We start from the raw sequence: 45,985 nt of genomic DNA, 5'->3' as shown, positions 1-45,985 counted from the left end.
CCCGACTGACATCGCCTACTACGTCTGCTACGGGCCTGCCGGCACTCGCCTGAAAGACCTGGTCAGGGTGGCCGGCGCCCGCTGGGCCGTCGAGGAGTGCTTCCAGACCGCGAAAGGCGACTGCGGCCTGGACCACTACCAGGTCCGGCTCTACCACGCCTGGTACCGGCACATCACCCTCGCCATGGCTGCCCTCGCCGCCCTGACCACCGTCCGCGCCCACGAACTCTCAAAAGGGGAAGCAGCAGTGGCCTGATACCGCTGTCCGTGGCAGAGATACGCCGCCTCATCGGCCACCTCCTCCACCCCGTCCACCTCACGATCCACCATCATCTGAGCTGGTCACGCTGGCGAAGACTCAGCCAGAAACGCGCCCGCGACAGTCACTACAAACGCCGCGGACACACCCCTTAACTGTGATTGCAGTACTAGCTGGGCTGTCCGACATGGGCCGCACCTGGACTCTCCTCATGCCGTACGTGGAGAAGATGCTCAACAGCAACCAGCGGCATGACCACTGGAGCGACGAAGACAAGATCCGCAGGCGTCTGCGCACTCACGCCGCCCAGATGGCCATCGCCCTGCGCCTGCCACGTCTGAATCGTGCGGCCATCTTCTACGTGCTCCACCCGCGGCCGATCGGCCGGAAACGCGACCCGGGCAACTGGTCGCCAACGGCGAAGGCGTACATCGACGGGCTCGTAACTCCCAACCCGGACCGTCCAGGAGAACACCTCCTGCTGCCGGACGACGACCACGAGCACCTGGTTGGCCCTTTCCCCGCCATGGGAGCACCAGTCACCACCGGGTACGCCCGCATGACCCTCGTCATCGCCGAGCTAACCAATCCCTGACCTGCATCACGCTTCACCAACCCTGTCCCCCTCCCCCTGAAGGATCCCGAAATGGCAACGCCCACCACGCCTCCCCCACTCACCCTTCAGCAGGCAACCGCCCTGTCGCTGCTGCGAGATGGCAAGCCTGAAAGCGAAATCGGCTTCCTCACCGGCGTCACAAGCCGCAACCTGTACCGGCTCGCGGTCAGGCACAACGTGACCGCCCCGTGCAACACGGTGGAAGGCCACAAATGCCACGAAACTCGTGGTGAGGACTGCACGGACTGCACCGCGGCCTTCGGCAGGGCCCAGTCGCGCGAAAACGCAGAGCGTCGGCGCGATCCCGCGTCCCTCCCCGCAGAGGTTCGAGCCCTGATGCCCCGACAGCGGACAGCTCGATAGGCACACGCTCGCGCACCCCGCTCGCCACACCATCCCCCTACCTCACCGGCCTGCAGACAAGGCAATCCCTCCACGATGCCTGCAGGCCGGTGCCAAATCTCCTCTCGGAGCCTCCATGCTCAACGATCAAGTGATCATCGAGTCCTACGGCGCCCGCTGGCAGGACCCGCCGCCAGCACACCACAGCGCCTGCTTCCTCGCGGTCAACCTGACCGACGCCCTCTTGAATCCGCCGGACAACCCGGGCGTCTGGAACCTCCGCGCGCACCACAACGGCCTGCACCCCGCGATCAGGCACAACATCCTGGCTTCACCCGGCGCGGAGCGGATCATCAACGAAGCCGTGAGCCGGGCACAGACCCTGGCAGCGGGTGATGCAAGCGAGGACCTGAGCCCCGTGCGCATACTGGTCGCCAGTTGGGCCGGGGTACACCGCGGGCCCGCTGTCGCGCATGAGATCGGCCGTCGCCTGAGGGGCCACGGCATTACGGTCTCTGTCACTCACCGTCACATCGACAACCAGCCGGTCCCCAACGCGGTAGCGACCCCCGATGCCCCAGGCCATTCAGGACCAGGTGGCGGAGACGACGGCCGACGAGACAACCTGGCGGCCGACACAGACATTGTCACCGGGCCAGAGGACATGGGCGCCAGCACCGACCTCACCTCCCGCCTGCTCACACTGACCGGCGTGCTGTCAGAACCCGCTGAAGTCACCGGCATGCAGGCCTGCTTCCGGCTCGTGCTCGACCCCGCACACGGCGCCGGTCACGACCACGAAGTCCATGAAGCTGTCGTGCCGTGCACATTCGCCGACCCTGTCGGCAACAAAGAAGTCGGAGAGCTACCGGCCGGAACACCCCTTCAGGTCACCGGCTGGTTCGCCCTCCCCGCCGATGCCACCTCCGGCATGCACATGGTGGTCACCACCGTACGAGCCACACCGCCAGACCACGAGTCCACAGACAGCTCCGCGCCCCCGGCCGGCTCGCAGCCTCCAACTCGTGCACACCGGTGCTACGTCCTAGTACACGACCGACCAGTGCACGACCAGAACCCCTTCTGAGGGACTCCTCGCAGCCCGGGATCGCGTGGCCACCGCGGCGCCTACTCCCGCACCGTCCCGAGCCAGCCCATCCCGGAGTGCCGCACGGGCCGTGCCATCGAGCGGACTCCACCGCTGACCAAGCCCGCTGGCTGCCAGCCGCTGAAGCCTTCCAGGCCTGCGGCCGCAGCCTGGCCGAAGCATCAGCTGGGCCCCTTCCAACCAACCCACCCCCGAATCGGCCCGGGGCGGCCGTCGACCACGAGTCCGGCCGCCCCGGCTGCCTCACCTTCACGTACGGCCCATCGGATCGAAATTCCACACATCAGCTAGGCGAGACCAAAGCCGCGCAGCCCTTCACCACCCGCCCGAAAGGCAGCACACACATGCCCCTCTCCCTCCACGTATCCGACGCTGGCAAGCCGCACTGGATGGCCGTTTCACCGACCGCGGCGTATGCCGCGACACAGATCGGCGATCGCATCGAGCATCCCGACGGCACCGGCGACGACCTGCCCAGCGCTCCCCGCTCGAGGCATGGCTTCACGTCCACGCCTCGAAATCGGAAACGCTCGCCCTCTCGGCCGGATGGACGCCCCACACACCGCTCGACCAACTCTCCGGGTGGCGGCTCTTGCAGGTCACACCGATAGGCTTCCAGTGCCACGGCGACCCGCAGGAGTGGCCGCACTGGGTCAAGACACGCAGCCTGCAGGTCACCGGCGAGACCGCGATCTGGGAGGCCCTCGGCCCGAACGCCGATGACGTCCTCGCCCTCAACGAACGCCTCAACGACCTGACACCCCAGGACGCCGAGCGGCTCGCGCCCGATGGCACGCCCGCGAGCGCCTGGCCTGGCACACGGCCTCCCGCCGCAGGACCCACGCGCTCCGCGAGGGACGCCGAGCTGCCGGCGAGGTGGCCCGTCAAGCCACAGGATCCGTGATCGCGGCCCTGGCCGAGGGCCTGTGCCTGCAGAGCCGAGAGGCCGCAATCAGCCTCTCCGAAGCCCTTGCCGAGACCCTCGTCGTCCGCGACCTCCTGGACGGCAGGGACTACGACACCCTCACCCACCCGTGGACGCGGGCACTGGGCACCCTGCCCACCCCCGCGTGCCTGGCCTCAGCAAGCGCCTGATCCCAAACCGCCGACGTCTGGCGTTAACGGTTTGAACTGGCCCCACTTTTCCGAACCGAGTTGGCCCCACCAGAACATCGAGCGAGAGCTGCTTCCGGTCTGAGTTGGCCCCGGGTTCCGGCTTGAGTTGGCCCCGGTCTACTGACTGACGGTGAAGATGACCGCTCGGCCGTTCTGCGCCGCAGTGAGGTAGAAGCTCCTCAGTCCGGGCAGGAACGCCTGGGTGTAGGCGATGTCGTCGGCGTCGCCGGTGCCCTGGTAGGCGGCGAACGTGAGCGTGGCGAAGCGATCGCTCAGCCACTGCCCGTCCAGTGGCTCCAGGGCCTTCGCGACCTCGCGGACCTGATCCGCAGTGACGTAGCAGACGATGTAGTTGTCTCCTTCGTGCAACGGCACTCCGCCGAGGATGACGTGCGACAACGGGTAGTCGCCGTTGTCGAAGGCGAGGTCGCCGTCAGTGAAGCACCGGTGCAGGGCGTCCCAGGACTTGTCGAGTTCGAACAGGTGGTCCATGTCCCACTGGTCCTCGACCTCTGCGACGAGTTCGATGACCTCGTCATCGTCCTGGCAGGCCAGGAAGCGTTCGGCGTCCTGGGCCTCCAGAGCGAAGAGCACCGCGCGAGCCGCCATCGTGTCCTCCCACCGCCGCGAAGATTCGTTCCGCGTGATCCAACCACACGGCTGGCGGTCGGGTGCGATGGGCTGCTTCTATCGCTTGGCCTGCTGTTTGGCTTTGGTCTGGGCGAGTCGGTAGGACTCGGTGCCTGTCTCGATGATGGTGCCGTTGAAGGTGAGGCGGTCGACGATGGCCGCGCAGAGGCGGGGGTCGGTGAAAGTCTTGGTCCAGCCTCCGAACGATTCGTTCGAGGCGATCGCAACACTGTTCTTTTCCTCGCGCTCGGTCAGAACCTGGAACAGCATCTCGGCGCCGCGGCGGTCCAGTTCGAGGTAGCCAAGCTCGTCGATGCAAAGGAGATCGACGCGGCCGTAGCGGGCGATGGTCTTGGTCAGCTGCTTGTCGTCGGCTGCTTCGACGAGCTCGTTGACCAGGCGGGCGGCGAGCGCGTAGCGGACCCGGAATCCGGCCATCGCGGCGGCGGAGCCGAGCCCGATCAGCAGGTGGGTCTTGCCGGTGCCGGAGTCGCCGATGAGGCAGAGCGGCTCGCCCTTCTTGACCCATTCGCAGGTGGCGAGGTTGTTGACCAGGGCCGGGGTGACGTTGGGGTTCGCGGTGTAGTCGAAGTCGGACAGCCACTTCGAGCGCGGGAAGCCGGCCGCCCGGATGCGGCGTTCGGACCGGCGCCGGTCGCGGTCCTCGCACTCGGCCATCAGCAGTTCGGCAAGGAAGCCGCGGTAGGACAGGTGCTCGCGTTCGGCTCGGTTGACGGTGTCGGCGAACTGGGCCCGCATGGTCGGCAGCCGCAGGACCCGGCAGGCGGTATCGATCGCGGCATCGGAGGCGGGCTCGGTCAGGGTGTGGTGCGGGCCGGTCATGGCTGTCCTACCTTTCAAAGCGTGGTTGCTCCGGTCATTCGTAAGATCGGAGGGCCTAGGGGCTCTGGGCATGGCTGTCATGGGTGAGACCACTTGATGGCTTAAGGAACTTGGCCACCCGGAGCCCTGCGACGACTCGACCGCCAATTGGGAGATGCGACTTTCGATCGCTGCGTAGGACAACGTCGGCGAGGTCGTCTGCGGGATCGATGTACGACGAGCTGGCGGAAGAAAACGTGCCCGAGATCTGGGCCGGAGTGGACATCGGTAAGACGCACCACCACTGCGTAGTGATCAACTCGGACGGCAAGCGTCTGCTGTCCCGCCGAGTCGCGAACGACGAAAGCGAACTGCTCGCCCTGATCGGCGATGTCCTGGAGATATCCAGCGACGCGCTGTGGGCAGTGGACCTCAACCACGGCGGTGCCGCGCTGCTGATCGGGCTGCTGGTCAGCCACGGCCAGCCGGTCGCCTACCTCACCGGCCTGGCGGTCCACCGGGCCTCGGCCACCTACAAGGGCGGAGAGGGAAAGACCGACGCGAAGGACGCCTTCGTCATCGCCGACCAGGCCCGCGTCCGCCGCGACCTCGGCCTGCTGCGACCGGGCGATGAGATCGCCGTCGACCTGCGCACCCTGACCACCCGCCGTCTGGACGCGGTCTTCGACCGCACCCGGCAGATCAACCGCCTCCGCGCCCAACTGCTGGAAATCTTCCCCGCGCTGGAACGCGCCCTGGAACTGACAAACCGAGGGCCGGTGATGTTGCTGACGGGCTACCAGACCCCAGCCGCGATCCGGCGGGCAGGCGCGAGCCGGATCGAGACGTGGCTGAGGAACCGCAAGGTCAGGGGTGCCGCCACACTTGCGAAAACGGCCGTGGAAGCCGCCCAGGCCCAGCAGATCGCGCTGCCCGGCGAGAAGCTGGCCGCCGCCATGGTGGTCCGCCTCGCGAAGGGGGTGATGGCCCTTGATGAGGAGATCGCCGAGCTCGACGCCCTGATCGAGGCCAAGTTTCGCGAGCATCCGCACGCCGAGGTGATCCGCAGCCTGCCCGGCATGGGTGCCAAGCTGGGCGCCGAGTTCCTCGCCGCCACCGGTGGCGACATGGACGCCTTCGGCAGCCCCGACCGCCTGGCGGGCTTCGCCGGCCTGGCCCCCAGACCACGTGACTCCGGCCGCGTCAGCGGCAACCTGCGACGCCCCCGGCGCTACCACCGCGGCCTGCTCAGAACCATGTACCTGTCGGCCATGGTGAGCCTTCAGTGCTGCCCCGTGTCGAAGGCGTTCTATAACCGGAAGCGGGGCGAGGGCAAGGGCCACAAGCAGGCCCTGCTGGCTCTCGCACGCCGACGACTCAACGTCCTGTGGGCGATGATCCGTGACGGAGAGTGCTTTCATGCTGCACCTCCCGTCATGGGAGCGGCTTGACAACACGATTGGGAAGTTCCTATCGTAACGTTTCCCGAGGTCAGGGGCTCGGCCGGGACATCGATGTCCAGGAGCATGTGCGCTCGCCGCGGGATCCGGCCGCGGGCTCCGCGGTGGCTGCGTCCAAGGGCTGAACGGTCCGGCTTACATCCGGACTGGTCACCGCCCGGCGCACGGTGGGGGGCTCACGTGGTGTCAGCGGCCGGGGAACCGCTGCGTGATCTCCTGGAGCACCCAGCCGTTGCCGTCCGGGTCGCTGAAAGTGGCGAAGGAGCCATAGGAGGCCCGGTCGGGGTGCAGGCCGGCACGTCGCCCCTGGCCCTGGACCTGGTGGGTGACCTCGCCGGCCTCGTGACTGTGGAAGAGGAGTCCCCCGGCGTCGTGGAAGACCTCGCTCACCTCGATGCCGCGTCCGACGAGCTCGGCGCGGGCCTCCTCGATGTCGGAGACGATGAGGTACAGGCCCTGGGACGAGCCGGGGGCGGCGGAGGTGAGCCCCTTGCCGAAAATGATCGAGCACTCGGAGCCGGGCGGGGTGAAGTGCACCGCACGCCAGTCCTCACTGGCGGCCTTGTCGAGATCCAGACGGAATCCCGCCTTCTCGTAGAACGCCTTGGCCCGATCGACGTCGGACACGGGCAGCACGATAAGTTCGAGTTTCGTATACATATAGGGGTCCTTCTTTCTTGATTTCGGTGAATCTCGCAGCCGCGAGTCACCGGTTCCATGGGTGTCCGAGGACGCCAGAGCAAGACCCGCCGCCCACTGGTCCGAGGAGAGAATCTGGATGCCGACTATCTAGATTCAAGAGAAAATGCGACCGCGACCCACGCCCTTCGCTTCCTGATGGTCAATCCCTTCAGGAGCACGATGACGGGCGCCTGCACCGCAGGGCGACGTAGGAGACGCCGACCGTGAAGGGCTTGTTCGCCGACCCACTCCGCGACCGAGCTCGGCCCAGTCGTCGAGGCCGTTGAGCCGCACCTCCACAGCAGCTCGAACGCCCTTCCCACCCGGATCCTGAGAGCGGCGGGCAGTCGGCGACCACCACCAGAAGTGCCCGCGCGGCACTCTCAGGACGGGAAAAGGGCTGCGACGGGACTCGCCGCGGAGCGTTCATCATGGTTATGACCGTAAGCGGTTAGCCCGCAACATGCAACCGCCCCCCGCGCCGAGCTCGAAGGATGGACAGCGGCGGCGCATCGGACAGTGCAGGGAGCGGAACTCAACTACCCCGCGTGCGTGGGCCATTGATCCCGACAGCGAGCAATCCGACGTCAAACCGGATGGATGTCCGGCAGGCCGGACAGCAACGGGCGGTGCCACTGCTCGTTCATTTCCTTACGCCGGCGCGTGAGCACGGTGACTTCGTCGACGAACAACGTGGTCCCATACGGCGTCTGGAAGTCGTCGACTCAGGCGCGGCATCGGCACGGGCCACTCGGCGGAGGATCGGCCGGGGCGGCCCCGGTCTCAGCCCTCGCCACGGGTGGGCGGCGGCCGACCGTCGGCCGCTTCCCCGACTCGTCCGCGCGATCGCCGACGTCGCGATCTTTCGTGAGAACGCCTCTCCGTCACCGGGGACATCCCGTCCGTCGACGGCGGTCAGCGCACGGGCACGGAACCGGCACCTCAGGCAACGGAGGCTGATGAGCGGCATCCTCCACGACCTCGGCATGAGCACGCCACTGTTGGCCGCGCTCATGGCCGGGCGCGCAAGCCGAGTCCGCTGGATGCGGCCGCAGGCGCGACGGGCTGGGATGCATCCCCTCCCCTACGTCTCCGCCGAGACCCGCGCGGCCACGAGCGCAGCCCTGCATGCGGACGGTCTGTCCGTTCGGCGTGAACTCAGACGCTCCCACTCCCCCGCCGTACTCGCGGCAGACACAAGGGCATAGCTCAACGCCCAGAGCTACGTCCGACGCCAAGGCCCGTGCGCCCGGCGAACGGGCCATGGCCACGCTCAGAACCTCGGGGCTCCTGCCGAAGCAGCGATGCAGCCCCACCCGGGTCCCCTTGCCGTCGGTCATCGCCGCCCCACGACGTGCCGGGACGACGGTCATCCAGACTGTCACCACATCGGACGATGCATCCGCCACCGCACCCGTCGGTCCCCCGTCCCGACCTGGGCGCCCGCACCAAGCACGCCGTGTTGATCCCGATCACTGCGATCGGCGGGATGACCACCACCGCCGACATCGCGACCGAGCGCACCCCAGGGCGCGCGACCCTGATCGAGACCCTCTTGCTACGCACTGACAAAGCGACACCTCGACGGCCCAGAAGACGGTTCTCCTCAATCCGCAGCGGCACTGCACTACGATCAGCCACCTTCAGGCGCCCCCCCGCGGGCTGGACGCGACTACTTCACCATCCGGTTCGGCAGAGTGGCACCGCTGGATCACCCGGCGAGCGTCTCCAGGCTCCGCCCCGCGCCCAAGGAGATACCTCACCGGGAAGAAGATTGCTACCGTAATGGTTTCAGAGGTAACGCCGAGATGGTTTAGCCTTCCTTCGAGTAAGGAGGCCCACGATGCTCCCGCGCACGACCGAGCGCAGCCCATTGACTCAGCCGACGGCGGCTGATGTCGTCTTGCAATTCGTCAACACGCACCCCGCAGGCCCCCACCGGCTGACAGAGCGCTTCGAAAGTGCCCAGACCATGCACGCATGGCTCCTGGAAAACGCCATGACCTCGCAGACCACCCGCGTGACGGAGGCCGACGCAGCCACCGCACGGGAACTGCGCGGGGCCTTGATCACCGTGCTGCTGGCTCACTCCGGCGACAAGGACGTCACACCCGAGGTACTGACTCAGGCGGAGGAGCACCTCCGCGATGCCGCGTCCCGGTATCCGCTGGTGACGGTCATCTCCGCCTCGGGAGCATCCCTGGTGACCGCGCAGACCGGCGTCCACGGTCTGTTCGGCACCGTATTGGCAAACGCGACCGAACTCGCCCAAGCGGGCGTGTGGGACAGGTTGCGGGCGTGCCGGCACCAGCCGTGTCACTTCTGCTTTTTCGATCGGACGCGGAACAGCTCCGCCGTCTACTGCGGCCCCAAATGCGGCTCGCGGGCGTCCATGCGGGCCTACCGGCAGAGGAAGAAGGACCTGGCTGCCACAACGCCGACCTGACCCCGCTCATCGCCAGTGACGACGTGCACCACGGAATTCGAATCCTGGTACTCCAACCGTAAATCGCGATCTTGCTTGTGGCGCCTACAGACATGGGGCCGAGCGATATCGGAGGCCACAATTGTCACGGTAGACGGCCACCGTGTACCACCTGTGTCGGGCGGGTGGTACACGAAATGTCTGGCTGCCAGCCCGTTGTATGGCCGATGTCTTATGTCGGTGGATCCTCGATTTTGAGCTTGTCCCCCGTGTTGGTGATGAAGATGACCAGCAGCTTCGCTGGCTTTGTCCGGCTGGTGTTCTCCGTGAGCACGTGGTGGGCACCCGGCGGTTCGACCCAGTTCTGGCCTTGGTGGTATGTACGCACCGGCTCGCCGGCGAGCTGGCTACGCACAGTGCCCTCGAGCACGTAGGCGTAGACGAAAGCCGCGCCGTGCCGATGCGGCAGCGCATGTGAATTGGGGGGGAAGTCCACGACCGCCGAGGTGAACGTCTTGCCCTTGACATTCGGAAGTGGCTGTTCAAATACGGGCGACAGCGTCTCGGTCGGGCGTGGGGAAGCCACGGCAGCGGCCGGCGCCGCTGCCGCCGTTGCGGTCGCACGGTCTACTGCGGGGGAGCATGCGGTGACTGTGGCCGTTATGCCGGCAGCCACAAGGCCGCCGGCAATCCGCATTCCGATCATGATTACTCTCCTTTCTCTGCCTTCGGTCACCTGGATGATCGTCTTGCCGGGGGTGAGCCGGTCAGGGCGGAGGTCGGGAGCGCGGCGGCCACGATATGGCCGACGCCCGCCGGAACCGGAGCGAGGTTGCGCGCCTCGACGGGGGTGTACTCGGCCAGTGAGCCGTTGCCGATCCAGTCGGTCAGTCCGAACACCCGCTGGCGGCGGTGATGCCGGTGGTTCCGTACCCCAGCTCGACGACGACACCCGACAGCCCATGCCCGGACACGACCCGCGTCCGGTCGCGGCCGACGCGATCGGACCACGTACCCGGCCAATCCAGCCCTCCAGGGGTGAACCCCGCGGCGTGAACCCGCACGATGACATCGTTCTCGGCCGCGTCAGCGAGCGTTTTGTAGCCCCACCAGTTCAAAGGGGTGCTCGCAGTGGGCTTGCTGGTGGCGACTGCTAGTGAGGTGCTCCGTGGCACGCGGGCAACGGAATTGGGCAAGTCGCCGGGCACCTACCGCCCCAAGACCTGAACAGCCCGCCGCAATTCGTGATCAGCCCTCGACGCTTCAGCCTGGCCCTGTCGACCCGACAGACCACCACGCAGTGATGAGACCCCGAAACGACGAAGCCCCTGGACAGGACGCCAGGGGCCTGGGACACGGGCAGGCTGCGTTTCACTCGTACTCGCGAAGCAGATCCTCGATACGTCGGCCGCCGGACAGCAAGTCCCTTACGCCGATGAGTCGCCCACCCCGCAGGGGGGCGGCACATCACGATGCTGTGGTTACAGCGACCGCTCTATCTTCTGCTCCTCGACCTGCTCTTCCGCTTTGGTCTTCTCGTCGCGGACTGTGTACCTCGCCTGGGGCGACTCACCCTGGATACGCCGGATCTCGCCGGTGTGCCTCTGGTTGTCCTGCCCCTGGTACTCCACACGATCGCCCTTGTTGAACTGCGACACTGTCTTCACCTTTCGAAGCTGAATTGCACGGGTTCGCCTGTCTGAAGTGCGAAACCCGCCGCGCATCCGCTCTGAGCGCGGGGCGCAGTGTCATGACACCGCGACTCATCCGCCGCAGCGACCGCTATGGACCGAACGGGTAACACCGTCCACGTTTGCTGGCTAGCGCTGCTCCAAATGGCCAACCGTAGGTGACAATCAGCCGCTCACCTGCGGCGTTCTCGCTACGACTGGCCATCGAGAGCTGACGGTCACAGCAATGCAGCCGCACAAAGGCCTAGTTCCAGGCCACAAACAGGGTGCTGGCGAGATCGCCGCCGCTCGCGACGCCGGCGGAGACGGACCCCGCGGACTGGAAGCACTTGTCTGACTCGGCGGGTCCCCGCGCGGCGATTACGCCGAGGTCGCCGAGCGGACAGCACGCAACAACACAGCCCCTGGCCGTCTTACCTGGTCAGGGGCCGTTCACCTGCGCGGTGGGGGTGGGATTCGAACCCACGGTGGCTCGCGTCACGACGGTTTTCAAGATTGTTTCAGGTATTGGCTCGTCCATGACGCTTCCGCCATGTTCCGACGAAGAGCGGCACCGACAACAGGAGCAGGGCGCCTTCGACGGCCAGGCTGACCAGCCCGAGCGGTTCGGTCCAATTGCCGATGTCGTCGCTGTAGTCGGGCAGTCCCGGCCCCCTGGACAGGATGTAGCCCAGCAAGGGGCCGGCGGCGACCCCGACTGCCAGTAGCCATCCCAGTCGGACGAGGCCGCCGAGGAGCAGCACGGCAGTGACCACGGCCGCGATCTCCAAGACGTGGTAGGCGACGCCGATGTAGTAGGGGTCCCTTGTTGCTGTGATACCGCCTTGGTCGACGACATGGATGGCAGCCACCACGAGGGACAGCAGGGCTCCCGCCCACCTGGCCACCCAGGTAGCCCCCGGCACCGCCGCGGTGTGGTGTGACATGCGGAGGCACCTCTTTCTTCTTCGTCAGCGCCGCTGCGGTGTCGCGATTCCATCCACGTGCTGGCTCCTGAACAGACGGCGCGTCTCTGTATCAGGTCCCAGCCTCAGCGGGCGGCTTGACGTCGCCCCCGACGGTGCGGAGGAGTGACGTTGGGTGAACGTTGGCTGATGCGGCACTAGCGTCCGTCTTCAAACGGTTCTTGCCCAGAGTAGGCACGACGCGAGCGCGACCGCCGCTTCGCAGGAGGTGGCGGTCTTGTCGTATCTGGTGGCGATGCCGCGGAAGCCCTTGAGGCGGTTGAAACAGCGACCGACGATGTTGCGGCGGCGGTAGCTCCCCCGGTCGAACCCTGGCGGCCGCCCGCCACGCCGACCACGGTAGCGCCGGTGCCACTGCTGGTCGGTCTTCTCCGGGATGGTGTGCGCGATGCCGCGTTTACGCAGGTAGGCGCGCAAGCCACGGGAGCTGTGCGAGCAGTGGCCCGAACGCCGCTTCGCCGTCGAAGGCTCTCGCGGCCTGGGCCGAACCCTCACCCAGCAGCTGGCCGCCGCAGGCGAGATCGTGGTCGATGTGCCCTCCACCCTGTCGGCCCGGGCCCGGCTCCTGGCCACCGGCGGCGGCCGCAGGACTGACGCCAACGATGCCCGCCACGCCGCCCAGGTCGCCCTGTTCCGCCACGACTTGAGGGGCGTCGACCCCGAGGACCGGACCACGATCCTGCGGCTGTTGACCGAGCGGCACGACCGACCTGGTCCAAGAACGCACCCGCGTTCTGTACCGGCTCCACGCCGTGCTGCGCGACTTGCTGCCCGGAGGTGCACCCACCGGACTGTCCGCCGACAAGGCCACCGCCGCTGTTAAGGCCATCCGGCCCGTGACGGCCACCGACGCCTGCCGCCGCGACATAGCCCGCGACCTGTTGTCCGACCTGCGACGGCTGGACCGGCAGGTCAAGGACAACGAAGCCGAGATGCGGGACGCGTTCGCCGCAACCCGCACCACGCTGTCGGCCTCGCCGGGTCTGGGCACCGTGCCGGCCGCCAAGGTCATCGGCCGCGTCGGAGACGTCAGCCGCTTCCGACCGAGCACCACTTCGCCGACTACACCTGCAGCGCACCCCTGGACGCCTCGAGCGGTGATTGTCGGCGGGATGATCGGTTCGAATGCCGGCCCGCTCAGATGCAGTCCGCCGACGAGGGCATGGAGCCGGTCGACCTGGGTGAGGCGCAGGGCGTGTCGAACGATGTTGACTGCGCCGGCGTGGCCGCAGCCGCTCAGCACCACCAGTCCGTGCCCCCGGAGGTTCACGACGACGGCCTGATCGTCGATGATTTTCGCGTCGTGTGCCCACCGCTCGCCCGTCCACGCCTCATGACTGGGCGGCATGCCCCGTTCGAACTCAGTTGTCCTGTCGACTTCACCAGTGATCAGTACGCTCTCATCGAGGAGCAGGGAGGGTACGCGCCGTTCCACCACGTCGAATCCCTCCTGGCGCAGAGCCTTCTTGCTGACGGTGGGAAACGGCTGGACCTCCGAACCCGGGAGCACCACGCGACGGCGAGTCCACACCTCGGGATGTACGAGCATCGGCATTGTTGAGGCGCGCCGGCGTCGCGCGAGCCCGGCCAGACCTCCGGCGTGGTCGAAGTGGCCGTGACTGAGCACGACCGCTTGGAGATCGTCGAAGCGCACTCCGAGCCGGTCGGCGTTGACGACCATTCCTGTCGGCGAGAGCCCGGCGTCGAACAACAGCGAGCTGGTGTGTCCGAGCCGCTTGATCGTGACCAGCGCGGAGAAGCCGTGCTCGGCGACGAGGCCGACGAAGCTCTCGCCCTCCTCGAAGTGCGGCGCCGGCTTGACACCGACGCTGAATGGGGCACGGCGCGTGCGCTCATCGCCGCCCAGCAGAGCGTCGTAGACGTTGTCGACCAGAATCGTGATCTCGACCTCGTCGACCGGTTCAAGATGAATGGGGTCCACCGCGGGCCCGAAGGCGGGACGAGGCGTAGCACTGGCCGCTTCGGCGGCGGTACCTGTAGCAAGACACATGTGATCAGCTTTCTGCCGATTGTTCGGCTTGTTCGTCGCCGATGAGCCGCCCACGACTATTGACGCGGACCTCACTGCTTTGGCCCGATCAGCCGGGTTGCCGTGACGGCCGCGAGGGGGCAATGGCATCGCCACAACCACCACAGTGGTTTTGAGCGGGCGCACGCTGCCGGGACACCGACCGGACGGGCTGCGCACCAAGGCGGCCGACCGGGCTCTGTCGCTGCTTTCGAGGCCGCCCGGCCCACGGCGATGCTGCGCTGCTCATCGATGCGGGCGGAATCAGGGACAGCTGCTCGCGCCCCTCGGCAGCCAGGACCTACTGCCCGAAGGCCGTCTTGTAGCGTTCGACGAAGGCTTCGACGAGGCCCTGTGCTGCCGTGTTCTTCCTGCGCAATCGCATCGGATCCGCCCTCACGGGCGGAACCCGGCCGCCTCTGTCGGGCGATGCCTTGGTGAGCCTCGCCGAAATGGGCGAAGCCGGTGCCTATTCCTCCCCGGCCCTCGCGGTCGGGGCGACGACCTCGATCAGTCCGGTCTCGACGTCGTAGACAAGCCCTGTCACGAGGCCTGCGGGCATCCTGGTCTTGAGCACCTCCTTGAGGACCCCGACGTCGAGCCGGACGGCGGCGACCGGGTCCATGACGGCTTTCCCGTCCACCGCCTCGACGGGGATGTCGAAGTCGTTCGCGAGCATTTCGGGGAACGCCGCGATGTCCCTGATGCCGCAATCGGTGTGCTGCATGACCACGATGTGCGTGCCTGCGGGGCGGTCGCCGGAGTGGGCCTCCCTGACCTTCGCGAGCATGAGCAGGGTGCGGAACACGGCCGGGTTGACGCGTCCGCCCACGTTGCGGATCACCGTGACCTCGCCGAGGTCGAGCTCGAGCACGTGGCTCGGATCGACACGGGAGTCGACGCACCCGATGACCATCAGGTTGCCGCTGCCCAGGATGTGCAGTCCCTCATGCGCGCCACGGGCGGCGAACGCGGCGTTCCGGCTGACAAGATCCTCTGTATCGATCATTTTGGTTTCCTCAACGGTGCTGTGGGGATCGAATATATAGGAGCATATACTCATATTTGCGGGATGTAAGCACCACGAAGGGGGAACTGCATCTCTTCCGGCAGCCTGACCATGGTGTTCGCGGTGTACGCGCTGTTCCTGCTGCTCGCGCTGATCACCGCGGGGGGTTCGTCCGACTTCCTGGGCCGCAAGCCTGTGATCATCGACTCGGTGCCGCTGGAGGCCGCATCGATGTTGCTGTTCGCCGAGGCCCGCGGGGTCTGCCGGCTGCTCGCCGCGCGCGCCGTCCAGGGCCTGGCCACCGGCGCGGCGACCGGCCCGCCGGCCGCCGCGCTGGTGGAACTGCAGCCGCGGCGCGTTCCTGGACTCGGCGCGCTGGTGAACAGCGCCGCGTCCAGCGGGGGCCGGCCATCGGCGCGTTCGGCTCCGGCCTGCTGGTGCAGTACGCGCCGGCGCCGCGCGTGCCGGTGTTCGCGCTGCTGCTGACTGGCTTCCTGGCCGCGGCGGTGGCGCTGATACCCGAAACCGCCGAGGGCCGCTCGGGGGCGCTCGCCTCACTCCAGCCTCGGGCCCGGGTGCCGCACCAGGCCCGGACGGGCTTCGTGGCCGCCCTGCCCGGCCTGGTCGCGGTCTTGGCTCTCGGCGGCCTCTACCCCGCCATCGCCCCCTCACTCGCGGTCGGCGTGCTGCACATCACCAACCATCTCAACGCTCTGCGTTGAGGTGGGCACCGTGATCGGCCTCACCGTGAACGTCCCGGCTGAGACGGCGATTGTCATCGCTGCCGTTGGATGGCAGGTCACCGTGCACGTCCATAGGTAACACGGCTCCACGTGCGACGCGTCTGGCCCCCGCCGCCCGTGGGACGTCTGGGAGAAGATCTCATGCGGAGGCTTGCGAGGCGGGCATCAGCCATCCACCCCCAACGGCGTGGGATCCCGGAGCCGGGGGCCAAACGGGGGGCCAAATGTGGCAGTCGACCATGACCGTCTCGGACTGAAGTGGACGGTGCTGTGGACGGCAAGCACAGAGTTCAGTAGAGCGCGGTGCCGCGGGTCTGGGCACGGAATTGGACCGGGGTTCGTCCTTCCCGTCGTCGGAAGAACTTGGTGAAGTCGGTTGCTTCCATGAAGCCCAGCTGCGCACCGATGGTGATCGATGGTGCGTCGGTGTGGACGAGGAGGCGTTTGGCCTCCAGGAGAATGCGCGCGTCCAGGTACTGCTTCGCGGTTTGGCCGGTCGCTTCGGCGCAGGCGCGGGTGAGCGTGCGCACGCTGTAGCCGAGGTCCGTCGCGTAGTCCGCCACGCGGTGCCTGCGGGCGAAGTCCCGCTCCACGGCCGCGTGGAAGCGGTGGAAGGCGTCGCCACCCGCGGCCGGGGACGGAGAGGGAGGGTGGACGCCGGACAGTTGTAGCAGGAGTACGGCCAGCAGGTGCCGCAGCACCTCGACATGCACTTCCAGTGGCAATGAGCCCAAGTCGTCGTACTGCGAAGTGAGGTGACGCAGTGCGAGGTTCACCGCTCGGGCGTGTGGCCCTTCGGGGCGTAGCGGGGAAGCGTCCAGTGGCGTTTCCCTCGGGAGGAAGCCGGGCTGCCAGAGGATGTGGGTGCCCTGTGCCCGGGCGAGCCCCTCGGCGGAGTGCTGGAGCACCTGGCCCGCGCGCACCCAGAGCCATTGGCCTGCGTCCAGGGTGTGGCGCGTGAAGTCCACCGTGTGTTCCAGCGTGCCGGTGCGGACGTGGACGAGGCGGTGGAAGGACGGCCTGATGGGGGCGCCCAGTTCGATACCGCGGCGCCGGACGCGGTCTCGCAGCTCCGTGAAGGGCAGCACGTCCATGCCGATCGGCGCTCCCAGTGAGGGCCGGTACGGAAGATCGATGATCGAGACTTGACCGATTTTCCCCATGGCCAGTCGCAAGCGTACCGCTGGACGTGCGCAGACGCCGCCTACGGTCGATCGCAGGCGACCGGAAAGGGAGACGGGGATGCGTCTGATCGTGGGAATGACCGGAGCGACCGGAGCGATCTTCGGTATCCGACTGCTGGAGGTGCTGGCGGAGCTGCCCGACGTGGAGACGCATCTGGTGCTCTCCCGCTGGGCCCGGACCACCATCGAGCTGGAGACCGGCCGCACTGCCCGCGAGGTGGCCGAGCTGGCCGACGCGGTGCACCAGCCCGAGGACCAGGGCGCCACCATTTCCTCCGGCTCGTTCCGCACGGACGGCATGGTGGTCGTGCCGTGCTCGATGAAGACGCTCGCCGGCATCCGGGCCGGGTACGCCGACGGCCTGGTCGGCCGGGCCGCCGACGTGGTGCTGAAGGAGCGTCGCCGGCTCGTGCTCGTCCCCCGCGAAACGCCGCTGAGCGAGATCCACCTGGAGAACATGCTCGACCTGGCCCGCAAGGGCGTGCAGATCGTCCCGCCGATGCCGGCCTTCTACAACCACCCGGCCTCGCTGGACGACATGGTCGACCACATCACCGCCCGCATCCTCGACCAGTTCGAGCTTCCCGCACCAGCGGCCAAGCGCTGGGAAGGCATGCGCACCGCCCGCCGCACGCCCCGAGCCGCCTGAAACCGCACCCCCTCTTGGAGATCCACATGCCTTACGACGACCTTCGCTCCTTCCTCGCCGTCCTGGAGAAGGAGGGTCAGCTGCTGCGCGTCACCGACGAAGTGTTGCCCGAGCCCGACCTGGCTGCCGCGGCCAACGCCGCCTGCCAGCTCGGCGAGGACGCGCCCGCCCTGTACTTCGACAACGTCAAGGGCTTCACCGACGCCCGCATCGCCCTGAACCTGCACGGCTCCTGGCGCAACCACGCCCTCGCGCTAGGACTGCCCAAGGAGACCTCCACCAAGGACCAGGTCGAGGAGTTCGCCCGCCGCTGGGACGCCTTCCCGATCGCCCCAGAGCGCCGCGAGGACGCGCCCTGGCGGGTGAACACCATGGAAGGGGACGACATCGACCTCTTCGAGGTGCTTCCGCTCTTCCGCCTCAACGAGGGCGACGGCGGCTTCTACCTGGACAAGGCCGCGGTCGTCTCCCGCGACCCGGAGGACCCGGACAACTTCGACAAGCAAAACGTCGGCGTCTACCGCATGGAGGTCGTCGGACGAAACCGCCTGGCCATCCAACCCGTCCCGGTCCACGACCTCGCCCTGCACCTGCGCGCGGCGGAGGAGCGCGGCGAGGACCTGCCCATCGCGATCACCCTGGGCAACGACCCGGTCATCAGCATCGTGGCCGGCACGCCGATGGCCTACGACCAGTCCGAATACGAGTTGGCCGGCGCCCTGCGCGGCGCCCCCGCGCCGATCGCCACCGCACCGCTCACCGGTCTCGACGTGCCCTGGGGATCCGAGGTCGTCATCGAAGGCGTCATCGAGTCGCGAGTGCGTCAGTACGAAGGCCCCTTCGGCGAGTTCACCGGCCACTACTCGGGCGGCCGACGCATGCCGGTCGTCCGCATCGACCGCATCTCCTACCGCACCGCCCCGATCTTCGAATCGCTCTACCTCGGCAAGCCGTGGACGGAGATCGACTACCTCCTCGGCCCCAACACGTGCGTCCCGCTGCTCAACCAGCTGCGCGCGGAGTTTCCCGAAGTCCAGGCCGTCAACGCCATGTACACCCACGGCCTGCTGGTCATCATCTCGCTCAGGCAGCGCTACGGCGGCTTCGCCAAGGCGGTCGGCATGCGCGCGATGACCACCCCGCACGGACTCGGCTTCGTCAGCCAGGTGATCCTCGTCGACGAGGACGTGGACCCCTTCAACCTGCCACAGGTGATGTGGGCCCAGTCCGCCAAGGTCAACCCCCGCGAGGACGTCGTGATCATCCCCCACCTGTCGGTCGTGCCGCTGGCCCCGGCCGGCGAGCCGTCCGGGATGACCAGCAAGATGATCATCGACGCCACCACCCCCGTCGCACCGGACGTTCGGGGCAACTTCGAAACCCCCGTCAAGGACGTGCCCGAGGCCAAGGAATGGGCCACCCGTCTGCGGACCCTCCTCGCGACACGCTGACCCCGACTCCCGCCCACCACCACGAACACCGACAAGCCACAGGAACCGATCATGATCTGCCCCCGCTGCGCCCACGACACCGTCGAAACCATCACCACCTCACCCGTCCCCGGCATCTGGGACGTCCTGCAGTGCACGCGCTGCCTGTACATGTGGCGAACCAGTGAGCCTGCCTCCCGGACCAGCCGCGACGCTTACCCGCAGGAGTTCCGAGTCACCGCCGAGGACATCGACCGAGCCATCGAGGTCCCGACCGTGCCGCCACTGCGCACCACTGCCTGAGCACCGGGGGTCGAACTCGGAGCACGTCAGGTAGTTCGTGCAAGTCCGTGGTCTGGGAGGCCGACCGGGGCCCGGCTGAGAGCTCTGGCTCAGCTGAGCCGGCCGCCGATCCTGGCGGTCCGAACCAGGGGCCATGATCACTCGCGCCGAGGCAGCTCCAGCCCAAAGCCGCTACGCCGCCCTTGTAGGACGCTGCATCACCGAAGAGTGGTCTTGCCGAGGGGTCCGCAGAGAGGGTTGGTGGGGACGCGGGCGCCGTCAGGTGCGTCGGATGACCAGCACGGCCACGTCGTCGAGGTGGTCGACCGCGACCGCGGTGTCCAGGATGCGGTCGGCGGTCTCCTCGGCGTTCAGTCCGTCGTGGACGGCTTGGGCGGCAAGTGTTCCGGTTCGTTCCAGTCCGGCTTCCAGCGTGAGGTCGGGTCCTTCGACCAGGCCGTCGGTGACCATGACCAGTGCGCTGTCCTCGTCCAGGATGAAGGTCTCCCCGCGGTACTCGGTGCCGGGCACGACTCCGAGGACTGGCCCGCCCGGCAGCTCGAGGACGTCGTGACTGCCGTCGCTGTGCGCGCACAGCACCGGCACGTGGCCGGCGCTGGTGCCGGTGACCCGTCCGTCGTGCGGGTCGACACGCAGGATGGTGCAGCTGGCGAATCGTGCGGGGTCCATCGTGACGAGCAGCTTGTTGGTGCGGGTCAGCACGGTTTCCGGATCCGGTTCCTGGTCGGCGATCGCACGCATGAACGAGCGGACCTGTCCCATGCGGGCGGCGGCGTCCACGTCGTGCCCCTCGACGTCGCCGATCTCCAGGGCGATCGCGCCGTCGGGCAGTATGAAGGCGTCGTACCAGTCTCCGCCGATGTCCAGCCCGTCCCGGCTGGGCTGGTAGCGGGCGGCAACCTCCAGGCCCGGGAGGTGCTCGGGCAGCGTGGGGAGCATGGTCTGTTGCAGTGCGGTGGCCAGCTCGACGCGTGCCTGCTGCAGTCTGATGCGTCGCAGCGCCTGGCCGGCCAGATCGGCCAGGGTACCCATGAGGGTCCGCTCGTCCAGGGTCGGCCTGTATCGCCTGTGGTTGGTCACCAGCCACGCCCCGAGCGGCTGGTTGCCGGTCTCGCTGAGGGGGGTGATCGAGATGGCGTAGTCGGAGCCGAGTCGGGCGAGGTGCGGATATTCGGCCGCGTCCGGCCAGCGGCGGATGTAGTCCTTCCGGTCGAGGATGCACTGCGGCTCGCCGGTGCGGATCGCCTCTGGCAGCGGGGTGGGATGGTTCAGCGGCATGCCATGGAAGGCCTCGACCTCGCACATGCCTATCCCGGCGTCGGTGGAGATGCTCAGGCGGCCGTCGTCGACGAGTGCGATCAGGGCACCCCTGGCGCCGAAGGTCGCGGCGAGCCGCGTCAGGACGACCTGCCGCAGTTCCTGCTCGGTGGCTGCGGAGATCAAGGCGGAGGAGAATTCGGCGATTTCCTTGGCGCGCTGTCGCTCGGCGGTCAGTGCGGCCTGCGCCTTCTTTTGGCGCTTTTCCTGCTTGGTGTCGTCGCGGACCACCCCGAAGACCCGCTCGGGGCCTTCGTACCCGAGCCGGATCCGACGCGTCTGGGCGGCCAGGTGGTGCCAGCCGTCGTGCGGGGCGAGGTACCGCAGCTTCACCCAGGGGGACTGGGCGGAGGGCGAGCGCAGCAGCTGCCGGAAGGCCTCCCGGTCGTCCGGGTGCACTGCGGAAATCACTCTGGAAAGTGGCGCAGTGAGATCCGGCGAAGTCGTGACCAGGGCGGGGCCGCCGAGCCACTCCAGCTGATCCCTCTGGGGTGAATACATCCACAGGCCGAGGTCGGCGGCCGCGGTGGCCAGCCGGAACGGGATCAACAGGCTGGCCAGGTCGTTGCGCGCATCCAATGCGTGCAGCCAGACCAGCTGCTCGCCACCGGCAGGATCCTTCACTTGCCGCGCCTCGATCAAGCAGACAACCGATTCTCCGTCCCGCCCAGGGAACTCCAGCACCCGCATCGCGACCGTCTTCGTCCTGGCGCCGGCCACCACGAGACAGTCGGCCGACATCCGCTGGCTTGCGGGCCACAGATCTCCGAATGCATGTCCCAGGCACTGATCCGTCGGTCTGCCCAGCAATTTGGCCATCGCCACGTTAAGGCTGCGGATGGCACCGTCAAGCGTCAGCAGAGCCGCCGGGTCAGCCGTTCGAAGGAGTTCGTCCGAGGCATCCATCCGGGCTCCCTGGCACATACCAAAGCATCCTCTTCACCCGTACTGGCATATTTTGTCACGATGTCTCGATCAAGGGTGTGCCTCACCGCCTGCGTCGAGTGACGACGGCAGGGAACCCGCTGGGAACGGTGGGCGGCGGCCCGTGAAGATACGATCAACTCACCTGGAAAGCCGAGAGCCAGAGGCGATCCATAGAGCTGATCTCGTCATCGACCCAGATGAATGGCCGGCGGTTGGCCCACTGGACAAGGTGGCGGGTCTTCCAGTGCAGGCCGCGCGGGCTGTCGTCGGCACAGGCGTCCGGCCACTCCACAACGGGCAGCCTTGGCAGTCCGATGTATGGGGTGACGGCCTCGTTCGCGTCATCCGTCCAGGTGGAGGCCCACACGAGCTGACAGCCCAGAGCCACTAGGGCCTGTCCGGCGGATCTTGTGACCGTTCGTGGGTTGGCTCGTTGGCATGGCCATGGGGCGGGGAGATCTCACGAATGAGGAGTGGGCCCGACGGAAGCCGCATCTGCCCGAGTCCGGGGCCGCGTGGGGGGCGTTGGGTCAGTCATCGCAGGATCATCAACGGGATCCTGTATCGACAGCGCACGGGGGTTCCCTGGCGGGATCTGCCTGTGCGTTTCGGTCCGTGGAAGACCGTCTACGAGCGGCATGGGCGGTGGTCGGCGGACGGCACGTGGGACAAGATCTTCGCGGCCGTGCTGGCCGACGCTGATGCCGAGGGCCGTATCGCCTGGTCGATGGTGAGCGTGGACTCCGCGTCCTGCCGGAGTCATCAGCATGCGGCGGGAGCGCGCAGGAGACGTCCGCGGGTGCCGGGAAAAGAAGCACGCCCCCGGCACCACCGCCCAGACGAGGGACTCGGACGCTCCCGGGGCGGCCTGACCTGCAAGATCCACCTGGCCGGTGAAGGCGGACGCCGCCCGCTGGCGCTGCTGATCACGCCGGGCCAGTGGGGCGATGCCCCGCAGCTCATCCCGGTCATGGAACGCATCCGTGTCCCCCGCCCGGGCGGCGGGCATCCGCGCACCCGGCCCGACCACCTGGGCGGCGATAAGGCGTATTCCTCCCGGCGCAACCGCCGCTACCTGCGACGTCGCCAGATCAAGCACACCATTCCCGAGCCCCGAGATCAGCGGGCCCAGCGCAAAAGACGCGGCAGCAGGGGCGGACGGCCCGCCGGCTTCGACAAGACGATCTACAAACGCAGGAACGAAGTGGAGCGGACGATCAACGCGTTGAAGAACTTCCGGGCCGTGGCCACACGCTTCGACAAACGCGCCTACGTCTTCCACGGGACCGTCACCCTCGCCTCGATCCGGCTCTGGCTCCGCCCATGATCAGCCGGACAGGCCCTAGGCCTGCCCGGCGAGGGGATGCCTTCACGTCTCAGCGCGGCGGAACTTACGGTTTGTGGGTTACCCAGAGCAGTTCCGCCGGCCAGCGGTGTGCCCAGTCGGGTGGGTCGGTTTCGTTGTAGCCGTTGGGTGTTCCGAGTTCGGGCCGCGGCTCGATGAGGTCGTCGATGATGAGACCCGCGCCGCGCAGGACCTTGACCCAGTCGCCGTAGGTGAGCTGATAGCTGGTCGCGCCGTCGTCTTCGGCGATGGTGTTCAGCCCGAAGTAGTCCTGCTGCAGCGTCGTGGTCACGCGGCTGGCGGCTTCGTCGTAGCAAGCTTCGAACCATGGGCTGGCGACGTTGAACACCAGGCGCCCGCCTCGGCCCAAGACGCGTGCGGCCTGCGGGACGGCCAGGTGCGGGGGCGCCCAGCTGAGCCCACCGAAGTCGCAGAACACCAGGTCGAAGCTGTCGGCGGCGAAGGGGAGTTGTTCGGCGGCGCCTTGCACTAGCGGGTAGCGGGCCGTTCCCATCGCGCGGGCCGCTGCGGCGAGTTGGGCTTCGGACAGGTCGAGCCCGACCACGGTGGCGCCCTCGGCGGCGAGCGCCCTGGACCACTGGCCGGCGCCGCAGCCGAGTTCGAGGACGCGCTTGCCGGTGACGTCGCCCAGGGCGTGCAGGTGCGCGTCGGGGATGGAGTACATGCCCCACAGCCGGGGTGTGGCGCCGATCTGCGGGTCGTGCTCGTGCTGGTAGGCGCTGCTGATCTGGTTCCAAAGCCGCCGGTTGGCGGGGATGCTGTCCACGTGCCGACTCCAGCACTGCCTGCCGGGGGCGGTCAACACGATTAGGCCACTGGCCGGCCCTCGCCTCGGTCCGACCCTGGCTCGGCCCATGATCCGCCGGACGAGCCCTAGCCGCGGCCCAAGGCCGGGGTCGAGCCGTCCCGGCAGCGCGTTCCCTTGGTCAGGGAGTCGGGGGTGGAAGCCACAGCAGCCCACCGCATCTGAGCTGGTCAGGGCCGTGGGCCGTGGGCTTCATCAGGACCGCTGGTCAGCGGAAGGGCTGATCTGTAGACCCGGTTCAGCGGCATAGCCCCATGACGGTGTCGTCAAAGTCGGGAAACGCCTGTGCGGCCTGCGCGATGATCGCCGGTGCCGATGCTTGGCAGCCCGGGGCGTACTGCTGCGCGATGGCCGCCAGCTCCTCATTGGTCTGAGGAGCCCAATCGGGCTCGGGCTCGTGCGCGGTGGCGGCCTCCCAGGGGCCGAAACCGTCAGCCAGGAGCCACAGGAACGCACCGAGGTCGCGGGCAACGACTCCGGTCTCCCCTTCGGAGCCCAGAAAGACCACGGGCTGCATCGCCAACTCCCGACCCGGGTGGACCAGCCAGAACGCCGCGCACCCACCGGTGCCGTCCTGGCCGAAGACTCGGAAGGCGTCGCCATCCAGGCCGCCGTTGCCCGTCCACGCACGGAACCAGTCCGTCGTCGCGTCGGCGCTCAGGAAGGACTCATAGGGTTCGAAGTCCACACCGTCCTCGCCGATACAGTCGAGCCGAACCGCCATGGCAGCGGCGAGTGCGGCGGGGAACTGACGGTCTTCCTGCGGGATCATGCGACCAGAGTAGCGATCACCCTGGGCTCGGCAGCACCGCTCGTCGCACGACTGTCCACGGCATCTAACATCCACCGCTGACCGTGAGGATGGTGATGGCGTCGTCCGGGGGGTCTGACCCGCCATCTGACCGACGCATGCTGTCCTGTTGTCCGGGTGCTGAGTCTCCACCGACCGTGGGTAAGCCACCGGACCGGTCAATCGCTTTCGGCTTCCACGCCCTCGTAGCTCTCGAACCAATGGGTATCGAAGTCACGGGCGGTCGAGAAGGGCTGCCGCGGGTCGGTGAGCAGACGGTAGACGTACTCCGCGGTCGAGCCGTCGAACCGGTACCAGGTGCTGCGGTCCTCCAACGTCGCGAGGATGGGCCATCTGTCCGGATCGGATCCCTCGGTGAGCCAGTAGAAGTCGTCCCGTTGCTCGCTACCCGCCCACTGCAGTAGCCCGCCCGGAGCCGGGTACAGCTGGTACGGCTCCCACGAGTTGCTGTTGTGCGCTTCGGTCCACTGGGCCCACCACTCGTTGAACTCGACGATATCGATGCTCCCCAGCGGGCCGCCGGGCAGAAAGAGTCCGAGGTAGTCGTCGAAGGCGCCGTACCCGAACCGCTCGGCAAGGCGCTTGTAGTCACCGGGCAGCACGGTCCCAAGCCGGGCCTCGGCCTCCGCCCAGTTCACCACCCACGCCCGGTCTGCCGGCCACCCCGTGACGGCGACAACCCGGTCCACCCAGGAGGCACCCTCCGGCAGTCCGTCCGGTACCTTGTCCGGTGACGGTGCGGCCCGCTCGGCGACGAGCACCACCAGCCGTACGCCGTCACCGGCACGGACCGTCCCGCAGCCGATCCACCAGCTGCCGCACGTCCAGGCGCGCATTTCGACCAGTTGTTCCCCAAAAGGTGGCAGGAGCGGCAGCCCGGTCTGCTCAGTCACCGTGGGATCGACATATCCGCCCGCGGCGAGGTTGCGTAGCTGCCCGTACCGGTCGCCGAGCTCCTTGATGAGCACGGGCAGGCTGGTTTCTTCGGAAGCCGTCAGGCACACATGCCCCGCCGGGTGCCTGGCCTGGTCGCACACCAACTCCTGCCCGTCCGGCCGGACCAAGGAGTCAACGGCCGCGAGCAGTTCCTGTTTGTCCATGGCCGGACAGTGAAACACAGGCCGCGGACAACGAGCCGGACTCGGCGATCGAGCCAGTGCTGTACAGCAGCGAATGACAGCAACCGACCTCGTCCGGTGATGCCCTCCGGAGGCCATGACCCGGCCGCTATGACCGCCAGTCGGCACCAGGCTCCGCCATTGCCGCTACGTAATGACTTCACCAAGCTTCCTTGAAATCGAAACCACGCAGCTTGTTAGGTAAGGCTTACCTCCTCTAGTTTCTGGCGCGTCCCCGCACGTCAGACCAGAGAGCCCCACATGTCCAGCGCGAATATCACTCTGCTCGGCGCCATCGCAGGCTTCACCATCTACCTCGGCCTCCCCATCGGCCGCCTGCGCACGCCCACACCCCGTCTCAAGGCGGGTCTGAACGCCGTGGCCATCGGCATCCTGGTCTTCCTCGTGTGGGACGTCCTGACCCACGCCTGGGAGCCGGTCGACGAGGCCCTGAGCAAGCACGAGTGGGGCACGGTCGCCTCCGGGGCTGTCACCCTGGCGGCCGGCCTGACAATCGGGCTGGCGGGACTGGTGCACTACGACGCCTGGATCACCCGCCGCCGGACCGCCGCCGCACGCCCCGCCGGGCCCGGTGCCGCCGTCACCGCCGAGCTGGCCCCCAAGACCCGCAGCCAGGCCGGCTCGCTCGCCCTGATGATCGCGACCGGCATCGGCCTGCACAACTTCGCCGAGGGCCTGGCCATCGGCAACTCCGCCGCGAAGGGCGAGCTCTCCCTCGCCGTGCTGCTGATCATCGGGTTCGGCCTGCACAACGCCACCGAAGGCTTCGGCATCGTGGCCCCCCTGGCCGCAGAGGGCGAACGCCCGTCCTGGCTCACCCTGCTGTGGCTCGGCCTGATCGGCGGCGGCCCCACCTTCCTCGGCACGCTCGTCGGCCAGCACCTCGTCAACGACACCCTCTCGATCGCCTTCCTCGGCCTCGCCGCCGGTTCGATCCTCTACGTGGTCATCGAACTTCTGGCGGTGGCACGCAAGGCCGGGTTGAAGACGCTCACCACCTGGTGCATCCTTCTCGGCCTGCTGCTCGGGTTCGCCACGGACGCCGTCGTCACGGCCGCAGGCGCCTGAATCGACCAGCAGGACGAGGGGCACCCAAACGCGGCTCTGCTCGGGACGCACACGGGTCCCAGGTAATGACGCGATAGGACAAGTTGAAGAGCGGCTGGTTGCTGTACAGCAGCGTCGTACAGCAACCACCGCACACCAAGGTGACCGCCAATAGCCCCCGACGACCGCCCGACCGGCTTCCCGGACCGTAATGTCCGTCCAGCCGATAGTTCGGGACGGAACGCCGGCCAACGTTGGCGACTCTCCTCCCCGCGCTCTCTGACGAAGTCCCTGACTGCAACTTCACGTCGACTTCCAGCGACTGGAATGTCAGATTCTGATTCAAGAATTGTTCAAGTGCCGGATGCTTCCTTCCGCTCGTGATCGGGTCGCCTGTGACGGCTGTATCACTGCCCGTGTGGGAGGACTTGGTGTCAGCACCAACCCGTAAGAGACGATGGCTCACGATCTGCGCCATCACCGCATCCGCCGGACTCGTCGCGATACCCGCGAGTGCCACGCCCGGCAAGCATCACAGCAGCCCCTTCGGGACCCGTACACTCGCACAACTTGCCTCTGAGCGCGAGCAGTCGCCTGGTGGCGTCACCCCCAAGGCGAAGGCGGACGACGGAGACGACGGCAACGAGGCCGACGAGATCGCCGAGGGCGCAGACCAGTACGCCGAGGCCCGCACCTCGCCCGGCATCGTGGCCCCGGGCGCGTACGGCGCCGCCTGGCGCAGCCTGTCCAGCCTCCCGAGCTCCGGTGGCCATTGGCGGAACGTCACCAATCTGCCGTACGACTCCGACGACCCGCGCTACCGCGACATCGACTCCAACTCCAGCGGTGGTTCGGGTTATGTCACCGGCCGTATGGCCGCCATGGCCGCCGATGACGACGGGTACGTGTACGCAGGCAGCGCGGGCGGCGGGGTCTGGCGGTCGCGGACCGGAGGCGGGCACTGGCAGCCGATCAGCGACCGGCTGCCCTCGCAGTCCACCGGCGCGCTCACGCTCGACGGGGCGGGCCGCCTGTGGCTCGGCACCGGCGAGGCGACGACCAACGCGGACGCGTACCTGGGCAGTGGCGTGTACGTCCTGTCGAACCCGCATCACGGCACCTTCTCCACCCGCAGCCGGGTCGGCGGGGACGAGCTGGAGAGCACCACCATCCACGAACTGCGCTTCGGCGGCGGCAAGGTGTGGGCGGCCACCAGCGAGGGCGTGTGGAGCCACTCCGCGAAGAAGCTCAGCGGAGCCTGGAAGCTGGAGTTCGCGCCCAACCCCGACTACATGCCGGGTGGTTCACAGGCCCACGACTCCTCGGCCGCGTACAAGAACATCGCCAACGACATCGCGATCGACCCGAAGGACCCCTCCAAGGTGGTCCTGGCGGTCGGCTGGCGCAGCGGCGACGACTACAACGGCTTCTACACCAAGGTGAACGGCACCTGGACGCGGATCACCAGCGGCCTGGGCGACCTGCCGGCGGACCCGGACAACGTCGGCAACGTCACCTTCGCCCGGTCCGCCGACGGCTCGCGCTACTACGCGATCGACCAGTCGCCGGAGCAGCTCAACACCAACCCGGACAGCGGTCTGGAGGGCATCTACGTCTCCAAGTCGGGCTCTCCCACTGGCCCGTGGACGAAGATTGCCGACTACAAGGGTCTGGCAGCCGACGGCTCGGCGCTGACCTCCAGCGGCTACATGCCGGGTGTCCAGGCCTGGTACAACCAGTTCCTGACCGTCGACCCGAGCGACCCGCAGCACGTGTACGCGGGACTCGAGGAGGTCTACGAGACCAAGGACGGCGGCAGCAACTGGTCGACCGTCGGGCCCTACTGGAACTTCGGCTTCTCCTGCTGGAGCATCGACCCCGCCAAGCAGACGGGCGACTGCAACCCGACCACCCACTCCGACCAGCACGGCGTGGCGATCGGCAGCTACCGCGGCAAGAGCTTTGTGTACGTGGGCAACGACGGTGGCGCCTACAAGCGGCCGGTCAACGGCTCCCAGGACTCCTCCGGGCACGCCACCGACTGGACCTCGCTCAACGACGGCACCATCGACACCCTCCAGTACTACTCGGTGGGCATCGGCAAGGACCTGGACCACGGCGGAGTCTCCGTCACCGGTGGGCTGCAGGACAACGGGCAGTCCATCCTGCGCAGCAACGACAAGGTGATGGGCTCCAACTTCGGCGGTGACGGCGGCGACACCCTCACCGATCCCGCCAACGGCTGCAACATCGCCCAGGAATACGTCTACCTCGCTCTGCAGGTGACCCAGAACTGCGCCGTCAACGACGGCTCCTGGATCACCGACCCCAGCAAGGCCACGTCGTACAACATCGCCCCGGCCGACAACGCCACGGGCGAGGCCCGCTTCATCGCTCCGATCGGGGCCGACCTGAAGAACAGCTCGACCTGGGTCGCGGGCGGCCGTCATGTGTGGGTGCAGACCCATGGCTACGCCATCCGCAGCGGTTCGGAGTGGAAGAGCGTGTACGACCTGGGCGCCGGCCGTACCGCGACGGCCGTCGCGGCTTCGGGTGGCAAGGTCTACGCGGCCTGGTGCGGCCCGTGCAACGACCAGGGCTTCGCCCGCGGCATCTCGGTCGGCAATGCGGACGGCACCGGCTGGCACGACATCTCCCTGCCCGTGGACGGCACGGTCCCCAACCGCTACCTCAGCGGCTTCGCCGTCGATCCGAAGAACGCCGACCACGTCTTCCTCGCGGTCAACGGCTTCTCCCGGCACTGGACCGAGGGCCCCGGCGCCGGCGTCGGCCACGTCTTCGAATCCAAGGACGGCGGTACGACCTGGAAGGACATCTCGGCGAACCTTCCCGACGTGCCGACCAACTCCGCGGTCGTCACGGCGAACGGCGGCCTCGCCGTCGCCACCGACCTGGGGGTCGTCTACCGCGCGCCGGGCCAGACGAAGTGGCAGCGCGTCGGCTCCCTGCCGGCCGTCGCCGTGCTCCAGCTGAAGCTGGGCCCTGACGGCCAGACCCTGTACGCGGCCACGCACGGTCGCGGTATCTACACCATCAAGGTGCGTGGCCGCGGCTGACACCCGTGTAACCGACAGCGAGAGGTGGAGGGGTGATCCCGGCTTCCAGGGTCACCCCTCCCTCGGGTACGGCACCACACTGACGTCCAGCGTGAAGGCACCATCGGCCGCACCTGCCACGTCTGGCGCCTTCGCCAGCCCGGTGATCTTGGCCTTACCGGCCCGGGTGCCCGCACAGCGCAGCGTGGCGTAGGCGGTGCCGTCCGCGTCCACCCGCCATCCGGATACAAGGACGAAAACGGGCGCGGAACTCCGCACACCTGTCCACCGCTTGTCGTCGGCCCGGGGCTGCAGGACGAGAGACACCGCCGTCCCCGGACGCACGCACAGCTGCCGTTCGGCCCTGTCACCGGGGCTGACGGCGACCTTCGCGTGCCCGGCGGCACAGCCTTGCACCGAGGTGGAGGGCGCGCCGGCCGGCACTGATGGGCTTGCCGCGGTCGGGCTCGCGCTCTCGCTCATGGACGAGCTTGCTGACGTGCGCGTCGGCGCGCCGGTCGACGGCTCCGTCGACCGGCTCCCGGACGACCCGGAGGCTGATCCGCCATCCGTCGACGAGCTGCACGCCGCCAGAACGACCATTCCAGCGACCATCCACCCCACGGCCCACCACCGCATCCCTGGACCTCCCAACGCGCTTGTACAGACACCAGCATGCCCCCTCTCGCCGTTGAGGTCGCGGGATCGTCGCGGGATCAGTGGGCAGGGGGACCGACGACAGCACCGACGCGCCACGCTGTGGCCGATTGGTGCTGCGCCCCGGCGCAGGCCGGGGCGCAGCAGGAACTAGATGAGATGAGGTGAGCGGCGGGTAGGCAGCGGCACCGATCCCAGCGACCCGCCATGCGCGTGCCTCCACGGGCACGGGTCCGGCATCCTCCACGCCTCCCCCGCTATGCACAGTCGTTCGTACAATGGCGCGCACCACCTGGACGCCAGGAACCACGCCCGCTCCAGGGTGTGCGGGTCGACGGCAGACGGGATGGGAGCTGGGGAGAGTGGTGGCTTAGGGAGACTGCACCGGTGAACCAGAGCTGCCGGACCGATCTGCGCTATTTGTCCACTCGGTAAAGCTTGATATCGCTGTCGACGAAGAGGTGGACGTACCCACACCGCCAGCAGATGAGGCCAGTAGCCTTCTCATCGGCCCAAGCCAACTTCATGAACTCCATGCCGGCGCTGTTCAGCAGGACACCCCGCTCCCGGAACACGTCCCCCTTGCAGATCTGGCACGTGATCCAGATCTCACCCAATGCTGCGCGTACCGGCTTCGCCATCGCGTGCCCCCGTCCTTACCCAATGGATGCACATGAGACTACGGGGCAACGGGAAGCTCTCACAGCTCGCGTGAGCGCTCACCAGGTTCTTCCGCGGGATCGACCACCTGGTGACCGAGAGTACGGCAGAGGGACACACGTGCCCTCTACGCGCCCGATTGGCAGCGGCCACCGGGGAACAACGGGATCTACGGCGAGTAACCCGAGGACGTCCAACGCAGCGCCGCACCATCTCAGCCCGGATCCGGTTACGCGATCTTCCAAACCAGTGCTTCAAGCCCCAGGCAGTGGCGCCTGACTGGGTCGTTGAAGCTCCGGGCCAAAGTCGCAACGCAGACCGCGTGATCCCCTGCAGGCGTGCGATCTTCGCGGGCGAGTAGACAGCCGGCAACAAGACGGGGGACGCGATGAGCACGTCGATGGCGGCCATGTTGATGCCGCTGGTCCTCTTGGCGGCTGCCGTCTGGCTCGCTTGCACATTGCTGGGCCTGCACGCCCTGATTCTTGGGCGTCTGCCGGGCCGATGGCTGCAACGTCATGTTCGACAACCCAGACTCTGGAGGGTGGGTGCTCTACTTGTGGCGTTGAGCGGACTTGATCATCCGTCGTTCATCGTCATCGGACTCGGTCTCATGGCGTTGGGGCACGTGGTGAAATCGGCCTCGTGATCGCCCATGTCTCCCGTGCCGGGCCGACTAAGGGCCGCGCGAGGCAAACCAACATTGACACACAACGACAAGCGGTCCCGGGGTCGTGCAGGTCAGGAAGGTGGGCTAGGTAGACCGCCGCACGTTGGAGACTTGGCCCATCACTTCCAGAAGAAGTGATGTCCCGGCACGGCCACCTCGTTGGAAAGCGTGTTGGAGGTGCAACCTGTCATGGGCGGATCGGAGGCAGCTTCCGGCGCTTCCGGCCGCCCCGACCGTTCCGAAACGTGTCCCGGCCACGCGCCAGCAGGATGTAGCCGACCATGCTGAGCGCTGCAAAACAGGTGGCGAGGATGACGCCGAGCGGCTGACGGTCTCCGGTCAAAGAGCCTGCCGCGCGTATCAACTGCCCCACTCCGATGGCCAGTCCGCCCCATCCGACGAGGGTGCTGGCGTGCCTGCGGTGTTGCCGCCAGACGAACCACATACCAAGAACTAGGCAGATGACACCACCAGTGCCGAAAGCCACGGCAATCAACATTCCCGCCTCCGGACGAAAGCGTACCGGTCCAGGATCGGTGAGGGGTCGATGAGGTGACGGCAATGACGACACAGACGCTTTCGCGTCCACGGGGAGCGACCAAACGACATCCACGAAGCCTCCCTCGGTCTCGCCACCTGTCTCATCACCTGCCGTCAGGCCCCACGCTTCTGTCAGGAGATGGCCGCGCGCTGCTCGTCAACTCCCCGGGGCCGGACCAGGCGTCCCTACGCGGCAGCCTCGACGTCCGGATGGACCTCGAGGGCCAGTTCGCCGGAGGACGCACGGGCGCGGCGTAGGAATTCGCCCAACTCCGCTTTGAGCACTGGGACTCACGGTCCACGCCACCCACACCGGATGGCCCCGATCCGCCGCCTTTCCCCGTAGGCCACCTACTTTCATCGGCCGACATCGCCGCAGCTCAGGACCTTGTTTTCCAGGGAAACGGCCACCGATGGAGTCTGGCGCCCCTTCCGCCCCAGCTGTCCACCCCCGTAACCGCCGTCCATGGCATGGCCACTCCCACCGCGTCCCCCACCCCCGCCAACTCCTTTCGGAGACACGCATGTCCGCGTACAGGTCTGTCCGCCTACTACTCGTCCCCCTCTCCTCCCTCGTGATTGCGCTGCCGGTCACTATCTCCACGGTCAACGCCGCCGACTCCGGCGCCGGCTCTCGCTCCGACCTTGCGACGGCCTCCCCCCACATCCCTGTCGGCCGTCACCCCGAACGCAACTGGATGGGCTCGACCGTCCTCAAGTACGGGCCCGGTATCGCCAACCCCAGGCCGGCCCCGCGCCCCGCCACCACGTCCGTCGCCGGGGTGGACGTCAGCAGCTACCAGCGGACGGTCAACCGGGGCTCACTCTGGAACAGAGGCGTCCGCGGCATCCGCCGGGGCCGTGTAGAACGCGTTGATGTCGGTGGCAGCCCGCACGGAGATCTCCATCAGCGGCCGGGTACCGATCCTGAGCCCGGTCGCGCGCTCCAGCCCCTGGGCGGCCGCCCGCAGGGAGCCGGTGGCCGCCTCGTGGACGACCGCGCTGCGATGGACGGGAGTACAGGTGGGCGGGCAGCGACAGCACCGTGTCGGCGACATGCAAGTTCGCCGCCTTCGGTGCCTGGTAGGCGATCCGGGACACCTCCACGCGGCCCACCGTGGTGGCAAGCCAGCGCCGGTGCCCGCGCTCGGCCGGGGTGCGCACCACCCCGTCCGCGCCGGTCACCTCCCGGCGGCGCTCCTCCGCCACGGCGCGCGCATCGAGCTGGTCCTGCATCACCTGCCGCAGCAACTCCCGCCCCCCGACCGTGACATAGTCCTTCAACTTCTCCTGGGTGCAGGCCATCAGGACCGGATCGGACAGGTGCGCGAGCATCTCCTCCATCCGGGTACGGCTGGCGGTGAAGGCATCGGCGTGGGCGCTGTCGGCGGGGTAGCGTGCCACCAGGTCTTCCTTCTGTGGTCAGGCGGTTCAACCCGGCCAACAGGTCGAAGACCTTTTCTTTCACGGGCCGTCACCCGCCCGCCGTGACCGTGCCACGCGCCAGGGTGAACAGGCCACCCGGGGTCTGTACCACCACGCCCGCCGCGACCGCCTTCTTCAACCGATGCCGGACGACTCTACCTGGCGGACCGTCACCTCCAGGCCGAGATCCTCGACCACTTGCCGGCAGCGCACCGGACCGGCATACCGGGCCAGCACCGCCACCAGCCGCTCGCGGGCCTCGGTATCCGGCGACTGCCCGCCCCGTCGCGGAGGCGGAACCGGGGCAGCAGACGCAACCGTCACTCCCTCGGTCCGTGGAAGTTCACCGACGACCTGGCACGCCGTGGAGATACGCGCCAACTCCTCCTCGCGCATCGTCAGCAAAGCCGTGATCCGTTCCACTTCGGATCGCGACCGCTCCGCTTCGCTCCGGCAGGCCGCCTCCCTCTCCCGCAGCAGCCGCAGCACCTCATCGCAGCTCACCCGACCCGCCTCCCACGCCAGCTGATCAACCAGCTACCGCAACGAGACAGCCAATGCGCCAGACACGGTGTCCCCGCTGAGCTCACTCAACGAGAAACGCACCCACACCTGAACCTCGAACCAAACAACCGGACAAAACGCCCTTTAAAGCGTGTTGCACAAGGCCGTGAACTGGCAGCTTGAGGGTGGCGTTGGCTCGGTTCCGGATCATGCGGCCAGGGCGAGGTTGCGCATGTGGGCGACGGCCTGGACGGCGTGGTGGAGGCCGTCGCCGTGCTATCGGCAGTCGCGGAGGATCTTGTAGTTCTCCATCCGGCCGATCACGTGTTCCACACGGGCGCGCACCTCGCGGTGGGAGGCGTTGCCGTCTTCCTCGTCGGCCAGCAGGGGGCGGCCGGGACGTTTGCGGTGCGGCACGATGGCTCCGTCGGTGACGCGTATGACGACGCCCTCATGGAGTCCACGATCGGCCTGTACAAGACCGAGGTCATCAAACCGATGCGGCCCTGGAAGACGCTCTCACACGTCGAACTCGCCACCGCCGAGTGGGCCGACTGGTACAACCACCGCCGCCTCCACGGTGAGATACGGCACATCCCACCCGCCGAATACGAAGCCAACTACTACCGAGCAAGCACGAAACCCAAGCTCACAGCCACCAACTGAGGTCTCCAAAGAACCCAGGGCGCTTCACTTTCGGTCCGGGTGGCTTCGTGTGGTTCTCCGAGGGCGGGAAGATGGAGCACGGGGCGACGGCTGACCAAGATGTCACCTTCATCTTCACCCTCAACAATCCCTTCGGCATCGAATTCTGTGCCGACCCACCCTCTAGGCTGGACGCCCCCCACCGCCACCACCGAGGGCCACCCCGCCGTTTCGTGTGATCACCAGGAAGGTGCCCCACCGTGCCTGACGCCACCAGCCTTCCGCCCGCCGACCGCGAGGTCGCCCGCGTGGGCGGAGTGTTCTACGGCGACACCGGCGACACGGGCGACGGCTCCGGCATGCCGGTGGTGCTACTGCACGGCTTCCTGTTCGACCAGAGCATGTGGCGTGCTCAGGTCGCGGCGTTGAGCGCGCGCGGTCATCGGGTCATCACCGTCGACCTCCCCGGCTTCGGCGCCAGCGCCGTACCAGAGGAGCCGGCGACGATGTCGACCTACAGCACCGCGGTCGCGGCGATCATCGACCAGCTGGCGCTGCCGCCGGTCGCCCTGGTCGGCTACTCCATGGGAGGCCAGGTCACGCTGGACACGTACGCCGCCCGCCCCGATCTGGTCGCACGCGTGGTCCTGGTCGACACCGTGGCGCACACCGACCTGCCCGAGGTCGCCCAGGGGCGCCGGGATCTGGCGGCCCGGCTCGAGCGTGAGGGCGTCCGCCAGTACGCCGAGGAGTTCCTGCCGCAGCTGCTGCGCCTCGACGGCGCTTCCGCGGCGACGGTCATCCACGCGCGCACCATGATGCAGGCCGCCGACCCGGTCGGGGCCGCCCGAGCGTTGCGTGCCCGCGCCGACCGCCCGGACTACGGACCGGTCCTCGACGCCTGCCCCTTCCCGGTGCTCATCGTGGTCGGCGAACACGACCCCTTCGACCAGGGACGCTTCGGTGCCGGGATGGCCGAACGGGCGCCCTACGGCACGCTCGAGGTGGTCGCCGGTGTCGGCCACACGCCGCCCCTCGAAGCGCCCGACGTCTTCACCGGCCTGCTCGCGCGCTTCCTCGGCAACTGAGGCGGCGCCACCAGCGACACCAGGCCGCTCAGTCGGCGACCGTCGCCTGGCCACGAACGCGCCACTCCCGCTCCAGCACGAGGCTCACCGCCGCCCCGACCAGCAGCCCCCAGAACGCTGCACCGATGTGCCACACGGTGATGTCAGAGACCGTGACAAGGAACGTCCCCAGCGCCCCGGTGGCGTAGGAGCCGACGAACGCCGCCTGGAACGCTCCTTGGAGCGGCTTGAGCATCGCCAGGCCACCCAGCGCCGCGACGTATGCCGCGGGCATGGTCGTGATGACCCGGACCATGCCAGGGGCGAGGAGACCGAACCCGATCGCGAGCACCCCGCACCAGATCGCCGCCGTGTAGTGGCGACGTGGCTCGCCCGAGGCGGTGACGAGAGCATTGGTCGGCCCTGCCAGACACGTCGAGGCGCCGCCGAACGGCGCGCTGAGGAGTGATGTCACGCCGCAGACGGTGGTGACCTGGTTCATCCGCGGCTCGTGTCCGACACCGCGCAGCACCGCCATCCCCTGTCCGTTCTGCACCAGAAGGACGGTGACCAGCAGCGGAATGGTGAGCTCGACGAAGGCCGAGCCGGTGAACCTCGGAGTCGTCCAGACCGGGTGCACCAGCCAGCGGCCGGAGAGACCGGCGCCCGTGTGATCGCCGAGCAAGACGGCGACGGCACCGGCCGCCAGCGCCACCAGGACAGCGGGCAGCCACCGAGCCAGACGCGGCACCGCGCTGACCACGATGAAGGCGATCACCATCGGCCCGGCCACAGCGAGGTCGGTGTCGACGGCCCGGACCAGATCAGTGCCGAAGCTCAGGAAGACCCCCGCCACCATTGCCATCACGATCGGCATCGGCAACAGCCGCATCACGCGGTCGACCTGACCGCTCAGCCCCAGCAGCACGAGCAGCACCGCCGCCATGCAGAAGCCGCCGACGACCTCGGGCCACGTCGTACCGGCGGACATGGCCTGCCCGACCACCACGGTGCCCGGAATGGTCCAGAAGTACACCAACGGCTGCCGGCTCCACAGCGACGCGACGATGGTGAGGACGCCGTTGAGACAGAACACAGCGCTCACCCAGGAGGCGACGACGGCGGCCGAGAGGCCGGCCGACTGGCCGACCGCCAGGATCACGGCCACCGGGCCGGTACAGGAGAAGAGGAACCCGACGAAGCCGTTGGCGAGCTCGAGGCGTCCGAAGGCACGCGGATGAGCCGCGACCGCGGCGGGCTGGAGGCGGGTGGTCACCGACGAGGCTCCTGGTGGTCGGCGGCGCGGGCCGCGAGCTCGGTCCGGCTGCGCAGGCCGTACTTCGCGTAGATACGGGTCAGGTGGAATTGCACGGTCTTCGGCGAGATGAACAGCCGCGCCGCAACCTCGCGATTGGACAGCCCCGAGGCGACCATCTGGGCGACGGTCTCCTCCTGCGGAGTCAGCTCCCCGGGCGTCCGCGGGCCCTGTGGCGCGCGGACTCCGCCAGCTCGCAGCTCACGATCCGCGGCCTCGACGCGCGTCCGTGCACCGAGTGCATCCCAAAGGTCGCGGGCGGTGGCGAGCATGACCTCGGCATCGCGGCGCTGGCCGGCTCGCCGCAGAGTCTGCCCGTAGACGAAGGTGACGCGGGCCTGCTCGTAGCGCAGCGGCAATCCGTCGAGCTGGGCCAGGGCGGCGTCGAAGGATCCCCTGGCCCGGTCGAGCTCCCCTCGCGCCCCGTGCCACCGGCCGCGCGCAGCGGCAAGACGGGCTTGTGCGGAGTGGTGACTCTCCTCAGCCGCGCGCCGCTCATGCGGGGCGAGCAGCTGGTCCGCCTCGTCGAGACGCCCATCGGCGATGAGCGCTCCCGCCAGCGTGTCAGCCCACGGCCAGATGCCCGGCTCGGCGAGCGAGCTGCCGGGCCCGGCCTGGGCGAACGGCGCCAGGATGCGGCGTACGCCGGCGTAGTCGCTGCGTGCCTCAGCCAGGTGGGCGCGGGCCAGCAGCGTCGGCACCCGCATGATCTCGTACCCCTGAGCCTCGGCCTCGGCGGCACGGGCAGCCTCGGAAGCGGACTCCCACTCGCCCCGCAGCACATGGATCTCGGCAGCGGTCCACTCCAGCAGGGGCGTGACCAGCACGATCCCCGACCCCGCGGCCAGTAGGCGTCCGCGGGCGACCGAGGCCATGGCCAGGTCCCACTCGCCGGTCAGGAACTGCACTCGGGCGAGCCAGCCCAGAGCCCACAGCGAGATCCGTGTCGAGCCACCGAGAACCCACGGATCGGTGACGCCCTCGAGACGGCTGCGAGCCTCGTCCGGATCATCGATCAGGACGCCGAGCCAGCCGTGGCCCATCTGCACCCGCTGCGCCTGGGCGCCGTGACGTACCATGCTCGCCACGGCGCTGTATGCCGCCTGCGCCTCGGCGAACCGGCCGGACACGGCGAAGCCGAGCCCTCGGATGGCGGCCGCCTCGATGCCCGCGCCCGAGTCGGGCCCGGCCAGCTCGATGGCGCGATCGGCCCAGTCGATCAGGTCGGCGCCTCGGCATTGAGCCAGCGAGTGCAGCACATGTCGTTGCGCGATCAGCGCCGCGGTGGCCGGGTCCCGTGTCGCGTTGACGATCTCCCACGCCCGCCGGAGTCGCACCTCGGCCTCGTTGGCTCGACCCCGCACGATCGCGAGATACGCCAGCGCCGCATTACGCAGCGGGGTCTCACGCATGCCCTCCACCGTCGAGACGAGTGCGCCCGCACCGGCACAGTCGCCTGCGGCAACGAGCGCGTCGACCGATCGGATCAGCCGTTCGTCCCTGGGCGCCGGGTCCGAGGTGAGTCTGCTGGCATCCCGGAACAGGTCCGCGGCCTGCGCCCAGGCGCCGTCCTCGCCACGCTGGATCGCCAGCACGGTGATCCGCTCGGCCAGATCGTCGTCGGGGACCGGCGTCGCGGCGGCCAGATGGCGCATCTGGGCGACCGGGTCGGTCACGATCTGCGCGGCACGTCGATGCGCCTCGGCCGCGTCACGCGCCCCCATGGTCTCCAGCACCGCCGTCGCGATCAAAGGTGTGCGCCACCGAGGCTCGTGGATCGGCCGGGGATCGATCAGGCCACTGCTGCGCAGGTCGTCGAGCGCGGCGAGCGGATCCTCGAGGGCACCCAGCGCCGCGGCGTGTCCGAGCTCCGCGCCCGGGCCCAGGACGGCGAGCGCCTCGGCGAGCGCGCGTCCCGCAGGCCCCGCATCAGCCAGGGCGCGCGTCACCTCGACACGGACGTGCCCAGGCGCCGGCAGCTCCCGGTCGGGGCGGATCCACCGCGCCGGCGGCAGCTCGTCGAGCAGCGCGAGCGCGTCCCGTGGGTTCCCGTCGGTATGACGCGTGAGCGCGGCCGCCATGCTCGGGGGGAGCACACGCCCACGCAGCGCGGCGAGCTCGACGATGGCCGACGCCTCCAGCCCTTCGATGCGGAGCGCGTCGTCGGCCAGGTCGCTCAGCCGTGGTGCACCGTGCGTGGCCGAGAGCACGATCAGCACCGGTATCTCGGGGTGGCGGTGCCGTACCGAGCGGAGGGCATCGAGTGAGAGTTCGTCGGCCACCTCGGCATCGTCGACAACGATCAGCGTGGGCTGCTCCACCAGCCCGGCTGCCAGGCGGTCGGCAGCGTGGCTGGGGTGGAGCGGAGGCTCCCGGCGCAGGAGCTGCCGCAGGACGGCACCCGCCTCGTGCCGTTCCCAGGCCACGGCCTGGGCATGGCGGGTCGGAGCGCCGGTCGTGCTGACGAACGCCCGGAGCAGCGCTGTCTTGCCGATCCCCCGGTCACCGAGGACGAGCACCGCTGCCGCTCCCGATGTGCGGGTGGCGACCAGTCGCTGCTCGAGCTCGGCGAGCTCGTGCTCGCGTCCGACACATCCGGCTCGTTCGATGATCACTGTCACCCTCTGGACGCAATGCCGTTGTTTTATGCCGTGTCCTTGGGATCAGACGATGAAGTCGCGGCTCATCCGAGGTCACCGCCCGCGACCGGCAGCACGGTCCCGGTGATGTAGGCGGCCTCGTCCGAGGCGAGGAAGCAGATCGCCGCGGCCTGCTCGTCCAGTGTCCCGTAGCGGTGCAGAAGCGACGACTCCAGGGTCTGGTCGATGTGGGCCTGGAACCACGCCTGCTCCACTGCGTTCGTGGGCTGAGGGGTGCCCCGGGGGATCCGTCGCGGCGGGGCGTCAGTGCCGCCGGGCGCCGTCGCCACGACGCGCACCCCCGCGTCGGCGTACTCCATGGCGAGCGAGGCGGTGATCGCGTTGATGCCGCCCTTCGCCGCGGAGTACGGGATCCGGTGGATGCCTCGGGTGGCCGCCGAGGAGACGTTGACGATCACGCCGTGGCCCGCTGCGACCATGGCGGGGAGCGCCGCGCGACAGGCGTAGAGCGTGGTCATCAGGGAGCGGGTGACCTCGGCATCGATCTCGGGGGCGCTGAACTCGACGAACGGCTTGAAGTTGATCGCGCCGCCGACGTTGTTGATCAGCACGTCGATCCGCCCGTACGCCGCCAGCGTCTCGCGCACCAGAGCGGCCGCACCGTCGTACTGCTCGAGGTCAGCGCAGACCGCGCGAGCGGGGACCCCCGTGGCGGCGAGGTCGGCGGTGACCTCGCGGACCAGCTCCGAGCGATCGACCAGCACCACCTGTCCGCCCTCGGCGCCGATCCGCCGGGCGACCGCCTCGCCGATTCCCTGGGCGGCGCCGGTCACGATGACAACCCTGCCTGTGAAGCGGCCGGGGGCGATGAACCGCGGCGTGGTGCTCGCGGCGCGGTCGGACATCGCGCGGCGCATGGTCTGCTTGGACCGCTCGGCGTGCGCGGCGATCAGCGTCCGGGCCTGCCCGCGGTCGCCGGCCTCGAAGGCCGCGACGATGTCCAGGTGGTCCTGGGCACAACGGGGGTGGCACCAGGTCGCGTCGCGCAGCACCTCCTCCATCCGGGCCTTCACCCCCAGGGCCTGGTAGGCCTGCAGCAGATGGGCGTTGCCGGTCAGGGCGAGCAGGTAGTCGTGGAAAGCGGCGTTCGTCTCGGTGTACCGGTGCGGGTCGGTGAACCGCGCACGCGCTGCGTCGACGTACGGCACCGTCGACTCGGCCAGGAGCCGGTAGCCGGCCAGCTGCTGTGAGGTGAGCCGGCCGATGGTGAGTTCGAGCGCGCCGAGCTCCAGCGCCTCGCGCGCCTCGAAGAGGGCGTCGGAAGCCTGGATGTCGGGGTGCTCCTCCCCGATCTGGTAGCCGTCCTCGGCGATGGTGGTCGGGGCCTGCTCCTCGATCGCGGCGAAGACCTGCTGACCGGCCACCGTCCGCGCGTCCGCGTCCGGCAGGAGCGCGCCGTCGACGTCGAGTGCCGTCCGCGCCTGGTCCGCCGAGGCCCTGGCCGACGGCGGTGCGACCAGCTGGCCGGCGATCCGCCGGACCGTGTCGTCAGGGCCGTCGGCAGGCACCGCCCCTGAGGCGCCGGTGGCCGCAAGGGGCGCCAGCGCCGTCGCCGGAAGGATCTCCTGGCCGGCGTGGCCGCGGGCGTCGGGCGAGAGCAGCAGCTGCTCGCAGGGCGCGACGCCCACCGGCTCCGCGGCGCGCGGCGGGCTCGTCGCGGCGGTCGTGGCCGTCGCGGCCAGCGCGAACTTCTCGTAGTAGAAGCCGGACGGCTCGATGCCGGCCTCGGCCACGTGAGTACGCACCGACTCCACCATCGGGGGCGGGCCGCACAGATAGACGGCCGCGGCACCGTCGTGCAGATGATCAGGGCTGAGCAGCGCGGTCACATAGCCCTGGTTGCGGGCGGTGGTGGCCGGATCGGAGACGCAGTGGTCCCAGGTGAAGTGCGGCAGCGCGGCGGCCAGTTCGCGGAGCTCGTCGAGCTTGACCACGTCGGTGTCGGTGGACACGCCGTAGATGAGGTGGAGCGGGCGGGGCGAGTCCTCGAGGCGGAGCTTGCGCAGCATGGAGAGGATCGGCGCCAGGCCGGTGCCACCTGCAAGGAGCACCGCGGGACGGTCCGCCTCCCGCAGGAAGAACGAGCCGTGCGGACCGGTCAGGCTGAGCTGGTCGCCGACGGCGGCACGCTGGTCGAGCCACTCGGACATGACACCGCCCGGGGTGAGCTTGACCAGGAAGGTCAGCCGCTCCTCGCTCGGCGCGTTGCTGAAGGAGTAGGACCGTGTGACGTCCGTGCCGGGCACGGCCACGTTGACGTACTGCCCGGGAAGAAAGGCGAGATCGGCCCGGTTCGGGAGGTCCACCGAGAGCTCGACCGTGGTGGCGCTGAGCCGGTCGATGCCCACGACGGTGCCGGTGTAGGTGGCGGCGCTGGTCTTGGCCACCTCGCTGGTGCTGTTGATCTGCAGCACGAGGTCGGTGCTCGGTCGCAGCTGGCACGGCAGCACATAGCGCTGTGCGGCCTCGTCGGCCGACAGAGCGTCGTCGATGTAGGTGCCGTGCTCGTACTCACCTGATTCGCAGAACGCCTTGCACGTTCCACAGGCACCGTCGCGGCAGTCGAGCGGGATGTTGATGCGCTGGCGGTACGACGCGTCCGCGACCGTCTGGTCCGCGCGACAGCTGATGAACCGGGTGACCCCGTCCTCGAAAGCGAGCGCGACCTGATGGGTCGCCGCCTCGCGGGATGCCTCGGGCCTGGTGGACGTCATGGGGACCTCAGAAGTGATACACGTCGACGACGTGGTGGATGTAGTCGTTCTTCAAGATCACGGTCTTGCGACGGATCAGCGGCTGCTCGCCGGAGAAGTCGATGGTGTAGAACGACGTGCCGTAGTACGGGTCGACGGTGTTGTAGCGGAAGTACATCGTGTGCCAGTTGAAGCGCACGTCGACCACATCGCCGCGGCGCTCGATCACCTCGACGTTGCTGATGTTGTGCGAGGTCCGCGGCTCGGGGAGCGACGTCGCCGACGAGCGCTCGGTGCGGATGCGGAAGACCCGGTCCTCCAGACCGCCCTTGTTGGCGTAGTAGATCAGCGACATCTCGGTCTGCGGATCCTCGGTGAGCCGGTCGTCGTCGGCCCAGCAGGGCATCCAGTAGACGACGTCGTCGGCGTAGCAGGCCAGCCACTTCTCGAACTCGCGGTCGTCGAGGTAGCGGGCCTCGCGGTAGAGGAACTGCTCGATGGCGTTCTGCGTGATCAGCCTGGCCTCGGCGGGTGCGGACCCGGTCGTTGCGGTGGTCATCTCAGTTCTCCTCCTCGGCGGCGACGGCGGCGCGCATCGTCTCGAGCCAGTAGCTGTGCTGAACCGGGTAGAGGCCCTCGTCCTCGTTGCGCTTGCCGGCCGAGACGACGCCCGGCATGTCGAGCGCGGTCGCGACCTCGTCGGGGCCCGAGACCCAGTGCTCGGCGCCGCGGCTCATGTCGTTCCACGGGGCTGCGGTGGCGCGGAAGGTCAGCTGGCAGGAGCGGAACTCCTCGAGATCGTCCGGGGTCGCCATGCCGGAGGCGTTGAAGAAGTCCTCGTACTGCCGGATCCGCCAGGTCCGCGACTCGGCGCTCTCCCCCTTCGGGGCGATGCAGTAGATGGTGACCTCGGTCTTGTCCGGCGCGATCGGCCGGAAGTGGCGGATCTGGGTGGAGAACTGGTCCATCAGATACACGTTGGGATAGACGCAGAGGTTGCGGGAGCCCTTCACCATGAACTCGCCCTTGGCTTCGCCGTAGGTCTGCTTCAGCTCCTCCATCCGGTCCCACAGAGGCCGGTCCTGGGGGTTGGCCGCCCAGGTCCACAAGCACAGGTGGCCGTTCGGGTAGGACCAGTAGCCGCCTCCGGACTTGCCCCAGCTGCCGGCGTCCAGGGTCTTGGTGGCGTTCGTCGACTCGCCCGTGTTGCGGCGCGAGGTGGTGGCCGCGTAGTTCCAGTGCGTGGCGGTGACGTGGTAGCCGTCGGCACCGTTCTCGGCCTGGACCTTCCAGTTGCCGTCGTAGGTGTAGGTGGAGGAGCCCCGGAGCACCTCCAGGCCGTCCGGCGACTGGTCGACCAGCATGTCGATGACCTTCGTCGCGTCGCCCAGGTGCTCGGAGAGCTCCGCGACGTCGGGGTTGAGGCTGCCGAACAGGAAGCCCCGGTAGGAGTCGAAGCGGGCGACCTTGGTGAGGTTGTGCGAGCCATCGGTGTCGAAGCTGTCCGGGTAGCCCGCGCCGTCCGGGTCCTTGACCTTGAGCAGGGTGCCGTCGTTGCGGAACGTCCAGCCGTGGAAGGGACAGGTCAGCGTGGTGCGGTTGTCGGTCTTCCTGCGGCACAGCATGGCGCCGCGGTGCGCACAGGCGTTGATCAGCAGGTGCAGCCGGCCGTCCTTGTCACGGGTGATCACGACGGGCTGCCGGCCCATGTACGTCGTGAAGTAGTCGCCCGGCTCGGGGACCTGGCTCTCGTGCGCGAGGTAGATCCAGTTGCCCTCGAAGATGTGCTTCATCTCCAGCTCGAAAAGCTCGTCATCGGTGAAGATCCGCCGGTTGGCGCGGATGACACCCGCCTCCCGGTCATCGACGACAGCCTGGTCCAACAACTCGCTGACGCGGCGGTACGGGCCGATGCGACGCTCCAGCATCTCGGTCATGGTGACCTCCAGGAAAATAGGTGGCATCGACTGGGTTGAATCGACCGTCGCATCACCAGGGCGAGCGTCGTACCCGGTAAATGCCTAGTCCTGACCTAGCACTCGATTAATAAGCAACCACTCTTAATCGCGTCGAAACATGTCTTTGCCCCCTATGGATTGCCCGACCTAGTGTGACGGGCATGACTTGGCGTCACTGGGACTCCAGCCGATCTGCCGACCTGAGGACGGGCGTCATGGACCTGCGGCACCTGCGCTACTTCACCGCCGTGGCCGAGACCTGCCACTTCGGGCGTGCCGCAGAGCGCCTCCACGTCGCCCAGCCCGCGCTCTCGCAGGCGATCCGTCAGCTGGAGGCCGAGCTCGGCGTCACGCTGTTCAACCGCACCACGCGACAGGTCTCGCTCACCCCTGCCGGTGAGTTCCTCCAGACCGAGGCGGCCCGCATCCTGGGCGCCCTGGACGACAGCCTGCGCGGCGTACGGCGGATCGCGGCCGGACGGCACGGCCTGCTGCGCCTGGGCCTGACCGGCACGTCGTCGTTCTCGCATCTGCCCCGGATCGCCCGGCTGCTCAAGCGCGAGCTGCCCGGTGTGGCGCTGGAGATCCACGCCGACCTGCTCACCTCCGAGCAGTGCGACGCGCTGCGCGCCGGCACGATCGACCTCGGCCTGCTCCGGCCGCCCGCGGCGGGTGAGGGCATCGAGCTGAGCCTGCTCGACGAAGAGCCGCTGGTCCTGGCCGTGCCCGTCGATCACCGTCTCGTGGCCGAGCCCATCATCGCGATGGCCGACCTGCGCGCCGAGCCGTTCATCCTCTACGACGCTCGCCAGTCGGTGGTCAACGACGCGGTCACGCGCGCCTGCCGTACCGCCGGGTTCGTGCCCCACCGCGAGCACGCGGCACCCGGCACCTCCGTCCTGTTGGCGCTGGTGGCCGCCGGCCTCGGGGTCTCACTCGCCCCGGCCGGCGTCCGCTCCCTCCCCCTGGACGGCGTCGTCTTCCGCGATGTCGCCGACGCGGGCTCGGTGGGCCTCGCGCTGGGGCGCCGCGCCGACGAGGACAACCCGCTCGTCAACGCCGTCGTCGCACTGCTGACCGCCACGTCCGGCGCGGCCTCCGTCCCTACCGAGGAGCCTGCATGAAGATCGTCCGGGTCGAGGCGATCCCGTTCTCCATCCCCTACCTCAAGCCGCTGAAGTTCGCCTCCGGCGAGGTGCACGCGGCCGAACACGTGCTCGTCCGGGTCCACACCGACGACGGGATCGTCGGCGTCGCCGAG

40 protein-coding genes and 7 pseudogenes (1 of these 47 running past the window's edge) are annotated in these 45,985 nt (G+C 68.4%); 20 read left to right on the top strand and 27 right to left on the bottom strand.

Features of this window, described 5'->3' with window-relative positions:
* The 5 genes and pseudogenes from ABZ904_RS25305 to ABZ904_RS25285 all read left to right on the top strand — a co-directional run.
* Nucleotides 1–256 (top strand): annotated as a pseudogene (locus ABZ904_RS25305) (IS701 family transposase); the annotation flags it as partial.
* 190 nt (nt 257–446) lie between these two features.
* Nucleotides 447–854 (top strand): hypothetical protein, encoded by a 408-nt coding sequence (locus ABZ904_RS25300; RefSeq protein ID WP_361006330.1) that lies wholly within the window; start codon nt 447–449, stop codon nt 852–854.
* Between the two features lie 499 nt (nt 855–1,353).
* Nucleotides 1,354–2,304, top strand: a complete 951-nt coding sequence (locus ABZ904_RS25295) for a hypothetical protein (protein WP_361006333.1) — start codon at nt 1,354–1,356, stop codon at nt 2,302–2,304.
* Between the two features lie 613 nt (nt 2,305–2,917).
* On the top strand, nt 2,918–3,229 hold the full coding sequence (locus ABZ904_RS25290) for a hypothetical protein (protein WP_359410645.1): 312 nt from the start codon (nt 2,918–2,920) through the stop codon (nt 3,227–3,229).
* Nucleotides 3,226–3,420 (top strand): hypothetical protein, encoded by a 195-nt coding sequence (locus ABZ904_RS25285; RefSeq protein ID WP_361825605.1) that lies wholly within the window; start codon nt 3,226–3,228, stop codon nt 3,418–3,420. Before ABZ904_RS25290 ends, ABZ904_RS25285 begins: the two co-directional genes overlap by 4 nt.
* Nucleotides 3,421–3,558: 138 nt before the next feature.
* On the opposite strand, the gene ABZ904_RS25280 is transcribed toward ABZ904_RS25285, so the two are convergent.
* Both ABZ904_RS25280 and istB read right to left on the bottom strand, forming a co-directional pair.
* A complete protein-coding gene (locus tag ABZ904_RS25280; protein ID WP_361825603.1) occupies nt 3,559–4,050 on the bottom strand; it encodes a DUF1877 family protein in 492 nt (163 codons plus the stop codon).
* Between the two features lie 78 nt (nt 4,051–4,128).
* Entirely contained in the window at nt 4,129–4,914 is a 786-nt protein-coding gene (istB, locus tag ABZ904_RS25275) for an IS21-like element helper ATPase IstB (RefSeq protein ID WP_359410648.1), read from the bottom strand.
* Nucleotides 4,915–5,123: 209 nt separating this feature from the next.
* On the opposite strand from istB, the gene ABZ904_RS25270 reads away from it, so the two are divergent.
* The gene (locus tag ABZ904_RS25270) at nt 5,124–6,344 is read left to right on the top strand and encodes an IS110 family transposase (protein WP_361825601.1); all 1,221 of its coding nucleotides are present in this window, start codon (nt 5,124–5,126) and stop codon (nt 6,342–6,344) included.
* Nucleotides 6,345–6,539: 195 nt separating this feature from the next.
* Here the strand turns inward: ABZ904_RS25270 and ABZ904_RS25265 are convergent, their stop codons facing one another.
* Complete coding sequence (locus ABZ904_RS25265) at nt 6,540–7,013, bottom strand: VOC family protein (protein WP_359410650.1); 474 nt, start codon at nt 7,011–7,013, stop codon at nt 6,540–6,542.
* A gap of 1,864 nt (nt 7,014–8,877) precedes the next feature.
* Between ABZ904_RS25265 and ABZ904_RS25260 the strand changes: the two genes are divergently transcribed.
* On the top strand, nt 8,878–9,480 hold the full coding sequence (locus ABZ904_RS25260; protein ID WP_361825599.1) for an ABATE domain-containing protein: 603 nt from the start codon (nt 8,878–8,880) through the stop codon (nt 9,478–9,480).
* Nucleotides 9,481–9,691: 211 nt separating this feature from the next.
* Here the strand turns inward: ABZ904_RS25260 and ABZ904_RS25255 are convergent, their stop codons facing one another.
* The 7 genes and pseudogenes from ABZ904_RS25255 to ABZ904_RS25225 all read right to left on the bottom strand — a co-directional run bounded on the left by ABZ904_RS25255 (nt 9,692) and on the right by ABZ904_RS25225 (nt 15,153).
* Nucleotides 9,692–10,165, bottom strand: a complete 474-nt coding sequence (locus ABZ904_RS25255) for a cupin domain-containing protein (protein WP_361825597.1) — start codon at nt 10,163–10,165, stop codon at nt 9,692–9,694.
* A gap of 62 nt (nt 10,166–10,227) precedes the next feature.
* Nucleotides 10,228–10,577: pseudogene (locus ABZ904_RS25250) on the bottom strand (NADP-dependent oxidoreductase); the annotation flags it as partial.
* Nucleotides 10,578–10,940: 363 nt separating this feature from the next.
* Nucleotides 10,941–11,117 carry a hypothetical protein gene (locus tag ABZ904_RS25245; protein WP_359410653.1) on the bottom strand — a complete coding sequence of 59 codons (177 nt, stop codon included), beginning with the start codon at nt 11,115–11,117 and terminating at the stop codon, nt 10,941–10,943.
* Nucleotides 11,118–11,650: 533 nt separating this feature from the next.
* The gene (locus ABZ904_RS25240) at nt 11,651–12,076 is read right to left on the bottom strand and encodes a hypothetical protein (RefSeq protein WP_361825595.1); all 426 of its coding nucleotides are present in this window, start codon (nt 12,074–12,076) and stop codon (nt 11,651–11,653) included.
* A gap of 189 nt (nt 12,077–12,265) precedes the next feature.
* Nucleotides 12,266–12,421, bottom strand: a pseudogene (locus tag ABZ904_RS25235) (IS5/IS1182 family transposase); the annotation flags it as partial.
* 91 nt (nt 12,422–12,512) lie between these two features.
* Nucleotides 12,513–14,057, bottom strand: coding sequence for an MBL fold metallo-hydrolase (locus tag ABZ904_RS25230; protein ID WP_361825593.1), 1,545 nt, complete (start codon nt 14,055–14,057; stop codon nt 12,513–12,515).
* A gap of 556 nt (nt 14,058–14,613) precedes the next feature.
* Nucleotides 14,614–15,153 carry a carbonic anhydrase gene (locus ABZ904_RS25225; RefSeq protein WP_359410693.1) on the bottom strand — a complete coding sequence of 180 codons (540 nt, stop codon included), beginning with the start codon at nt 15,151–15,153 and terminating at the stop codon, nt 14,614–14,616.
* Between the two features lie 111 nt (nt 15,154–15,264).
* On the opposite strand from ABZ904_RS25225, the gene ABZ904_RS25220 reads away from it, so the two are divergent.
* Both ABZ904_RS25220 and ABZ904_RS25215 read left to right on the top strand, forming a co-directional pair.
* Nucleotides 15,265–15,639 (top strand): hypothetical protein, encoded by a 375-nt coding sequence (locus ABZ904_RS25220; RefSeq protein ID WP_359410694.1) that lies wholly within the window; start codon nt 15,265–15,267, stop codon nt 15,637–15,639.
* Nucleotides 15,615–15,875 carry a hypothetical protein gene (locus ABZ904_RS25215; RefSeq protein WP_361825591.1) on the top strand — a complete coding sequence of 87 codons (261 nt, stop codon included), beginning with the start codon at nt 15,615–15,617 and terminating at the stop codon, nt 15,873–15,875. The genes ABZ904_RS25220 and ABZ904_RS25215 overlap by 25 nt, the downstream gene beginning before the upstream one ends.
* A gap of 311 nt (nt 15,876–16,186) precedes the next feature.
* Here ABZ904_RS25215 and ABZ904_RS25210 read toward each other — a convergent pair whose 3' ends face one another.
* Nucleotides 16,187–17,059 (bottom strand): AraC family transcriptional regulator, encoded by an 873-nt coding sequence (locus ABZ904_RS25210; RefSeq protein WP_361825589.1) that lies wholly within the window; start codon nt 17,057–17,059, stop codon nt 16,187–16,189.
* A gap of 79 nt (nt 17,060–17,138) precedes the next feature.
* On the opposite strand from ABZ904_RS25210, the gene ABZ904_RS25205 reads away from it, so the two are divergent.
* The 3 genes from ABZ904_RS25205 to ABZ904_RS25195 are packed head-to-tail and all read left to right on the top strand — an operon-like array spanning nt 17,139 to nt 19,462.
* On the top strand, nt 17,139–17,729 hold the full coding sequence (locus ABZ904_RS25205; protein WP_359410697.1) for a non-oxidative hydroxyarylic acid decarboxylases subunit B: 591 nt from the start codon (nt 17,139–17,141) through the stop codon (nt 17,727–17,729).
* Nucleotides 17,730–17,755: 26 nt separating this feature from the next.
* Nucleotides 17,756–19,180 (top strand): non-oxidative hydroxyarylic acid decarboxylases subunit C, encoded by a 1,425-nt coding sequence (locus ABZ904_RS25200; RefSeq protein ID WP_361825586.1) that lies wholly within the window; start codon nt 17,756–17,758, stop codon nt 19,178–19,180.
* A 51-nt stretch (nt 19,181–19,231) separates the two neighbouring features.
* Complete coding sequence (locus ABZ904_RS25195) at nt 19,232–19,462, top strand: non-oxidative hydroxyarylic acid decarboxylases subunit D (RefSeq protein WP_359410699.1); 231 nt, start codon at nt 19,232–19,234, stop codon at nt 19,460–19,462.
* A gap of 258 nt (nt 19,463–19,720) precedes the next feature.
* On the opposite strand, the gene ABZ904_RS25190 is transcribed toward ABZ904_RS25195, so the two are convergent.
* Together ABZ904_RS25190 and ABZ904_RS25185 are read right to left on the bottom strand one after the other, a co-directional pair.
* Nucleotides 19,721–21,685, bottom strand: a complete 1,965-nt coding sequence (locus tag ABZ904_RS25190; RefSeq protein ID WP_360998813.1) for a SpoIIE family protein phosphatase — start codon at nt 21,683–21,685, stop codon at nt 19,721–19,723.
* A gap of 169 nt (nt 21,686–21,854) precedes the next feature.
* Nucleotides 21,855–22,097: pseudogene (locus ABZ904_RS25185) on the bottom strand (hypothetical protein); the annotation flags it as partial.
* Between the two features lie 53 nt (nt 22,098–22,150).
* On the opposite strand from ABZ904_RS25185, the gene ABZ904_RS25180 reads away from it, so the two are divergent.
* Nucleotides 22,151–23,033 (top strand): IS5 family transposase gene (locus tag ABZ904_RS25180; RefSeq protein WP_360998834.1). Its coding sequence is split into 2 segments (ribosomal slippage): nt 22,151–22,219 and nt 22,221–23,033, totalling 882 coding nucleotides; the frame shifts between segments, so codons are not numbered across the junction.
* Nucleotides 23,034–23,097: 64 nt separating this feature from the next.
* Here the strand turns inward: ABZ904_RS25180 and ABZ904_RS25175 are convergent.
* The 3 genes from ABZ904_RS25175 to ABZ904_RS25165 form a co-directional block, all read right to left on the bottom strand.
* Nucleotides 23,098–23,838, bottom strand: coding sequence for a class I SAM-dependent methyltransferase (locus ABZ904_RS25175; RefSeq protein ID WP_359399622.1), 741 nt, complete (start codon nt 23,836–23,838; stop codon nt 23,098–23,100).
* A gap of 277 nt (nt 23,839–24,115) precedes the next feature.
* A complete protein-coding gene (locus ABZ904_RS25170; protein ID WP_359399620.1) occupies nt 24,116–24,649 on the bottom strand; it encodes an SMI1/KNR4 family protein in 534 nt (177 codons plus the stop codon).
* 197 nt (nt 24,650–24,846) lie between these two features.
* Complete coding sequence (locus ABZ904_RS25165) at nt 24,847–25,788, bottom strand: SMI1/KNR4 family protein (protein ID WP_361825584.1); 942 nt, start codon at nt 25,786–25,788, stop codon at nt 24,847–24,849.
* A 279-nt stretch (nt 25,789–26,067) separates the two neighbouring features.
* Here ABZ904_RS25165 and ABZ904_RS25160 point away from each other — a divergent pair, with 279 nt between their 5' ends.
* Both ABZ904_RS25160 and ABZ904_RS25155 read left to right on the top strand, forming a co-directional pair.
* Nucleotides 26,068–26,895: a ZIP family metal transporter gene (locus tag ABZ904_RS25160; RefSeq protein ID WP_361825582.1), complete on the top strand. Its 828-nt coding sequence runs from the start codon at nt 26,068–26,070 to the stop codon at nt 26,893–26,895.
* A 410-nt stretch (nt 26,896–27,305) separates the two neighbouring features.
* Nucleotides 27,306–29,951, top strand: coding sequence for a glycosyl hydrolase (locus ABZ904_RS25155; protein ID WP_359399614.1), 2,646 nt, complete (start codon nt 27,306–27,308; stop codon nt 29,949–29,951).
* Nucleotides 29,952–30,002: 51 nt separating this feature from the next.
* On the opposite strand, the gene ABZ904_RS25150 is transcribed toward ABZ904_RS25155, so the two are convergent.
* Together ABZ904_RS25150 and ABZ904_RS25145 are read right to left on the bottom strand one after the other, a co-directional pair.
* Complete coding sequence (locus tag ABZ904_RS25150; protein WP_359399612.1) at nt 30,003–30,413, bottom strand: acetyl-CoA synthetase; 411 nt, start codon at nt 30,411–30,413, stop codon at nt 30,003–30,005.
* A 590-nt stretch (nt 30,414–31,003) separates the two neighbouring features.
* Entirely contained in the window at nt 31,004–31,228 is a 225-nt protein-coding gene (locus tag ABZ904_RS25145) for a hypothetical protein (RefSeq protein WP_361825579.1), read from the bottom strand.
* 407 nt (nt 31,229–31,635) lie between these two features.
* On the opposite strand from ABZ904_RS25145, the gene ABZ904_RS25140 reads away from it, so the two are divergent.
* Nucleotides 31,636–31,896: a hypothetical protein gene (locus tag ABZ904_RS25140; protein ID WP_359399608.1), complete on the top strand. Its 261-nt coding sequence runs from the start codon at nt 31,636–31,638 to the stop codon at nt 31,894–31,896.
* 750 nt (nt 31,897–32,646) lie between these two features.
* Here ABZ904_RS25140 and ABZ904_RS25135 read toward each other — a convergent pair.
* The 4 genes and pseudogenes from ABZ904_RS25135 to ABZ904_RS25120 all read right to left on the bottom strand — a co-directional run.
* A pseudogene (locus ABZ904_RS25135) lies at nt 32,647–32,742 on the bottom strand (MarR family transcriptional regulator); the annotation flags it as partial.
* A 525-nt stretch (nt 32,743–33,267) separates the two neighbouring features.
* Nucleotides 33,268–33,861: a hypothetical protein gene (locus tag ABZ904_RS25130; RefSeq protein ID WP_360998803.1), complete on the bottom strand. Its 594-nt coding sequence runs from the start codon at nt 33,859–33,861 to the stop codon at nt 33,268–33,270.
* 156 nt (nt 33,862–34,017) lie between these two features.
* Nucleotides 34,018–34,371, bottom strand: coding sequence for a hypothetical protein (locus ABZ904_RS25125; protein WP_360998801.1), 354 nt, complete (start codon nt 34,369–34,371; stop codon nt 34,018–34,020).
* A gap of 222 nt (nt 34,372–34,593) precedes the next feature.
* Nucleotides 34,594–34,812 (bottom strand): annotated as a pseudogene (locus ABZ904_RS25120) (IS5/IS1182 family transposase); the annotation flags it as partial.
* Between ABZ904_RS25120 and ABZ904_RS25115 the strand changes: the two are divergent.
* Nucleotides 34,807–35,052: pseudogene (locus ABZ904_RS25115) on the top strand (integrase core domain-containing protein); the annotation flags it as partial. The pseudogenes ABZ904_RS25120 and ABZ904_RS25115 overlap by 6 nt on opposite strands.
* 239 nt (nt 35,053–35,291) lie before the next feature.
* On the top strand, nt 35,292–36,119 hold the full coding sequence (locus tag ABZ904_RS25110) for an alpha/beta fold hydrolase (protein WP_360998799.1): 828 nt from the start codon (nt 35,292–35,294) through the stop codon (nt 36,117–36,119).
* Between the two features lie 28 nt (nt 36,120–36,147).
* On the opposite strand, the gene ABZ904_RS25105 is transcribed toward ABZ904_RS25110, so the two are convergent.
* The 5 genes from ABZ904_RS25105 to benA form a co-directional block, all read right to left on the bottom strand.
* Nucleotides 36,148–37,374 (bottom strand): benzoate/H(+) symporter BenE family transporter, encoded by a 1,227-nt coding sequence (locus tag ABZ904_RS25105; protein WP_359399600.1) that lies wholly within the window; start codon nt 37,372–37,374, stop codon nt 36,148–36,150.
* Entirely contained in the window at nt 37,371–40,034 is a 2,664-nt protein-coding gene (locus ABZ904_RS25100; RefSeq protein ID WP_360998795.1) for a LuxR C-terminal-related transcriptional regulator, read from the bottom strand. The genes ABZ904_RS25105 and ABZ904_RS25100 overlap by 4 nt, the downstream gene beginning before the upstream one ends.
* Before the next feature lie 62 nt (nt 40,035–40,096).
* The gene (benC, locus tag ABZ904_RS25095) at nt 40,097–42,787 is read right to left on the bottom strand and encodes a benzoate 1,2-dioxygenase electron transfer component BenC (protein ID WP_361825575.1); all 2,691 of its coding nucleotides are present in this window, start codon (nt 42,785–42,787) and stop codon (nt 40,097–40,099) included.
* 7 nt (nt 42,788–42,794) lie between these two features.
* Nucleotides 42,795–43,325 (bottom strand): benzoate 1,2-dioxygenase small subunit, encoded by a 531-nt coding sequence (benB, locus tag ABZ904_RS25090; RefSeq protein ID WP_359399594.1) that lies wholly within the window; start codon nt 43,323–43,325, stop codon nt 42,795–42,797.
* A gap of 1 nt (nt 43,326) precedes the next feature.
* Nucleotides 43,327–44,703, bottom strand: a complete 1,377-nt coding sequence (gene benA / locus ABZ904_RS25085; protein WP_360998792.1) for a benzoate 1,2-dioxygenase large subunit — start codon at nt 44,701–44,703, stop codon at nt 43,327–43,329.
* A 182-nt stretch (nt 44,704–44,885) separates the two neighbouring features.
* On the opposite strand from benA, the gene ABZ904_RS25080 reads away from it, so the two are divergent.
* Together ABZ904_RS25080 and ABZ904_RS25075 are read left to right on the top strand one after the other, a co-directional pair.
* Complete coding sequence (locus tag ABZ904_RS25080) at nt 44,886–45,848, top strand: LysR substrate-binding domain-containing protein (RefSeq protein ID WP_359399590.1); 963 nt, start codon at nt 44,886–44,888, stop codon at nt 45,846–45,848.
* A protein-coding gene (locus tag ABZ904_RS25075; protein ID WP_359399588.1) for an enolase C-terminal domain-like protein crosses the window boundary here: on the top strand, nt 45,845–45,985 show its beginning. The gene runs 969 nt beyond the window's last position; only the first 141 of its 1,110 coding nucleotides appear in the window; its start codon is at nt 45,845–45,847; its stop codon lies beyond the right edge, outside the window. The genes ABZ904_RS25080 and ABZ904_RS25075 overlap by 4 nt, the downstream gene beginning before the upstream one ends.

This window comes from Streptomyces sp. NPDC046900 (genome assembly GCF_040644975.1).
Taxonomy (GTDB): domain Bacteria; phylum Actinomycetota; class Actinomycetes; order Streptomycetales; family Streptomycetaceae; genus Streptomyces.
The sequence above is the reverse complement of the archived record's forward strand: the minus strand, read 5'-3'. Positions and strand labels throughout refer to the sequence as shown.

What these genes read in the sequence shown, in the direction of transcription:
- benC (WP_361825575.1), bottom strand. Translation starts at nt 42,787, where the DNA reads ATGACGTCCACCAGGCCCGAGGCATCCCGCGAGGCGGCGACCCATCAG.
- ABZ904_RS25205 (WP_359410697.1), top strand. Translation starts at nt 17,139, where the DNA reads ATGCGTCTGATCGTGGGAATGACCGGAGCGACCGGAGCGATCTTCGGT.
- ABZ904_RS25210 (WP_361825589.1), bottom strand. Translation starts at nt 17,059, where the DNA reads ATGGGGAAAATCGGTCAAGTCTCGATCATCGATCTTCCGTACCGGCCC.
- ABZ904_RS25160 (WP_361825582.1), top strand. Translation starts at nt 26,068, where the DNA reads ATGTCCAGCGCGAATATCACTCTGCTCGGCGCCATCGCAGGCTTCACC.
- ABZ904_RS25270 (WP_361825601.1), top strand. Translation starts at nt 5,124, where the DNA reads ATGTACGACGAGCTGGCGGAAGAAAACGTGCCCGAGATCTGGGCCGGA.
- ABZ904_RS25165 (WP_361825584.1), bottom strand. Translation starts at nt 25,788, where the DNA reads ATGGACAAACAGGAACTGCTCGCGGCCGTTGACTCCTTGGTCCGGCCG.
- ABZ904_RS25140 (WP_359399608.1), top strand. Translation starts at nt 31,636, where the DNA reads ATGAGCACGTCGATGGCGGCCATGTTGATGCCGCTGGTCCTCTTGGCG.
- ABZ904_RS25195 (WP_359410699.1), top strand. Translation starts at nt 19,232, where the DNA reads ATGATCTGCCCCCGCTGCGCCCACGACACCGTCGAAACCATCACCACC.
- ABZ904_RS25145 (WP_361825579.1), bottom strand. Translation starts at nt 31,228, where the DNA reads ATGGCGAAGCCGGTACGCGCAGCATTGGGTGAGATCTGGATCACGTGC.
- ABZ904_RS25200 (WP_361825586.1), top strand. Translation starts at nt 17,756, where the DNA reads ATGCCTTACGACGACCTTCGCTCCTTCCTCGCCGTCCTGGAGAAGGAG.
- istB (WP_359410648.1), bottom strand. Translation starts at nt 4,914, where the DNA reads ATGACCGGCCCGCACCACACCCTGACCGAGCCCGCCTCCGATGCCGCG.
- ABZ904_RS25280 (WP_361825603.1), bottom strand. Translation starts at nt 4,050, where the DNA reads ATGGCGGCTCGCGCGGTGCTCTTCGCTCTGGAGGCCCAGGACGCCGAA.
- ABZ904_RS25295 (WP_361006333.1), top strand. Translation starts at nt 1,354, where the DNA reads ATGCTCAACGATCAAGTGATCATCGAGTCCTACGGCGCCCGCTGGCAG.
- ABZ904_RS25190 (WP_360998813.1), bottom strand. Translation starts at nt 21,685, where the DNA reads ATGGATGCCTCGGACGAACTCCTTCGAACGGCTGACCCGGCGGCTCTG.
- benA (WP_360998792.1), bottom strand. Translation starts at nt 44,703, where the DNA reads ATGACCGAGATGCTGGAGCGTCGCATCGGCCCGTACCGCCGCGTCAGC.
- ABZ904_RS25255 (WP_361825597.1), bottom strand. Translation starts at nt 10,165, where the DNA reads ATGATCGGAATGCGGATTGCCGGCGGCCTTGTGGCTGCCGGCATAACG.
- ABZ904_RS25225 (WP_359410693.1), bottom strand. Translation starts at nt 15,153, where the DNA reads ATGATCGATACAGAGGATCTTGTCAGCCGGAACGCCGCGTTCGCCGCC.
- ABZ904_RS25170 (WP_359399620.1), bottom strand. Translation starts at nt 24,649, where the DNA reads ATGATCCCGCAGGAAGACCGTCAGTTCCCCGCCGCACTCGCCGCTGCC.
- ABZ904_RS25265 (WP_359410650.1), bottom strand. Translation starts at nt 7,013, where the DNA reads ATGTATACGAAACTCGAACTTATCGTGCTGCCCGTGTCCGACGTCGAT.
- ABZ904_RS25080 (WP_359399590.1), top strand. Translation starts at nt 44,886, where the DNA reads ATGACTTGGCGTCACTGGGACTCCAGCCGATCTGCCGACCTGAGGACG.
- ABZ904_RS25220 (WP_359410694.1), top strand. Translation starts at nt 15,265, where the DNA reads ATGGTGTTCGCGGTGTACGCGCTGTTCCTGCTGCTCGCGCTGATCACC.
- ABZ904_RS25260 (WP_361825599.1), top strand. Translation starts at nt 8,878, where the DNA reads ATGCTCCCGCGCACGACCGAGCGCAGCCCATTGACTCAGCCGACGGCG.
- ABZ904_RS25240 (WP_361825595.1), bottom strand. Translation starts at nt 12,076, where the DNA reads ATGTCACACCACACCGCGGCGGTGCCGGGGGCTACCTGGGTGGCCAGG.
- benB (WP_359399594.1), bottom strand. Translation starts at nt 43,325, where the DNA reads ATGACCACCGCAACGACCGGGTCCGCACCCGCCGAGGCCAGGCTGATC.
- ABZ904_RS25300 (WP_361006330.1), top strand. Translation starts at nt 447, where the DNA reads ATGGGCCGCACCTGGACTCTCCTCATGCCGTACGTGGAGAAGATGCTC.
- ABZ904_RS25150 (WP_359399612.1), bottom strand. Translation starts at nt 30,413, where the DNA reads ATGAGCGAGAGCGCGAGCCCGACCGCGGCAAGCCCATCAGTGCCGGCC.